At 72.0% G+C, this 57,671-nt stretch carries 42 protein-coding genes and 1 rRNA gene (1 of these 43 running past the window's edge); 35 read left to right on the top strand and 8 right to left on the bottom strand.

The genetic code is table 11. The features are described 5' to 3' along the window. From rrf to ACLJPL_RS29375, 9 genes are all read left to right on the top strand, one after another. A 5S ribosomal RNA gene (rrf, locus tag ACLJPL_RS29335) occupies window positions 1-77 on the top strand; the annotation flags it as partial. Window positions 78-148: 71 nt separating this feature from the next. Beyond that, window positions 149-793 carry an HAD family hydrolase gene (locus tag ACLJPL_RS29340; RefSeq protein ID WP_411083969.1) on the top strand — a complete coding sequence of 215 codons (645 nt, stop codon included), beginning with the start codon at window positions 149-151 and terminating at the stop codon, window positions 791-793. A 42-nt stretch (window positions 794-835) separates the two neighbouring features. Further along, window positions 836-2,044, top strand: coding sequence for an MFS transporter (locus tag ACLJPL_RS29345; RefSeq protein WP_411083970.1), 1,209 nt, complete (start codon window positions 836-838; stop codon window positions 2,042-2,044). Then, the gene (locus ACLJPL_RS29350) at window positions 2,013-3,185 is read left to right on the top strand and encodes an acetoin utilization protein AcuC (RefSeq protein WP_411083971.1); all 1,173 of its coding nucleotides are present in this window, start codon (window positions 2,013-2,015) and stop codon (window positions 3,183-3,185) included. The genes ACLJPL_RS29345 and ACLJPL_RS29350 overlap by 32 nt, the downstream gene beginning before the upstream one ends. A gap of 206 nt (window positions 3,186-3,391) precedes the next feature. Continuing rightward, window positions 3,392-4,207, top strand: coding sequence for a phosphatase (locus ACLJPL_RS29355; protein WP_411083972.1), 816 nt, complete (start codon window positions 3,392-3,394; stop codon window positions 4,205-4,207). A gap of 129 nt (window positions 4,208-4,336) precedes the next feature. After that, on the top strand, window positions 4,337-4,549 hold the full coding sequence (locus tag ACLJPL_RS29360; RefSeq protein ID WP_029182680.1) for a helix-turn-helix domain-containing protein: 213 nt from the start codon (window positions 4,337-4,339) through the stop codon (window positions 4,547-4,549). 152 nt (window positions 4,550-4,701) lie between these two features. After that, window positions 4,702-4,800 (top strand): 30S ribosomal protein bS22, encoded by a 99-nt coding sequence (locus ACLJPL_RS29365; RefSeq protein WP_003948845.1) that lies wholly within the window; start codon window positions 4,702-4,704, stop codon window positions 4,798-4,800. 172 nt (window positions 4,801-4,972) lie between these two features. Then, the gene (locus tag ACLJPL_RS29370; RefSeq protein ID WP_411083973.1) at window positions 4,973-6,061 is read left to right on the top strand and encodes an NAD-dependent epimerase/dehydratase family protein; all 1,089 of its coding nucleotides are present in this window, start codon (window positions 4,973-4,975) and stop codon (window positions 6,059-6,061) included. 15 nt (window positions 6,062-6,076) lie between these two features. Then, on the top strand, window positions 6,077-7,198 hold the full coding sequence (locus tag ACLJPL_RS29375; protein ID WP_411083974.1) for a lysophospholipid acyltransferase family protein: 1,122 nt from the start codon (window positions 6,077-6,079) through the stop codon (window positions 7,196-7,198). A gap of 66 nt (window positions 7,199-7,264) precedes the next feature. Here the strand turns inward: ACLJPL_RS29375 and ACLJPL_RS29380 are convergent, their stop codons facing one another. The 3 genes from ACLJPL_RS29380 to ACLJPL_RS29390 form a co-directional block, all read right to left on the bottom strand. Continuing rightward, window positions 7,265-8,497, bottom strand: coding sequence for a DUF5667 domain-containing protein (locus ACLJPL_RS29380; protein WP_411083975.1), 1,233 nt, complete (start codon window positions 8,495-8,497; stop codon window positions 7,265-7,267). Between the two features lie 211 nt (window positions 8,498-8,708). Next, on the bottom strand, window positions 8,709-9,485 hold the full coding sequence (locus ACLJPL_RS29385; RefSeq protein WP_326705166.1) for an ECF subfamily RNA polymerase sigma factor, BldN family: 777 nt from the start codon (window positions 9,483-9,485) through the stop codon (window positions 8,709-8,711). Window positions 9,486-9,771: 286 nt separating this feature from the next. Continuing rightward, complete coding sequence (locus ACLJPL_RS29390; protein ID WP_411083976.1) at window positions 9,772-10,716, bottom strand: HAD family hydrolase; 945 nt, start codon at window positions 10,714-10,716, stop codon at window positions 9,772-9,774. A 179-nt stretch (window positions 10,717-10,895) separates the two neighbouring features. Between ACLJPL_RS29390 and ACLJPL_RS29395 the strand changes: the two genes are divergently transcribed. The 6 genes from ACLJPL_RS29395 (at window position 10,896) to hemB (ending at window position 17,501) form a co-directional block, all read left to right on the top strand. After that, window positions 10,896-11,186, top strand: a complete 291-nt coding sequence (locus ACLJPL_RS29395; RefSeq protein ID WP_411083977.1) for a glutaredoxin family protein — start codon at window positions 10,896-10,898, stop codon at window positions 11,184-11,186. Window positions 11,187-11,443: 257 nt separating this feature from the next. Further along, window positions 11,444-12,211, top strand: coding sequence for a redox-sensing transcriptional repressor Rex (locus ACLJPL_RS29400; RefSeq protein ID WP_411083978.1), 768 nt, complete (start codon window positions 11,444-11,446; stop codon window positions 12,209-12,211). After that, entirely contained in the window at window positions 12,208-13,704 is a 1,497-nt protein-coding gene (locus ACLJPL_RS29405) for a glutamyl-tRNA reductase (protein ID WP_411083979.1), read from the top strand. Before ACLJPL_RS29400 ends, ACLJPL_RS29405 begins: the two co-directional genes overlap by 4 nt. Further along, window positions 13,701-14,687 carry a hydroxymethylbilane synthase gene (gene hemC, locus ACLJPL_RS29410; protein WP_411083980.1) on the top strand — a complete coding sequence of 329 codons (987 nt, stop codon included), beginning with the start codon at window positions 13,701-13,703 and terminating at the stop codon, window positions 14,685-14,687. The genes ACLJPL_RS29405 and hemC overlap by 4 nt, the downstream gene beginning before the upstream one ends. After that, entirely contained in the window at window positions 14,684-16,354 is a 1,671-nt protein-coding gene (locus tag ACLJPL_RS29415; RefSeq protein ID WP_411083981.1) for a uroporphyrinogen-III synthase, read from the top strand. Before hemC ends, ACLJPL_RS29415 begins: the two co-directional genes overlap by 4 nt. Before the next feature lie 139 nt (window positions 16,355-16,493). Next, window positions 16,494-17,501 (top strand): porphobilinogen synthase, encoded by a 1,008-nt coding sequence (gene hemB / locus ACLJPL_RS29420; RefSeq protein WP_411083982.1) that lies wholly within the window; start codon window positions 16,494-16,496, stop codon window positions 17,499-17,501. 25 nt (window positions 17,502-17,526) lie between these two features. On the opposite strand, the gene ACLJPL_RS29425 is transcribed toward hemB, so the two are convergent. The 3 genes from ACLJPL_RS29425 to ACLJPL_RS29435 all read right to left on the bottom strand — a co-directional run bounded on the left by ACLJPL_RS29425 (window position 17,527) and on the right by ACLJPL_RS29435 (window position 19,882). Beyond that, on the bottom strand, window positions 17,527-18,030 hold the full coding sequence (locus tag ACLJPL_RS29425) for a hypothetical protein (protein WP_411083983.1): 504 nt from the start codon (window positions 18,028-18,030) through the stop codon (window positions 17,527-17,529). 135 nt (window positions 18,031-18,165) lie between these two features. Next, window positions 18,166-19,044 (bottom strand): DUF4253 domain-containing protein, encoded by an 879-nt coding sequence (locus tag ACLJPL_RS29430; protein WP_411083984.1) that lies wholly within the window; start codon window positions 19,042-19,044, stop codon window positions 18,166-18,168. A gap of 247 nt (window positions 19,045-19,291) precedes the next feature. Continuing rightward, the gene (locus ACLJPL_RS29435) at window positions 19,292-19,882 is read right to left on the bottom strand and encodes a hypothetical protein (protein ID WP_411083985.1); all 591 of its coding nucleotides are present in this window, start codon (window positions 19,880-19,882) and stop codon (window positions 19,292-19,294) included. Between the two features lie 262 nt (window positions 19,883-20,144). Here ACLJPL_RS29435 and ACLJPL_RS29440 point away from each other — a divergent pair, with 262 nt between their 5' ends. Both ACLJPL_RS29440 and ACLJPL_RS29445 read left to right on the top strand, forming a co-directional pair. Next, a complete protein-coding gene (locus ACLJPL_RS29440; protein ID WP_411083986.1) occupies window positions 20,145-20,714 on the top strand; it encodes a dihydrofolate reductase family protein in 570 nt (189 codons plus the stop codon). 169 nt (window positions 20,715-20,883) lie between these two features. Beyond that, window positions 20,884-22,059: a penicillin-binding transpeptidase domain-containing protein gene (locus tag ACLJPL_RS29445; RefSeq protein WP_411083987.1), complete on the top strand. Its 1,176-nt coding sequence runs from the start codon at window positions 20,884-20,886 to the stop codon at window positions 22,057-22,059. On the opposite strand, the gene ACLJPL_RS29450 is transcribed toward ACLJPL_RS29445, so the two are convergent. After that, window positions 22,028-22,738 carry a 4'-phosphopantetheinyl transferase family protein gene (locus ACLJPL_RS29450; RefSeq protein WP_411084083.1) on the bottom strand — a complete coding sequence of 237 codons (711 nt, stop codon included), beginning with the start codon at window positions 22,736-22,738 and terminating at the stop codon, window positions 22,028-22,030. The genes ACLJPL_RS29445 and ACLJPL_RS29450 overlap by 32 nt on opposite strands. A gap of 254 nt (window positions 22,739-22,992) precedes the next feature. On the opposite strand from ACLJPL_RS29450, the gene fabG reads away from it, so the two are divergent. The 14 genes from fabG to ACLJPL_RS29520 all read left to right on the top strand — a co-directional run bounded on the left by fabG (window position 22,993) and on the right by ACLJPL_RS29520 (window position 42,214). Then, a complete protein-coding gene (fabG, locus tag ACLJPL_RS29455; RefSeq protein WP_411083988.1) occupies window positions 22,993-23,739 on the top strand; it encodes a 3-oxoacyl-[acyl-carrier-protein] reductase in 747 nt (248 codons plus the stop codon). After that, on the top strand, window positions 23,736-24,503 hold the full coding sequence (locus tag ACLJPL_RS29460; RefSeq protein ID WP_411083989.1) for a thioesterase II family protein: 768 nt from the start codon (window positions 23,736-23,738) through the stop codon (window positions 24,501-24,503). The genes fabG and ACLJPL_RS29460 overlap by 4 nt, the downstream gene beginning before the upstream one ends. A gap of 101 nt (window positions 24,504-24,604) precedes the next feature. After that, entirely contained in the window at window positions 24,605-25,540 is a 936-nt protein-coding gene (locus ACLJPL_RS29465; protein WP_411083990.1) for a TauD/TfdA family dioxygenase, read from the top strand. A 98-nt stretch (window positions 25,541-25,638) separates the two neighbouring features. Continuing rightward, window positions 25,639-26,553, top strand: a complete 915-nt coding sequence (locus tag ACLJPL_RS29470) for a TauD/TfdA family dioxygenase (RefSeq protein WP_411084084.1) — start codon at window positions 25,639-25,641, stop codon at window positions 26,551-26,553. Window positions 26,554-26,672: 119 nt separating this feature from the next. Continuing rightward, window positions 26,673-27,629 carry a beta-ketoacyl-ACP synthase III gene (locus ACLJPL_RS29475; protein ID WP_411083991.1) on the top strand — a complete coding sequence of 319 codons (957 nt, stop codon included), beginning with the start codon at window positions 26,673-26,675 and terminating at the stop codon, window positions 27,627-27,629. A gap of 166 nt (window positions 27,630-27,795) precedes the next feature. Next, window positions 27,796-28,059 (top strand): acyl carrier protein, encoded by a 264-nt coding sequence (locus ACLJPL_RS29480; RefSeq protein WP_411083992.1) that lies wholly within the window; start codon window positions 27,796-27,798, stop codon window positions 28,057-28,059. Window positions 28,060-28,062: 3 nt separating this feature from the next. Beyond that, the gene (locus tag ACLJPL_RS29485) at window positions 28,063-29,472 is read left to right on the top strand and encodes a condensation domain-containing protein (RefSeq protein ID WP_411083993.1); all 1,410 of its coding nucleotides are present in this window, start codon (window positions 28,063-28,065) and stop codon (window positions 29,470-29,472) included. Next, a complete protein-coding gene (sbnA, locus tag ACLJPL_RS29490; protein WP_411083994.1) occupies window positions 29,469-30,482 on the top strand; it encodes a 2,3-diaminopropionate biosynthesis protein SbnA in 1,014 nt (337 codons plus the stop codon). The genes ACLJPL_RS29485 and sbnA overlap by 4 nt, the downstream gene beginning before the upstream one ends. After that, entirely contained in the window at window positions 30,476-31,504 is a 1,029-nt protein-coding gene (gene sbnB, locus ACLJPL_RS29495; RefSeq protein WP_411083995.1) for a 2,3-diaminopropionate biosynthesis protein SbnB, read from the top strand. The genes sbnA and sbnB overlap by 7 nt, the downstream gene beginning before the upstream one ends. Window positions 31,505-31,589: 85 nt before the next feature. After that, window positions 31,590-36,614 carry an amino acid adenylation domain-containing protein gene (locus ACLJPL_RS29500; RefSeq protein WP_411083996.1) on the top strand — a complete coding sequence of 1,675 codons (5,025 nt, stop codon included), beginning with the start codon at window positions 31,590-31,592 and terminating at the stop codon, window positions 36,612-36,614. Window positions 36,615-36,644: 30 nt separating this feature from the next. Then, the gene (locus ACLJPL_RS29505; RefSeq protein WP_411083997.1) at window positions 36,645-37,562 is read left to right on the top strand and encodes an ornithine carbamoyltransferase; all 918 of its coding nucleotides are present in this window, start codon (window positions 36,645-36,647) and stop codon (window positions 37,560-37,562) included. Then, the gene (locus tag ACLJPL_RS29510) at window positions 37,559-38,923 is read left to right on the top strand and encodes an MFS transporter (protein ID WP_411083998.1); all 1,365 of its coding nucleotides are present in this window, start codon (window positions 37,559-37,561) and stop codon (window positions 38,921-38,923) included. Before ACLJPL_RS29505 ends, ACLJPL_RS29510 begins: the two co-directional genes overlap by 4 nt. Next, window positions 38,916-39,728 (top strand): ABC transporter ATP-binding protein, encoded by an 813-nt coding sequence (locus ACLJPL_RS29515; RefSeq protein ID WP_411083999.1) that lies wholly within the window; start codon window positions 38,916-38,918, stop codon window positions 39,726-39,728. Before ACLJPL_RS29510 ends, ACLJPL_RS29515 begins: the two co-directional genes overlap by 8 nt. 5 nt (window positions 39,729-39,733) lie before the next feature. Further along, window positions 39,734-42,214: an FtsX-like permease family protein gene (locus ACLJPL_RS29520; RefSeq protein WP_411084000.1), complete on the top strand. Its 2,481-nt coding sequence runs from the start codon at window positions 39,734-39,736 to the stop codon at window positions 42,212-42,214. Between the two features lie 131 nt (window positions 42,215-42,345). Here the strand turns inward: ACLJPL_RS29520 and ACLJPL_RS29525 are convergent, their stop codons facing one another. Continuing rightward, window positions 42,346-42,699, bottom strand: coding sequence for a hypothetical protein (locus tag ACLJPL_RS29525; RefSeq protein WP_411084001.1), 354 nt, complete (start codon window positions 42,697-42,699; stop codon window positions 42,346-42,348). Between the two features lie 176 nt (window positions 42,700-42,875). On the opposite strand from ACLJPL_RS29525, the gene ACLJPL_RS29530 reads away from it, so the two are divergent. From ACLJPL_RS29530 to ACLJPL_RS29545, 4 genes are all read left to right on the top strand, one after another. After that, entirely contained in the window at window positions 42,876-43,091 is a 216-nt protein-coding gene (locus tag ACLJPL_RS29530) for an MbtH family protein (protein ID WP_411084002.1), read from the top strand. An 89-nt stretch (window positions 43,092-43,180) separates the two neighbouring features. Continuing rightward, entirely contained in the window at window positions 43,181-54,136 is a 10,956-nt protein-coding gene (locus tag ACLJPL_RS29535) for an amino acid adenylation domain-containing protein (protein WP_411084003.1), read from the top strand. Next, complete coding sequence (locus tag ACLJPL_RS29540; RefSeq protein WP_411084004.1) at window positions 54,133-57,090, top strand: non-ribosomal peptide synthetase; 2,958 nt, start codon at window positions 54,133-54,135, stop codon at window positions 57,088-57,090. Before ACLJPL_RS29535 ends, ACLJPL_RS29540 begins: the two co-directional genes overlap by 4 nt. Before the next feature lie 374 nt (window positions 57,091-57,464). Further along, a protein-coding gene (locus ACLJPL_RS29545) for a BTAD domain-containing putative transcriptional regulator (protein ID WP_411084005.1) crosses the window boundary here: on the top strand, window positions 57,465-57,671 show its 5' end (the start). The gene runs 1,737 nt beyond the window's last position; 207 of the gene's 1,944 nt are visible here — the first part of the coding sequence; the start codon lies at window positions 57,465-57,467; its stop codon lies beyond the right edge, outside the window.

The raw sequence follows: 57,671 nt of genomic DNA on the forward strand, positions 1-57,671 counted from the left end.
CGAACCCGGAAGCTAAGCCTTTCAGCGCCGATGGTACTGCAGGGGGGACCCTGTGGGAGAGTAGGACGCCGCCGAACAATTTTTCCGGGAAAGCCCCGCACCGTATGGTGCGGGGCTTTTCTGCGTTCTGAGCGTCTAGGGTCGGACCATGCGCTACGAACTGGTCATCTTCGACAACGATGGTGTGCTCGTCGACAGTGAGCCGCTCGCCAACACCATCCTCGCCGGCTACCTCACCGAACTCGGCCACCCCACCTCGTACGAGGAGTCGCTGCGCGACTACATGGGGGCCGCTGTGCACCGTGTGCACGATCTCGTCGAGGAGCGGGGCGGGGAGAAGCTTCCCGCGGACTTCGAGGACATCCTCTATTCTCGTACCTTCGCTGCTTTCCAGCGTGAGCTGGTCGCGGTGGACGGGGTGGAGGAACTCCTCGGCAAGCTCGTCGCGGACGGGGTCGACTATTGCGTCGCCTCGTCCGGGAGCCACGAGAAGATCCGGGTCGGGCACCGCAAGACCGGGCTCGACCAGTGGTTCGAAGAAGAGTGGATCTTCAGCTCGGAGGACGTCGGGCGGGGCAAGCCGGCGCCGGACCTGTTCCTGCGCGCCGCCGACCGGATGGGCGTCGCGCCCGAGCGGTGCGTCGTCATCGAGGACAGTCCGCTCGGCGTCGAGGCGGCGCGGGCGGCCGGGATGGACGTGTACGGATTCACGTCGATGATGCCCGCGGACCGGCTGGCCGGGGTGACCGGACACTTCTCGGACATGTCCCAACTCCCGGAACTGCTCGCCTGATCCATCTACCCATGGGTAGCGCCCGGGTCTACGCTCGCCGCCATGACAGACGCGGGCTTGCGGCACGGCAGGGCTTCACTGGCGTTGAGCTTCTGCGCCCAGGGGGTGGCCTTCGCCCTCCTGGTGACGCGCATCCCCGCTCTTCAGGACCAGTACGGGATATCCGACGGGCTGCTGCCCGCGTTCCTCGCCGCTGTCCCGGTGCTGGCGGGGGTCGGCAGCGTACTGACCGAAGAGGCGGTCGCGCGGGTGCGGCCCGGTGTCGTCCTGCGCTGGGCCCAGCCGCTCGTCCTGCTCGCGCTGCTCGGGGTGGGCGCCGGCCGGGAGCTCTGGCACATCGCCGTGGCCCTCGGCGTCTTCGGGCTGGCGGTCGGGGCGCTGGACGCCTCGATGAACATGATGGGCGTCAGCCTCCAGCGGGCGTACGGGCGCAGCATCATGCTCGGCTTCCACGCCGCGTTCAGCCTCGGCGGGATCGCCGGGGCGTCCCTCGCGTGGGTCGGGGCGCGGTGGGACCTGTCGCTGTTCGCGTCCTACCTCCCGGTCGTGGCGGTCCTGCTGCCCGCCGTGCTGGTCGGCAGCCGCTGGTACACGGAGGGGCGGAGCCCGGACCGGGGCGGCGTCGACTCCCTGAAGGCAGGCGGTGGCGGGGGCGTCTCGTTCAAGCTGCTGCTGCCGCTCTGCCTGGTGATGTGCTTCGCGTACATCGGTGACTCGACCGTCGCCAACTGGAGCGCCAAGTACCTCCAGGACGTGCTCGGCAGCTCGGAGCAGATGTCGACCGTCCCGTACAACGTCTACATGGTGACCACGCTGCTCGGGCGGGCGGTCGGGGACCTCGGGGTGCGGCGGTTCGGGGCGGTCGCCGTGGTGCGGGGCGGGAGTGTGCTGGCCGCCGGGGGGTTCGCGGTCGTGGCCATGGCTCCGGGGGCCTGGGTGGGGATGCTCGGGTTCACGCTGCTGGGGCTCGGGCTCTGTGTGATCGTGCCGCAGACCTTCGCGGCGGCAGGGCGGATGTTCCCGGGGAACAGCGACGCGGCGGTGGCCCGGCTGAACGTCTTCAACTATGTCGGGTTCCTGGTGGGTTCGCCGCTCGTGGGCGTTGTGGGGGACGCGTGGAGCTACCGGGGGGCCATGCTCGTACCGATGGTCCTGGTGCTGGCGACGCTGGTGTACGCCCGCTCGTTCGCGCCGGAGCCCGCCCGATACGGTGGCGGGCATGAGCGGCCGCACACAGCTGATGTGGGATGACGCAGTTACGGGATACGACTTCGGGGAGAGCCACCCCATGGACCCCGTCCGGCTGGCCCTGACGATGGGGCTGGTGCGGGCGTTCGGGCTCGACGGGGCGGTGGACCTGCGGGGGGCGAAGCCCGTGGGGGACTCCACCCTGCGGCTCGTGCACCGGCAGGACTACGTGTCCGCCGTGCGGGCCGCCTCCGCCGATCCCCGGGCCGCCGACCAGGACTACGGGCTCGGGACCGTCGACGATCCGGCGTTCGCCGGGATGCACGAGGCGTCCGCGCTGATCGCCGGGCTCTCCGTGGGGGCCGCCGAGGCCGTGTGGCGGGGCCTGAGCGAGCACGCGGTGAACTTCACCGGGGGGCTGCATCACGCCATGCCGGGGGCGGCCGCCGGGTTCTGCATCTACAACGACCCGGCCCTCGCCATCGCCCGGCTGCTGGAGCTGGGCGCGGAGAGGGTCGCGTACGTCGATGTGGACGTCCACCACGGGGACGGGGTGCAGGCCGCGTTCTGGGAGGACCCGCGCGTCCTGACCATCTCCCTGCACGAGCACCCGCGCACGCTCTTCCCGCAGACCGGGTGGCCGGAGGAGACCGGGGCCGGGGCGGGCGAGGGCTCGGCGGTGAACCTGGCGCTGCCCGCCGGGACCGGGGACGCCGGGTGGCTGCGGGCCTTCCACGCGGTCGTGCCCGAGCTGCTGGCCGATTTCCGCCCCCAGGTGCTCGTCACGCAGCACGGGGCCGATACGCACTTCGAGGACCCGCTCGCCCATCTCGCGGTCTCCCTGGACGCGCAGCGGGCGGTGATGGAGTCCTGCCACGAGCTGGCCCACCAGTACGCGGACGGCGGGCGCTGGGTGGCGCTCGGCGGGGGCGGGTACGCGGTGGTCGACGTCGTACCGCGTTCGTGGACGCATCTCGTCGGGATCGCCGCGCACGCGCCCGTCGATCCGGAGTCGGTGGTGCCGGCCTCCTGGCGGGATCAGGTCTACGCGCTGACGCGGCAGTTGGGTCCTGGCCGGATGACGGACGGGCGTACGCCGTCCTGGCAGTCCTGGGAGGACGGGTACGACCCGGCGGACCGGCTGGACCAGGCGGTCATCGCGACGCGCAAGGCGGCGTTCCCGCTGCGGGGGCTGCTGGCCTGAGCGACGCAGCAGAGGTGACGTGCGCCAGAGGTGACGTGCCGGAGGTGACGTGCCGGAGGTGACGTGCCGGAGGTGACGTGCCCGTGCCGGCGTAGCGGAATCGTGCGGGAGCGTGGTGGGGGCATTGTCCCGGGCGGTTACGCCAACGGTGGGGCGTAACGGGATTCCCGCCCGCCCGGCCGGTGCGATGCGGCAGCATCCGTGAGGTGTTGAGCACCGGGGCGTTACGCGCCCATCTGCTGGCGGCCCGGCTGGCCGGGCCCGTGGCCACCCCGCGCGAGGACAGTCTGCGCAGCTACCGGCTGTTCGCCGCGCGGGATCCCCGGGTGATGCTGGGTCTCTCGCCCGAGCGGGCCTGGGAAGAGCCGGAGGTGTTGCGGCTGATGGCGGACCGGTGCGGGGTCTCGGCGGATCCCGCGCACGTCTCCGGGCCGGACGCGATCGACCCGGAGCGGACGGTGGCCGCGCTGGACGCGTTCGCGGAGCGGCTGGGGCGGGTGGCGTCGCTGCGGGCCCCGGTGCTGCTGGGGACCGGGCATCCGCACCGGCTGCTGGGGTTCTACGCCGGGCTGGCAGACGCCTTGTCGGCGGCGGGATGCCCTGTCCTCACCCCCGCGCAGGGGCGATGTATCGACATAACGACCCGGTTCGGCGTACGCACGTACCGTCTCGACTACGTACGGGGGGTCGCCCTGGTGCGCGAACCCGGGGGGCGGCCCACGGGTGGTGAAACCGGCGCGCACACCCATTCCCCGCTGCCGGTCAGGGTGGCGCTCCAGGACGCGGCGGAGCGGTACGGGGTGCTTCCGGAGCTGGTGATCGGGGACCACGGGTGGGTCTGCGGCGCAGGTCAGCTCGGCATCGAGGCCATCGGACCGGCGGACACGGACGATCCGGCGCTGTTCGTCGGGGAGGCCGAGGGGCGGGTTTCCGTCGCCGTGCCGCTCGACGACGGCGTGCGGTCGCACTACTACCGGCCGCTGACGCGCTATGTGCTCCACCGGGCACGCCTGTCCCCGTAGGCGGGCCGATCGTCCCTCCTCTTCCCCACTCGCACCACCCGCCCCTAATCTGGGGAGTGAGCGCACAACGACGAAGAGTCACCGGAGGGGAAGCCGGTGCGCGTCCGGTGCGGAAGGTACAGGTGGGTCATGGCTGCTGACAACGAGAGGCCTCTCAACGAGGTCAAGTTTCTGACCGTGGCGGAAGTCGCCTCGGTCATGCGAGTGTCGAAGATGACCGTGTACCGCTTGGTGCACAGCGGTCATCTGCCGGCGATCCGGGTGGGCAGGTCCTTCCGGGTGCCGGAGCAAGCGGTTCACGCGTATCTCCGCGAGTCCTTTGTGGGGGTGGAATCGGCCTGAGGCCGCCCGCGGACGCCGGGGGCCGCCCTGCGGAACCCCGGGGTTTGCCCTCGGATTACGTCCCTCACCCGGTGGCGGGTAGGCTAGGCCGACGTAGGTCGTGTGGGCCCAGACGCCCCGCACCAGTGAAAATGAAGTGAGCGAGGGTAGTCGTGGGCTCTGTTATCAAGAAGCGGCGCAAGCGGATGGCCAAGAAGAAGCACCGCAAGCTGCTCAAGCGCACGCGCGTTCAGCGTCGCAACAAGAAGTAAGCGAACGCAGTTCGTGAGATCCGCAGCCCTCCCGCCCATCCGGCGGGAGGGCTGCGGTGCGTTTCGGGGCACGGGGTCGTCACAGGACGGCGTCCACCCGCTACGGTGACGGCCAGGGAAGTCACCGCGGGAAGCGGGTACCCGCTTCCCGGACCGACGGAAGGCGCTGGTCTTGGGCAAGGTCGTCCTCGTCACGGGAGTGGCCCGGCAGCTGGGGGGCCGCTTCGTCCGGCGCGTCCAGCGCGATCCCGGGGTGGACCGGGTGATCGCCGTGGACGCGGTCGCGCCCGCGCACCCGTTGGGGGACGCGGAGTTCGTGCGGGCGGACATCCGGCAGTCCGCCCTGGCGCGGATCCTGGCCGAGTACGCCGTCGACACGGTCGTGCACCTGGACGTCTCCGGCAAGGCCCTCGGCACGGCCGGCCGGACGGCGATCAAGGAGACCAACGTCATCGGCACCATGCAGCTGCTCGGCGCCTGTCAGAAGTCGCCGACCGTGCAGCGGCTCGTGGTGAAGTCCAGTACGAGCGTGTACGGGTCGGCGCCCCGCGATCCGGCGGTGTTCACCGAGACCACCCCGCCCAAGTCGCTGCCGAGCGGCGGGTTCGCCAAGGACGCGGTGGAGGTCGAGGGGTACGTACGGGGCTTCGCCCGCCGCCGCCCCGACGTCGCGGTGTGCGTGCTGCGGTTCGCCAACATCCTGGGGCCGCGGCCGGACTCGCCGCTCGCGGACTATCTGTCGCTGCCGGTGCTGCCGACCGTCTTCGGGTACGACCCCCGGCTCCAGTTCGTGCACGAGGACGACGTCGTCGACGTACTGGAGATCGCCTCGCGCGAGCCCCGGCGCGGGACGCTGAACAGCGGGACCTTCAACATCGCCGGGGACGGCGTGCTGTTGCTCTCGCAGTGCTCGCGGCGGCTGGGGCGGCCGACCGTGCCGGTGCTGCTGCCCGCCGTCACATGGGTCGGCTCGGCGCTCCGTACGATCGGTATGACCGACTTCTCGCCGGAACAGATCCGGCTGCTGACCCATGGCAGGGTGGTGTCCACCGTGCAGATGCGCGAGACCCTCGGTTTCCGGCCGGAGTTCACCACGGCCGAGACCTTCGCGGAGTTCGCGCGGAGCCGGGGGCCCGGGCTGCTGCCGCCTCAGACGGTGGGCAGGGCGGTGGACCGGCTGGCGGAGCTGCCGCTGCCGGGGGGCGCCGGACCGCGGGAGCGCGGGGCCGGTGCGGTACAGACGAATCACGGCGCCAGGTAGAGGAGCGCACCGACGATGGCGGACGCCAAGGTCATTCCGTTCGACGACGACCGTTCGCGGTCCGGTGGCGCCGCGCGTCCGGCCCGGCGCCGGACCGGGGCGGGCGGCAGCGGCGCCCGGGGCGACGGCTCCACGGCCCCTGTGAGCGCCCTGCCGGGCGGCCGGCTGCCCGAGCCGCCCGAGTCCTCCCCGGAGGCCGGGGCGGCGGCGCAGGACGCGCAGGGGCCCCAGGAGGCCCCGGGGGGCGGGGTGCGGGGGACTGCCGGGGCGGGAGAGGCCGAGGCCGCCGGGGCGGGCGGCGGCTGGGACCGGCGGATCGCGGGCGGGCTCGCGTTCCTGCGGCGGCGGGTCACCGGCGACTACGAGGTCGACGAGTTCGGTTACGACAAGGAGCTCACCGACCAGGTCCTGATGTCGGCGCTGCGCCCGCTGGCGGACAAGTACTTCCGCGTCGAGGTGAAGGGCATCGAGAACATCCCCTCGGACGGCGGGGCGCTCGTCGTGGCCAACCACTCCGGGACGCTGCCGCTGGACGGGCTGATGCTCCAGGTCGCGGTGCACGACAACCACCCGGCCGAACGCCATCTGCGGCTGCTCGCCGCCGACCTGGTCTTCCACCTGCCGGTGGTCAACGAGCTGGCGCGCAAGGCCGGTCACACGCTGGCCTGTGCGGAGGACGCGCAGCGGCTGCTGGAGCTCGGCGAGATCGTCGGGGTGATGCCGGAGGGGTTCAAGGGCATCGGCAAGCCGTTCGGCGACCGCTACAAGCTCCAGCGCTTCGGGCGGGGCGGGTTCGTCTCGACGGCGCTGCGGGCGGGCGCGCCGATCGTGCCGTGCTCGATCGTCGGGGCCGAGGAGATCTACCCGATGATCGGCAACGCGAAGACGCTGGCGCGGCTGCTGGGCTTCCCGTACTTCCCGCTCACGCCGACGTTCCCGTGGCTGGGGCCGCTGGGGATGGTGCCGCTGCCGACGAAGTGGACGATCCAGTTCGGTGAGCCGATCCCCACGGACGGCTATCCGCCGGAGGCGGCGGAGGACCCGATGCTGATGTTCAACCTGACGGACCAGGTGCGCGAGCAGATCCAGCACACGCTGTACAAGCTGCTCGTACAGCGGCGGTCGGTCTTCTTCTGAGGCGGAGCGGGTTACGAAGAGGGGGCCGGTACGCGGTGTGCGTGCCGGCCCCCTCCCACGTACGCGCTACTGCTTCGGCTTGAGGTTCTCTCCGTCGATCCCCAGGCCGGGGAGGAGCCCGGGGAGCAGCGGGGGCAGGGTCACGTCCGGAGCGGGGCGGGGCGGGGTGCTGGGCCGGTCCTCCGGGGTCGGCGGGGTGAGGCCGTCCGTGGGGAGGTCGTCGAGCAGGCCGTCCGTACCGCCGCCCAGCAGACCGTCCTCGGGGGTCGCGCCGGCGGAGCCGGAGGAGCCCGACGAACCGGAGGGCTTGGGCGCGGTGCTGGAGTCGGTGCGGCCCTCGGACTGGGTCGGGGGCGCGGGGGCGGTGGGGTCGTCGGTCCGGGGGGAGCCGGTGTCCGGGGCGGTGGAGTCGGAGCGCTTGGCGTCCTCGCGGGCGTCCGGGGGGCGGGGGAGGAGCGACTGGAGCGGGGCGACGTCCTCGTCCATGGCGTCGAAGACGGAGCTGACCTCGTCGCCGACGTCGGCGAGCTGGACGGGCAGCCGGTCGCGGAGGCTGCTCCAGGTGTCGCGGTGCGAGCGGGAGAAGGTGTCCAGGGCCTGGATATGGCCGATGCCGCCGTCGCGCTTGTAGGCGGAGTGGAGCAGCCGGTGGCCCTCGGAGGCGTCGTGGGACATGCCGTTGAGCGCGCGTCTGACCGCGCCGAGGGACTCGTGGTCCAGCTCGCCGGCGCGGCCGCGCTCCATGAGTCTGCGGGCCTCGCTGAGCCGGGTCGACGCCTGGTCGAGGTATGCCTCGCCGCGGTCGGCCTCGCCCTTGGTCATGCCGAGGCTGATGTCCTCCATCCCGCGCTTCAGCCCGTACAGCGAGTCACCGGGCAGGGCGTCGGAGCTGGCAGCGGCCACTCCGCCGAACGCGCCGGCTGCCACACCCACGGTGAGCCCGCCGGCGGTGAGCCCCTTCGCCCAGCGGGAGCGGGGACGCAGTTTGCGCAGTGGCGAGGCCCGGTGGGCCCCCTTGCCCCGTTGCACGGGCACCGTAGGGCCCGTCGATGCGCCGCCCTCGGCGAACATGGCCTCCATGGCCGCGACGAGCTGGGCTCGCTGCACCACTTTGACCTCGGGGTCCAACTGCGGCTTCGGTAGTTCACCGAGGCCGTTCGCCAGGGCCAACAGCGGTCCGCGGTCGGCCTGGTCGGCCGGCTCCTCGGGCTGTCCGGCCGCCGCACCCTGGAGGGTCTGCTCCTCCAGGGCCTGGGCGAAGGCGTTCGCCCGCCGGTGTGCCGAAACGTTTGCGATCACTGGCGGCACCTCCTCTCGTCATGACGGTCGACTCCCCTGACGGTCCGGAAGGTTGCACACCTTGAGCGTTTCCACTCGATGGAGTGAGTGGCTACGGACATGCAGTGACGACAGGGGGCCTGCAACCGGCACAACGAGGGGCGCGGCACTTGGGTTACGCACGAAAGATGATCGGACCAGTGCGTGAAGGATCGGTCACTTTCGGTCTCGGTCAGCGGGCGTCGTCCGGCAGCAGGCGGGCGAGCGTGCGGACGGCGCGGTATTGCAGGGTCTTGATCGCGCCCTCGTTCTTGCCCATCACCCGGGCCGTCTCGGCGACCGAGAGGCCCTGGAGGAAGCGCAGCGTGACGCACTCCTGCTGCTGCGGATTGAGTCGGCGCACGGCCTGGAGCAGTGCGGCGTTGGAGAGGGACTCCAGGACGGAGTCCTCGGGGGAGCGTTCCACTTCGTTGGCGTCGAGCATTTCGCCGGTGGTCACTTCCAGTCGGAACCGGCTGGATTTGAAGTGGTCGGCGACCAGGTTGCGCGCGATCGTGACCAGCCAGGCCCCGAAGTCGCGGCCCTGCCAGGTGAACGTGGAGATCCGGCGCAGCGCGCGGAGGAAGGTCTCACTGGTGAGGTCCTCCGCGGTCGCCTTGCCGCCCACGCGGTAGTAGATGTACCGGTACACGGTGTCGCTGTACTGGTCGTACAGGCGGCCGAAGGCGTCCGCCTCACCGGCCTGTGCGCGCTCGACGAGATCCATCATGCGGGCGCTGTCGCTGTCGGCGGTGGGACGGCGGACGGTCGACGTGGTCGAGGCGGCGCGGGTGCTGCGTCTTCCGACCGCCGCACTGCGTTCGGCCATGGCGTAGCACGGGCCGGCAGGTGCAGGGGTGGCAAAGGCGGGGACGGCGTACGCGGTGGGGACGAAGCCGCGCAAGCGGTCAATGACCGATGCACGCAGCGTAGCCAGGCCCGAAGCGTCAACCCCGACGTGTGGGTACACGGGACTCCCAGAGGCAGAGCTTTCCATCACGAGCAGTGCGAAAAACGTCACTCGTCGTAGCGAGCGGCGGTCTCCGTGATGCGTCTGAGGAGAATAACGCTTCGTGCAGGCGGCACTACACCCAGTTGTCTAAATCACCGATTACGTCGTTTCTTGTATCGCTAAGTGACGCATCGGGCACCACATCGTGACCAGTTATTGATCGGATTGCTTCGTGATCTGTCTCTGGGTACGACGGGTTGTGTTCGGGCCATGGGCGGCCGGGCCCGGCCGGGGCCGCGGGTCGTCAGCGGCGGCGGCGGTGCAGGGCCAGGGCCGCCGCCGTTCCGCCCGCCAGTGCGCCGACTCCGGCGGCGGCCGGGATGCCGACCTTCGCCGCCTTGCGGCCGGTGCGGTAGTCGCGCAGCCGCCAGTCCAGGGCGCGGGCGTGCCTGCGGAGCTTGGTGTCCGGGTTGATCGCGTAGGGGTGGCCGACCAGCGAGAGCATCGGGATGTCGTTGTGCGAGTCGCTGTAGGCGGCGCAGCGGTCCAGGTCCAGGTCCTCGGCCGCCGCCAGGGCGCGTACCGCTTCGGCCTTGGCGGGGCCGTGCAGGGGCTCGCCCACCAGGCGGCCGGTGTAGACGCCGTCGACCGATTCGGCGACGGTGCCGAGCGCGCCGGTCAGGCCGAGGCGGCGGGCGATGATGGTGGCCGTCTCCACGGGGGCGGCGGTGACCAGCCAGACGCGCTGGCCGGCGTCCAGGTGGGCCTGGGCCAGGGCGCGGGTGCCGGGCCAGATGCGGTCGGCCATGTACTCGTCGTAGATCTCCTCGCCGATGGACATCAGCTCGGAGACCCGGTGGCCCTTGACGATGGACAGGGCGCTGTCGCGGGCGTCCTGCATGTGTTCCGGGTCCTCGACGCCGGCCAGCCGGAACCACGCCTGCTGCCAGGCGAACCGGGTGAGCTCGCGGCGCTCGAAGAACTTCCGCTTGTAGAGGCCGCGGCCGAAGTGGAAGATCGCGGCGCCCTGCATGACGGTGTTGTCGAGGTCGAAGAAGGCGGCGGCGCGGTCGTCCCCGGCGACCGGGAAGGCGGGCTCGTCGGGCGCGTGGTCGGGGACTCTGGCCAGCAGGGCGGATTCGTCCTCGACCGAGGTCTTGCGGGCGGCCTCCGCCGCGGCCTCGCCTGCCAGGACGCTCCGTGCAGTCGCGGAACGCCTACGGGGTGTGAGCCATCCAAGAGCGGCCATGCGGTGAGCATAACCAGTTCATCCGTACCTGCCCGACCTGCCGGGATGCGAGGGCGTGAACACTGCGGGGCCGAATCGTTGATCGGGCGATTCCGGGCGGTCCGTCGCCGTCGCGCGCGGGCGCGGAAAGTGAGCGTGACGGGCTCGGGGCGCAGGCGCGGGGGGCCAGAATGAGAGGCATGAGTCCTCTGCTGCGCCGTACGAAGAAGAAGCCCGCCGACCGGGTGGTCACCCTCGTGGGGAAGCCCGGCTGTCATCTGTGCGAGGACGCGCGGGCGGTGGTGAGCGCGGTCTGCGAGGAGACCGGTGCGTCGTGGACGGAGAAGGACATCACCGAGGACGAGGCGCTGTACAAGGAGTACTGGGAGCAGATTCCGGTGGTGCTGATCGACGGCGAACAGCACACGTTCTGGCGGGTGGATCCGGCGAGGCTGCGCAAGGCACTGGGTGCGGACGCGAAACCCGGTTAACATCATGGGCGTTTTGAGTGGTCTCGGGGGCGTAGACGTGAGGAGTGTGCACCGCTTTGCCCCCTTCGAGGCTGCAACGGGCTGATGCGGTCCCTGGTTCCGGGATCGCACGGGGAATGTGCGTGACCCCGGTCACTTTGACCGGACAAAACGGACACCATCTTTGTGCACGCGTTCACAAAGACATAGCCTGCAGGGGACGGGGCGGTCCTGGGACATACGGCCGCCTGCAGCCCCGCTCATCCCGCAGGAGCACCGTGGCAACTGGCCGAACTCACCGACCGGCGACCCGTAGCCGAGGAATTCCCGAGGCCACCGTCGCCCGGCTTCCGCTGTATCTGCGCGCCCTGACCGCGCTCTCCGAGCGATCGGTACCCACGGTCTCCTCCGAGGAACTGGCCGCGGCGGCCGGGGTCAACTCCGCGAAGCTGCGCAAGGACTTCAGCTACCTGGGGTCCTACGGCACCCGCGGTGTCGGGTACGACGTCGAGTATCTCGTCTACCAGATCTCCCGCGAACTCGGGCTCACCCAGGACTGGCCGGTCGCCATCGTCGGCATCGGCAACCTCGGCGCGGCCCTCGCCAACTACGGCGGCTTCGCCTCGCGCGGCTTCCGGGTCGCGGCGCTGATCGACGCCGACCCCGCCATGGCCGGTACGCCGGTGGCCGGGATCGCCGTCCAGCACACGGACGACCTGGACCGGATCATCAGCGACAACGGTGTGTCCATCGGCGTGATCACCACCCCGCCCGGCGCGGCCCAGCAGGTCTGCGACCGGCTCGTCGCCGCCGGGGTGACCTCCATCCTGAACTTCGCGCCGACCGTGCTCTCGGTGCCCGAGGGCGTCGACGTACGCAAGGTCGACCTCTCCATCGAGCTCCAGATCCTCGCGTTCCACGAGCAGCGCAAGGCCGGCGAGGACGCGTCCCAGGAGGGCGAGGACCCCGCCGCCCCGCCGATGCGCGCCACGCCCGCCAGCCGGAAAGGACCCGACGGGGACATGCCCGCCGTGATGCCGGCATGAGCCTCCTCGTCGTCGGACTGAGCCACCGCAGCGCCCCCGTCTCCGTACTGGAGCGGGCCTCCCTCGCTGCCGAGACCCAGGCCAAGCTGCTCCAGGACGCCCTCGCCGCGGAACCCGCGACCGAGGCCGCCGTGCTGGCCACCTGCAACCGCATCGAGCTGTACGCGGACGTGGACAAGTTCCACGCGGGCGTCGCCGAGCTCTCCACCCTGCTCGCCCAGCACAGCGGCGTCGGACTGGACGAGCTCACTCCGTATCTCTATGTGCACTACGAGGACCGGGCCGTCCACCACCTCTTCTCGGTGGCCTGCGGGCTGGACTCGATGGTCGTCGGCGAGGGCCAGATCCTCGGCCAGATCAAGGACGCGCTCGCGCGCGGCCAGGAGCTGCACACCGCCGGACGGCTGCTGAACGACCTGTTCCAGCAGGCCCTGCGGGTCGGCAAGCGCGCCCACAGCGAGACCGGCATCGACCGGGCCGGGCAGTCGCTCGTCTCCTTCGGGCTCCAGCAGCTCGCCGCCGGGGCCGACCCCGGGCTCTGGGCCCGGGGCAAGCGCGCCCTGGTGATCGGCGCGGGTTCGATGTCCTCGCTGGCCGCGGCCACCCTCGCCCGGACCGGGATCGCCGAGATCGCCGTCGCCAACCGGACCCGCTCGCGCGCGGACCGGCTGGTGGATATCCTCCAGCAGGGCGACGACACCACCGTGCGCGCCCGGGCGATCGAGATGTCCGCGGTCGGCGACGAACTGACACGTGCCGACGTCGTCGTCTCCTGCACCGGCGCCACCGGCCTCGTGCTCACCGCCGACGCCCTCGCGGCCGCCCTCGGCGTGAGGCTGGACGCCCCGGCCGAGACGCCGACGGTCACCGTCACCCCGGCCCCGGCCGACGTCGAACAGCACGCCGCCTGGGTGGAGAACGGCTCCGCCGCCTCCGCCCCCGTGACCCCGCCGCGCCGCGTCGTCGTGCCCGCGCAGTCCACCGGCCCGGTCCGCCTCGCCCTGCTCGACCTCGCCATGCCGCGCGACATCGACGGCGCGGCCCACCGCATCGACGGGGTGCGCCTCGTCGACATCGAGTCGCTCGCCGACGCCTCCGCCGACGCCCCGATGGCCGCCGACGTGGACCGGGTCCGCACGATCGTCGCCGACGAGGTGGCCGCCTTCGGCGCGGCCCAGCGCGCCGCCCATGTCGCCCCGACCGTGGTCGCCCTGCGCACCATGGCCGCCGGCGTGGTCGCCGGCGAGATCGCCCGGCTGGACGGCCGCCTCCCCGACCTGGACGAGAAGCAGCGCGCCGAGATCACCCAGACCGTGCGCCGCGTCGTCGACAAACTCCTGCACGCGCCCACCGTGCGGGTCAAGCAGCTCGCCAGCGAGCCCGGCGGCGCCGGGTACGCGGACGCGCTGCGCGAACTCTTCGACCTCGACCCGCAGACGGTGGCCGCCGTCTCCCGGGCAGACCTGAACGACCCGAATAGAGGGCGGTCATGACCGACAACTCAATCCCGGGCGCGCGGAGTTCCGCGCCGCTCCGGCTGGGCACCCGGCGCAGCAAGCTGGCCATGGCCCAGTCCGGCCTCGTCGCCGAGGCGGTCCGCGAGGTGACCGGGCGCGCCGTCGAGCTCGTCGAGATCACCACGTACGGGGACGTCTCCCGTGAGCACCTGGCACAGATCGGCGGCACCGGCGTGTTCGTCGCGGCCCTGCGCGAGGCGCTGCTGCGGGGCGAGGTGGACTTCGCCGTCCACTCCCTCAAGGACCTGCCGACCTCCCAGCCCGACGAGCTGGTGCTCGCGGCCGTGCCGCAGCGCGAGGACCCGCGCGACGCCCTGGTGGCGCGCGACGGGCTGACCTTCGGGCAGCTGCCGGACGGGGCGCGCGTCGGCACCGGTTCGCCGCGCCGCATGGCGCAGCTCAACGCGTACGCCCGCGCCCACGGCCTGCGGATCGAGACCGTCCCCATCCGGGGCAACGTCGACACGCGGATCGGGTTCGTGCGGGACGGGGAGCTGGACGCGGTGGTTCTCGCCGCCGCCGGGCTCAGCCGGCTCGGCCGGACCGGTGAGGTGACCGAGTTCCTGCCGGTCGACACAGTTTTGCCCGCTCCCGGCCAGGGAGCACTGGCGATCGAGTGCGCTGCGTCCAGCGCCGACCTCGCCGCCGCGCTCGCCGAGCTCGACGACCCGTACACCCGGGCCGCCGTGACCGCCGAACGCGCCCTGCTCGCCGCCCTGGAGGCCGGCTGCTCCGCACCTGTGGGTGCGCTGGCCGACCTCCTGGTCGACGGACAGGTTGTCAACGAACTGCGCCTGCGCGGAGTCGTCGGTACCACCGACGGTTCCTCGCTGGTGCAGCTGTCCACCACCGGTCCCGTCCCCACGTCGCACGACGACGCGGCGGCCCTCGGTCGCGCACTCGCGGCCGAGATGCTCGCCAAGGGTGCGGCCGGTCTTATGGGGGAGCGAGCACTTTGAGCCCCACCGGCCCCGCCGCATCCGACTTTCCTGCCCTGTCCCCACAAGGTCAGGTCACCTTCCTCGGCGCCGGTCCCGGCGACCCCGGACTGCTGACGCTGCGCGCCGTCGAGGCGCTGGCGAGCGCAGACGTCCTCGTCGCCGAACCGGACGTACTCGACGTCGTTCGCGGTCATGCGCGGGCAGGCGTAAGCACGCCTGAGCTGACGGTTGTTGACGTGGCGTCAACAGCCGCCGGAGTACCCGTTCTCAGGGACGCGGCCAATCTTGTCATGGAGGCCGCGAAGGGCGGCAGGCGGGTGGTCCGTGCTGTCGCGGGCGACCCGGGCCTGGACGGCGACGCGGGCGCGGAGATGCTCGCCTGCGCCGCCGCCGGGGTGCCCTTCGAGGTCGTCCCGGGCGTGGCGAACGCTGTGGGCGTGCCCGCGTACGCCGGGGTGCCGCTGCGGGACGCGCAGGGCGCCGACGTGCGCTTCGTCGACGCCCGTACGGCCTCCGACCGGTGCTGGAGCGAGGTCGGCGCGAGCGACGCGACCGCCGTCGTCTCCACCACCCTGGACTCGGTCGCCGCCGCCGCCGGCGAGCTGGTCTCCGCGGGCCGCAAGCCCGACACCCCGCTCACCGTGACCATCGGCGGCACCACCACCCGCCAGCGCACCTGGACGGCGACCCTCGGGACGATCGCCCAGGTCCTCAAGCAGGCCAAGGTGCTGCCGTCGCCCGAGGGGCACCGGCCGGTCATAGCCGTGGTCGGAGAGCGCAGCTCCGCCGCCCAGCGCGACCAGCTCGCGTGGTTCGAGTCCAAGCCGCTGTTCGGCTGGAGGGTGCTCGTCCCGCGCACGAAGGAGCAGGCCGCGTCGCTCTCCGACCAGCTGCGTTCCTACGGCGCGGTGCCGCACGAGGTCCCGACGATCGCCGTCGAACCGCCGCGTACGCCCCAGCAGATGGAGCGCGCAGTCAAGGGTCTGGTCACCGGGCGCTACGAGTGGATCGCCTTCACCAGCGTGAACGCCGTCAAGGCGGTCCGGGAGAAGTTCGAGGAGTACGGGCTCGACGCCCGCGCCTTCGCCGGGATCAAGGTCGCGGCGGTGGGCGAGCAGACGGCCGCAGCGCTGGTCGACTTCGGCGTGAAGCCGGACCTGGTGCCCTCCGGTGAGCAGTCCGCCGCCGGGCTGCTGGAGGACTGGCCGCCCTACGACCCGGTCTTCGACCCGATCGACCGGGTGTTCCTGCCGCGCGCCGACATCGCCACCGAGACCCTGGTGGCGGGGCTCATCGAGCTGGGCTGGGAGGTCGACGACGTCACCGCGTACCGCACGGTCCGCGCCTCGCCGCCGCCGGCCGACACCCGCGAGGCGATCAAGGGCGGCGGCTTCGACGCGGTCCTGTTCACCTCGTCCTCCACGGTGCGCAACCTGGTCGGCATCGCGGGCAAGCCGCACAACGTGACCGTCATCGCGTGCATCGGCCCGGCCACCGCGAAGACCGCCGAGGAGCACGGCCTGCGCGTGGACGTGCTGTCCCCGGAGCCGTCCGTGCACAAGCTCGCCGAGGCGCTCGCCGCCTTCGGCGCGCAGCGCCGGGACGCGGCGAAGGCGGCCGGCGACCCGGTGACCCGGCCGAGCGAGCGGCGCCCGGGCGCGCGCAGACGCCGGACGACGACGTAGCGGTACGTGAACGGGTGGGCCCGGTCGCTTCGGCGGCCGGGCCCGCTGTCGTCGCCGGGGCTCCGCCGCCCGTTTCCCGCCGCCTTTTCCGGTGCGGGTGTCGGTAAGAGGGGCCTGGGCGCGGGTCTATCGTCGAAGGATGACTGCGTACGGAAACTTCCCCGGCTCCCGCCCCCGGCGGCTGCGGACGACCCCGGCGATGCGGCGGATGGTCGCCGAGACTCGGCTCGATCCGGCGAACCTGATCCTCCCCGCGTTCGTACGGGAGGGCATCGACGCCCCGGTCGCCATCTCGGCCATGCCCGGCGTGCACCAGCACACCCTGGACACCCTGCGGAAGGCGGCCGTCGAGGCGGTCTCGGCCGGGGTCTCGGGGATCATGCTCTTCGGGGTCCCGGAGGACGCGAACAAGGACGCCCGGGGCACGGCGGGCACCGACCCGGACGGTATCCTCCAGCTCGCGCTGCGGGCGGTGCGCGAGGAGGTCGGGGACGAGCTCGTCATCATGTCGGACCTGTGCCTGGACGAGTACACCGACCACGGCCACTGCGGGGTCCTGGCGGACGACGGGCGGGTGGACAACGACGCGACCCTGGAGCGGTACGCGGAGATGGCCCAGGTCCAGGCGGACGCCGGGGCCCATGTGGTGGGCCCCAGCGGGATGATGGACGGCCAGGTCGGCGTGATCCGCGACGCCCTGGACCAGACCGGGCACGAGGACGTGTCGATCCTCGCCTACACCGCGAAGTACAGCTCGGCCTTCTACGGCCCCTTCCGCGAGGCTGTGGGCTCCTCGCTCACCGGCGACCGCAAGACCTACCAGCAGGACCCGGCCAACGCCCGGGAGTCGCTGCGGGAGCTGGCGCTCGACCTGGAGGAGGGCGCGGACATGGTCATGGTGAAGCCCGCCGGACCGTATCTGGACATCCTCGCCAAGGTCGCCGGGTCGGTGGACGTGCCGGTCGCCGCCTACCAGATCAGCGGTGAGTACGCGATGATCGAGGCCGCCGCCGAGAAGGGCTGGATCGACCGCGACAAGGCGATCCTGGAGAGCCTGACCGGCATCCGGCGGGCCGGGGCGCAGATGATCCTCACCTACTGGGCGACCGAGGTCGCCGGGTGGCTGGGGCGCGACCAGCGGCGCTGAGCCGCGCCCCGGCCGGGGCCGGTGCTCAGGGGCCGCCGGCTCCGGCCCCCTGGAGGCGGTGGGCCTCCTTGAGGGAGAAGCGGGCGCTGTCCCGTACGAGAGGGTCCGCGTCCGCCCTCGCGGTGGTGTCCAGGACCGTGGCGACGACCGGGTCGGCCGTGTAGGGGGCCAGGGACATCGCCGCGTACTGGCGGACCAGGTCCTCGTCCCGGTCCTTGAGGGCGGTGAGCAGGGCGCGGCCGGCGCGGCGGCGGAGGCCGGGGTCGGCCGGGGGCCATACGCGCAGGACGGTGGCGCTCTCGACGCGGGCGAGGTCGTACTCGTCGGCGTCGGCGACCACCGAGACGAGGAACGGCAGCGCCTGGGCGTTGTCGTCCAGCTCGGTGATGATCTCGCGCTTGCGGTCGCTGTCCGGGGGCAGCGACCGGAACTCGGCTATCAGGCGTTCGGCGGCCTCGGCGCCCTCGGCGATTGTGGCGGCTGCTGCGTCCGCCTTGTTCGTCGTGGTCGGGGGGTGCGTGTCGGTCATGGGGGTGGACACTTTCTGTCAGGGCCAGTCGACCAGTGACATGAATGCTACGAAAGCGACCACCGCGGTGGCAGGTGCGGAGCGCTTTCCTCCCCTACTCCTGCCCCCACCCGCTCTGCCTGGCGCCGAGGGCCGTCAGTCCCACCAGAACGACCAGACCTCCTGGTTCAGCACCTGCTTGTCCGCGTAGACGTCGAGGTCGTGCGGCGGGGACTGGTCGATGTTGTCCGGGCAGAACGCGTAGTGCTCGGCGGCCAGGGCGCGGGCCTCCTCCGGCGTGGTCGGCGGGCGGCCCACCGAGACGATCATCGTGTCGAAGCCGAGCACCACCACGCGGGCGTCGTAGCGGTCCTCCCAGGAGCGGAGCACCGCGCAGAGCCGGGCCACGTCGTTCTCGTGGTTCACCGGGCCCGACCAGCCGATCGCCGCCGGTATGTCCGCGCTGCGGCGGGCCGGGACGAGCGCGATCCGCATCTCGCCGAGCCAGCCGTCCGGGTCGGCGGTGAGGACCCCCGCGAGTCCGGCGGCCGCCTCGTCCGGGTCCTCACCGGCTTCCCCCGCGGGGGCCGGGGCGAGACCGGGCCAGGGGGTGCGCTTCGTCCCCTCGCGCGGGGCCTCGCCGTCGCCCGGCTCGTGGCCGGCCGGTTCACGGTAGGTCGGCTCACGGTCGGCCGGCTCACGGTCGGTCGGTTCGTCGTCCTCGTACGGAGTCCAGTAGCTCTCCAGCACCTCGTCCGCGTCGTGGTCGCCCGCATACGACGTCGCGCCCGGGCAGAGATCCCACTCCTCGGGCCACTGGTCGCGGGAGCCGCCGCTGACCAGCACCGGCAGCAGCCCCAGCCGCCGCCCGGCCGCGCGCAGGGCCGGCCAGTCACGGGGGCCGGCCTGCTCTCGCGCGTACCAGAGCAGCGGTTCGTGCCAGGGGCCGTCCAGCGTGGCGTCCACCAGGGAGCCGGGCGGGAGGTCCAGGCCCGAGGAGGCCAGGGAGGGCAGAGGGTTCGGGAGCGTCGCCATGGTGGTGACCCTAGGCGGCCCCACTGACAACGGGCCTTTCCCGGCCTACGGCGGCCGGCGGGTTCCGGGCGGTGACCGGTCACAGGTTCTGGTGGCGACCGGTCCTAGGGTTTCGGGTGGTGACCGGCCCCGGGTTCCGGTGGCGACCGGTTTCGGGCGGCCAGTGGTTTCGGGGTGGTGACCGGTCCTAGGTTCCGGTGGCGACCGGTCCCAGGGTTCCGGGTGGTCATCGGCCCCGGGCGGCCCGTCAGAAGTGCCCGTAGTACCTCCGCATGCGCGTCTCGGCTTCGTCCGCGCTACAGCCGAGCGCGACGCCCACGGCCGCCGTCGAGGGCCCGTGCCGGCGAATGGTCATGACCGCTGAGCCCGCGAACAGCTCGGAGTCGCGCCGGGCGATGTTGGCCGCACGGAGGACCGCCAGCGGCTCGTCGTCGGACAGCTCGCTCAGTCGGCGGCTCAGCCTGTCCAGAAGCTCCGCCAAGTCGTCCGGCAGCGGCACGAGTCGGGACTCGACGTCCTTCACGTGCGCCTTCCAGTCCGCCTCCGGACCCGAGGTGTCGTACTCGTACGGGTGCTGCTCGCGGACCTCCGCCCAGTCGACCGGGTACAGCTCCGTGCCGCGCCAGCCGCATGAACACGAGCCGCGCAGGTGGGTCCCGACCGGGCCGCTCATCTGCCCGTCGTACCCCCACCACTCGGTGATCCTGCCCATCGTGCCGCCGCCGGACATGGACGGAATGGAGATCGGGCCGGGCTCCTCGCCGTCCTTCGCGACCACGCCCGGCTGTCCGCCGTGCGTCGTCCCGAGCTCGTCCGTCTCCCACGGGTACATGCTCACCGTTCCGGTCCCGTACACACTGCCTCCCAGTCACTCCACGCTGTCCCGTCACTGCTGAGAGCAAGCATGTCGGCTCGGGGTCGTACGCGACCGGGAAACGGCGAAACAACCGGGTGACGTTCCCCGAACCCGGCCCTGCCGGGGGTCCGTTCCGGCCGCGCGGGCGTATCGTCGCGGGGCCTGTTCCCTCTCCCTTTTCCTCTTCCCTCCCTCTTGCCTCCCTCTTCTCTTCCCCTTCCCGGCGTCCTCGGCAGGTGGTTCCGTGAACAAGATCATTTTCTCCATCTCGGTGTCCCTCGACGGCTTCTTCGAGGGGCCGGAGCGTGAGATCGACTGGCACACCGTCGACGAGGAGGTGCACCAGCACTTCAACGACATCATCCGGCCGATGGGCGCGTTCCTCGACGGGCGCGTCACCCACGAGCTGATGGCGGGGTTCTGGCCGGACGCCGACGAGGACCCCGCCAACGCCGGGCCGATGGCCGAATTCGCCGGTATCTGGCGGGACATGCCGAAGTACGTGTTCTCCCGGACCCGGGAGAACCTGGAGTGGGCGACCGCCGTGCTGCACGAGGTGGACCCGGACCAGGTGCGCGCCCTGCGCGACGGGGCCTCGGGGGACCTGATGGCCGGCGGGGCGGACCTGCTGGAGACGTTCCGGCGGCTGGACCTCGTGGACGAGTACTGGATCCACGTCCATCCCGTCCTCCTCGGCCGGGGCCGGCCCTTCTTCCGGGACGCGGAGGGGTGGCAGGCGCTGCGGCTCCTGGAGAACCGGACATTCGGCAACGGGGTCGTGATGCTGCGGTACGGGGTGGTCCGGGCGGGGTGAGCGCGGGTGGGCGTGCAGGGCAAGTGGTGTGCGTCGTGGGGCTTTTGGCCCAGTCGTCGTCGGCGCGGGATCTCGGCCTGCTGACGCGCGCTGGGCTGTCGATCCGACGTGCGCTGGGCCGTCTATCGCTGAGACCGCGCTCGCGGTGGGGATTGTCTAGGGTGTGATCATGCCGTCGGTCATCAAACGCCTTCTTGTCGCACCCTGGATTCTCGCGCTGCTGGCCGGTTGTTCCGGTGACGCGGACCCGCCCCGTGAGAACAAGGCGCAGCCGAATTCCCGTGCATCCGTCGACGGGTACGGCGACATTCTCGTCGGCGGTAGGCCCGTTACGGGGTCGAGGCCGAGTGGAATCAGCAAGTTTCCCTATCAAAGGACCTATTCAGAGGGCAAGTTGTACGCGTCGGTGACCGGCTTTCGATCGATCGCCTTCGGCGCCTCGGGGCTGGAGTCCGTCTACGAGGGCTCCTTGACCCACCGCAAGGGCGATGACGTAGAGACCACCGTGGATCCCGGGGTGCAGAAAGCGGCCTTCGAAGCGCTCGGCGAGCGGCGTGGTGCGGCGGTCGCGCTCAACGCCGCCACGGGGGAGCTGCTGGCGGTCGTGAGCACACCTTCCTACGACCCGGCAGCGTTCAGCGGCAACTCTTACAAGGACCAGGAAGCCTGGCGGAAGGTGACCGGCGACAAGAACAAGCCCATCTTCAACCGGGCACTCAGGGAGGCGACCGCGCCCGGTGAGACCTTCGACATCGTGATCGCGGCGTCGGCCCTGCACCACGGCCTCCACGACACGGTGGACGAGCCCACGGGCGGCGACTCGGGCGAGTGCGCGAACGCCACCATACGTGAGGCGCTGGCCCGGTCCTGCGGCGAAGTCTTCGCGAAGCTGGCCGCGGACCTGGGCGAGGAGAGGCTGCGTGAGACCGCGAAGGGGCTCGGCTTCGGCGATGACGGACTGAAGGTGCCGATCGGGGTCACGGAAAGCAGGTACGAGAGTTACCGGGACGGGATCATCACCGTCACCCCGCTCCAACTGGCCAGGGTTACGGCCGCCCTTGCCAACCGGGGCGTGATGGCAGGACCTCATCTGGTTGCCGAGGGCAAGGAGCGACAGGTCGCGCAAGGCGTTCCGGCGGCCGCGGCGAGCCTGCTGCTCCCCGCGGTGCGGGAGAAGAAGGAATGGGCGCCGACCGACGCGGGCGACGGCACGCCGTCCTCCTGGTCCCTCACCTACGCCCGGACCGGCGAAGGCGACACCGTCGCACTCGTCGCCCGCGTGGTCGCCTCTGACGCAGCTGCGGCCGCCCGTGTCACCGCTGCGATGACCGAGGCGCTTGCCTGAGGGGTGCGGGCGGGACCCATACCGCCGTGATCAGGACGCCGTCGTGGAGTCTCCAGCGGCCCTCGAAGCCGGTGAGCGGCGGGTGGCCGGTCCTCGTCGTGCCCGGGACCAGCAGGGTCGCGGTGAACGTGCCGTGCGGGTGGAGGGTGATGTGGGCCTCGTGGAAGCCCAGGGGGCGGCCGGTCAGGGGTGACCAGGTCTTGTAGACCGACTCCTTGGCGCTGAACAGCAGCCTGTCCCACGGGATGTCGGGGCGGTGGGCGGCGAGTTCGCGCAGGGCGGTGCGTTCGGGGGCGAGGGTGACCATGTTCAGGACGCCCTCGTCGCGCAGGGGTTCGGCCGGTTCGGCGTCGATGCCCAGGGACGCCGCTGTGGTGGTCCTCGCCACCGCCGCCGCCCGGTAGCCGGTGCAGTGAGTCAGGCTGCCGACCATGCCCGCCGGCCAGCGGGGTGCGCCCCGGGGGCCCCGGATCAGGGGTGCGGGCGGGAAGCCGAATGCGGCCAGGGCGGTGCGGGCGCAGTGGCGGACGGTCGTGAACTCGCGCCTCCGGCCGGGGACCGCGGTGGCCACCAGGGCCTCCTCCTCCGGGAAGAGGAACGTTCCGTCGCCGTCGCTGTCCCCGAAGTCCCCGAAGGTGTCGACCACGGTGACCGGCGGGGGGAGCAGGGGGGCCAGCACGCCCGCGAGAGCCGGGCTGCCGGTGGGGAACAGGGTCATGGGCGGTCACGGTACCGGGGGTCACCCGTCCCGTGGCCGCGGGTGTGGGCGGGGAGGGCGCGGACCGGCTTGATCGGCGGGGGCGTCCCCCTCGGGTGGTGGTGGATGCCGTGCTGAGCCGCGCCGGGCGTCGTCCTTGAGCCGCGCTGGATGCCGTATAGGCCAGATATAGCCAAGGAACGCACGCTCGAATCATTCGAACGGATGGGGGCAGCATGCCGGACCAAGAGGCACAGGTGGCACTGGTCACCGGGGGATCGCGCGGTATCGGACGGGCGGTGGCGACCCGGCTCGCACGGGACGGCTTCGATGTCGCCCTCTGCTACCGCTCGGACGAGACGGCGGCCGAGCAGGTGCAGAAGGAGATCCTGGCGGAGGGCCGGCGGGCGCTCGTCCGCCGGGTCGACGTGGCCGACCGGGTCGGCGTCCGGGCGTTCGTCGCGGACGTCGAGTCGGGGCTCGGGCCGGTGTCCGCGGTGGTCACGTCGGCGGGGATCACCCGCGACCGTCCGCTGGCGCTGATGTCGGACGACGAGTGGGACTCGGTGCTGCGCACCAACCTCGACGGCACCTACAACCTGCTCCGCTCGGTGGTCCGTTCGATGATCCGCCGCCGCGCGGGGACCGTCGTCACCCTCTCGTCGGTGGCCGGCGTCGTCGGCAACGCCGGACAGACGAACTACTCCGCGTCCAAGGCCGGGATCATCGGCCTGACGCAGGCGCTGGCCAAGGAGTTCGGGCGCTACGGCGTGCGCGCCAACGCCGTCGCCCCCGGCTTCATCGACACGGAGATGGTCGCCGGCGTGCCGGAGGCCGTCGCCAAGGACGCGCTGACCCGCATCCCCATGGGCTGCTTCGGCACCCCTGAGCAGGTCGCCGCGCTGGTCTCCTTCCTGGCTTCCCCGCAGGCCGAGTACATCACCGGCCAGGTGGTCCGGATCGACGGAGGCATGGCGCTGTGAACGCCTCCTCCGAGACCTGGTTCCGCCGGTATCCGCGGGCGGGCGGGCCGCGTGTGCGGCTGGTCTGCTTCCCGCACGCCGGCGGCAACGCCCAGATGTTCCACGGCTGGTCCTCGCGGCTCCCCGCCGACGTCGAGGTCCTCGCCGTCCGGTACCCGGGCAGGCAGGAGCGGATGGGCGAGCCGTGCGTCGAGTCGATGGACGAGCTGGCCGACCGGATCTCGGAGGCGCTGACTTCCTACGGTGATCTGCCGATGGCCTTTTTCGGCCACAGCATGGGGGCCTCGGTGGCGTACGAGGTGGCCGCGCGGCAGGAGGCGGGCGCGGGGGCCGGGGGCCCGGCCGTGGTCCTGCTCTCGGCCCGCAACGCACCGCACCGGAGCTCCCGCACCTCGCTGCACCGCGCCGCCGACGACGTACTGGTCGCCGGGGTGTCGCGGCTGGGCAGCCTGGGGGGAGACCCCTACGCCGTACCGGAGTTGCGTGAACTGCTGCTGCCGGTGCTGCGTTCCGACTACAAGCTCATCGAGACCTACCGCCCGCACAGTCCCGCGGTGCTCCGCGCCCCCGTCGTCGCCTACCGGGGCGAGGCCGATCCGGGCGTGACGTATGAACGGCTGTCCGCCTGGGGTGAGTTGACGACCGGCGGGTTCGCGTTGCGGGCGTTCCCCGGCGACCACTTCTACCTCGCCCCCCGGGAGGCGGAGCTGACCGCGGACATCGCGGGGCGGCTGGCTCGTATCCCGTACGGCCTGCCGGTCTGAGGACTGAGGCCGACCACGGCCCCTGGTCCACGGCCCCCGGCCCTCGGCCCCCGGGACCGGCAGACACCGGCTTCCACCACAACAGCGAGAGGAGCGGCGCCGTGACGATCGCGACGTCCTGGGCACCACTGGAGATCGAGGCGAAGGGCGAGGGCGGCACCGACGAGCTGCTGAGCCGCCTGGACGAGCTGGAACTCGGCCTGACCGGAACCCTCGTCAAGGAGAAGGCGCTCGTCTTCCGCGGCTTCGGGATCACCCCGCAGACGCTGGACGCCGCGCTGGACCGGCTGCTGCCGAACCGGCTGGCGTACGTGCACGGCAACTCGCCGCGCACCAAGGTCGGCGGCAACGTCTACACCTCGACCGAGTACCCGCAGGAATTCACCATCTCCATGCACAACGAGATGAGTTACGCCCACGCGTGGCCCTCCCGCCTGGCGTTCTTCTGCCAGATCCAGCCGGGCACGGGCGGCGCCACCCCGGTCCTCGACGCCGAGCGCTGGCTCGCCGTCCTGGACCAGGAGGTGCGCGACGCCTTCGCCGGCGGGGTGCGCTACGTCCAGAACCTGCACGACGGCTACGGCCTCGGCAAGAGCTGGCAGGACACCTTCGAGACCGCCGAGCGCGCGGACGTGGAGGCGTTCCTGAAGACGGCCGGGGCCGAGTGGGAGTGGCGGCGCGACGGCAGCCTCCACGTCGAGTCCTACCGCCCCTCCACCACCCGGCACCCCGTCACCGGCACGGAGGTGTGGTTCAACCAGGCCGACCAGTGGCACCCGGCCGGACTCGGCGACGACACCGCCGCCGAGCTCGCGCAGATCCTGTCCGAGGAGGAGCTCCCGCAGTCGGTGCGGTTCGCGGACGGCAGCCCGATCCCCGCCGAGTACGTCACCCAGGTCCGCGACCGGGGCCTGGAGGCGGCCGTCGACGTCGACTGGCGCACGGGCGACCTGCTCCTCATCGACAACGTTCTCCTGGCGCACGGCCGCAGGCCCTTCACCGGCGACCGCCGCGTCCTCGTGGCGATGTCCGACTGACGCCACCGCACCCCTGCGTTCAACGGAGCGAGCTGACCATGACCATCACCTCCGAAGAGACACCCGCCGGCTGGGCGGGGACCGGAACCGTGCCCGGCATGCGGCGCGCGGCGGCCCCCGGCACCGGCATCCACGACTACATCACCGAGAACCGGGCCGAGCTGCGCGAGCTGCTCACGGAGCGCGGCGCGCTGCTGCTCCGCGGATTCGAGGTGGGCGGGGTCGACGGGTTCGACGGCACCGTCCGGGCGTTCTCCGGTACGCCCCCGCTGGCGTACGCCGAGCGCTCCTCGCCCCGCAGCACCATCAAGGGGCAGGTCTATACCTCGACCGACTACCCGCAGGACGAGGAGATCTTCCTCCACAACGAGAACTCCTACCAGGCGGTGTGGCCGCGCACCCTGTACTTCTTCTGCGTCGAGCCGCCCCTCACCCAGGGGGCCACCCCGCTCGCCGACATCCGCCGGGTGCTGCGGGCCGTCGACCCGCAGGTGCGGGCGGAGTTCGAGGCGCGCGGCTGGCAGGTCGTGCGGAACTTCCACGCCGGCTTCGGGGTGCCCTGGCAGGAGGCGTTCAACACCTCCGACAAGGACGCGGTGGTGGCGTACTGCAAGGAGCGCGAGATCGAGGCCCAGTGGCGGCCGGACGGCGGGCTGCGCACCACGGCCGTACGGCGGGCGGTGCACCGCCACCCGGTCACCGGCGAGGAGGTGTGGTTCAACCACGCCACGTTCTTCCACGTCCGCACCCTCGCCCCGGAGGTCGCCGCCGGGCTGCGCGCCATCTTCGCCGACGAGGACCTGCCCACGAACACGTTCTACGGGGACGGCGGGGCCATTCCCGACGACGTGACGGACCACCTGCGCGCCGCCTACCGGTCGGCCGCCGTCCGCTTCGACTGGCAACGCGACGACGTCCTGGTCGTCGACAACATGCTCGCCGCGCACGCGCGCGAGCCGTTCACCGGACCGCGGCGGATCGCCGTGGCCATGGCGGAGCCGTCCGACGCGTAGCACCTGACGCGTAGCACCTGACGCGTGGCACCTGACGCGTGGCACCTGGCATTTGGCGTCCGGCGCCTGGCGTCGGACGCCGCCCGATATCGATGCATCGATGGGGAGTTGAGGCAGACATGTTCGAGACGTACGGATCACGGATATCCGGACTGGCCGTGTACCGGCCCGCCCGGCTGGTGTCCAACGAGGAGCTGGCCCCGCTGACGACGGTCTCGCCCGAGTGGATCGTGGGCCGGACCGGCATCAAGACCCGCCACCACGCCTCCGAGGAGGAGGACCTGGTCACCATGTCGGCCGCGGCCGGCGAGAAGGCCGTCGTGTCGGCCGACATCGACCCGGGTGAGGTGGATCTGACCATCGTCGCCAGCGCCACCCGCCGACGCCGGATGCCCGGCATCGCCCCGGAGGTCGCCAGCCGTATCGGGCTGCCGAACTCCGGTGCGTACGACCTCAACGCGGTCTGTGCCGGGTTCACCTACTCGCTGGCCATGGCGTCCAACGCCGTGCGTCTCGGGGAGGCCCGCAACGTGCTGGTCGTGGGCGCCGAGCGGACCAGTGAGTGGATCGACCCGGACGACCCCGACACCTTCGTCATCTTCGGCGACGGGGCCGGAGCCGCCGTCGTCTCCCGCTCGGACCAGCCCGGCATCGGGCCGGCCGTCTGGGGCAGCGACGGAGCGCGCCACGAGGTGCTGGGGATCACCGAGAAGGCCGACGGCCGCGAGTACGTCACCATGAACGGCCCGCTCGTCTACAAGTGGTCCACCGCCACCATGCCGGACGTCGCCCACCGGGCGTGCGCGGCCGCCGGGATCACCATGGCGGACATCGACTGGTTCGTGCCCCACCAGGCCAACAACCGCATCATCAGGACGCTCGCCGCCAACCTGGACCTGCCGCCGGAGCGCGTCGTGAACGACGTCGTCGACACCGGCAACACCTCGGCCGCCTCCGTGCCGCTCGCGCTGAGCCGGCTCAAGGACAGCGGCCGCAGCACGCCCGGCGAGAACGTCCTCCTGCTGGGCTTCGGCGCGGGACTGACGTACGCCGGCCAGGTCGTCCGGATGCCGTGACGCGGCAGCCCATATCCCACAACCCCCCCAAAAAAAGCCCCAACGCCCCCACTGCCCCCAACGCCCCCAACGCCCCCAACACCCCCACAGCGTACGAAGGTTCGCCCCCCACAGCCCTGTACGCGCGCGGCCACGCGTGCGTCCTACCGATGGAGAGACGAAAGCCATGACCAGAGACGAACTGATCGTCGAGATCATCAACCTCACGCTGCGCACCGCGCCGGACCTGGAGGCCGAGGTCACCGCCGACTCCAGCTTCGACGAGCTCGGCATGGACTCCCTCACCCGTATCGACCTGCTGGCGGCGGTGGAGAAAACCTTTAACCAAACAGTTCCCGACGAGAAGGTCGGTGACCTGCTGCGCGTGTCCGACGTCGCCGACTTCCTGACGGCGGCGAAGGCCACGACGGCGGACAAGGCAGGAGTCTGACCCATGGGCCACACGGACCCCATGGGCGGGGCGAAGCCCCTGTCGGTGGGCCAGGAGGGGCTCTGGCTGCTCCACAAACTGGCCCCCGACAGTGCGACCTACAACCTCGCGGGTGGTGTCCGGATGGAGCCCGCGCCGGACCCGGAGGTCCTGGCGCGGGCGGCCCGGGCGCTCACCGAACGGCATCCCATGCTGCGTTCGGTGTACGTCGAGGGCGACGGCGGGCCGCGCCGGGTCGTGAAGGACCCGGGCGAGACCGGTGAGCTCGTCGTACGCGAGGTGCCCGACGCCGACGACGCGGAGCTGGACCGGCTCGTCGCGGCGGAGGCGGGCACGCCCTTCCGGCTGTCGGAGGAGGGGCCGTTCCGGGTGGTGCTGTGGCGTCGCCGCGCCGATGCCGTACTACTGGCGCTCACCCATCACATCGCCACGGACGCCATCTCGCAGTGGCTGCTGTGGCGCGACCTCCTGGCCGCGTACGAGGCGTTCGCGCAGGGGCGGGAGTGGGAGCTGCCGCCGACCGCCGTCACGTACGACCACTTCGTCGAGGCGGAGCGCGATCTGCTGGCGTCCTCGCGCGGCGAGCGGCAGGCGGAGTTCTGGCGCGAGCAGGTCGCGGGCTCCGCGCCCGGCGAACTGCTCACCGACAAGCCCCGGCCGGCCACGGCGTCCTTCAGCGGCGCCAGCCTCGTACGCAGGCTGCCCGACGAGCTCGCGGAGCGGCTGAAGCGGGCGGCGGCCGAGCAGGAGGTGTCGCAGTTCGCGCTGGCGCTCGGCGCGCTCCAGGCCCTGATCAACCGCTGGACCGGTCAGACGGACTTCCTCGTCGCCTGCCCCGCCTCGGTGCGGCGGTCCTCCGCCAAGGACGTCGTCGGCTACTACGTGAACCCGGTGCTCATCAGGGCCGTACTCGACCGGCAGGCGACCCTGGGCGAGGTGACGGCGGCGGCCAACGACCGCCTGCGGCAGGCCACCGCGCGGTCCACCTACCCGTATCCGCTGGTCGCGCAGGCCGCGGCCGCGAACGGAAGCGCGGACGGGCCGCTGTACCGGATCTCCATGACCATGGTCACCACCGACCGCTTCGGGTCCGACCTGGGGGCCGCCGTCGCCGGCGTACCCCTGGACGTGGCCGGGGTGAGCACCACCTATCTGGAGATCCCGCACCTGGAGGGGCAGTGCGACATCGCCCTGGAGGTCACGCGTGACGTCCAGGGGCTCACGCTGGCCCTGCGCTATGACACCGCGCTCTTCGAACGGGCCACGGTGGAGCGGCTGTTCGACCAGCTCATCCGGTTCATGACGGCCGCCGGCGACACCCCGGACCGCCGCGTCTCGCGCGTCCCGCTGACGGACGCCGCCGAGAAGCGGCTCCTGCTGGCGCTCGGCAGCAACGCGGGCGACGGCTCATGAGGCAGCCCGTGCTCCGCGGCATCCTCGACGGCGTCGGCAACACCCATCTCGTCGAACTCGGGGGCCTGTTGCCCCGTTTCGGCTCGCGGGTCTTCGCGAAACTGGAGGCGTTCAACCCGGGCGGCAGCGTCAAGGACCGGTCGGCGCTGTCGATGCTGCTCGGCCGCATCCGCAGCGGCGAGCTGGTGCCCGGCCGGTCGACGGTCGTGGAGTCCAGCTCCGGGAACCTGGCGATCGGCATCGCGCAGATCTGCCGCTACTACGGCATCGACTTCATCTGCGTGGTGGACCCCAAGACCACCCAGCAGAACCTGTCCATCCTGCGCGCCTACCAGGTCGCGGTGGAGATGGTGACCGAGGTGGACCCGGAGACCCGCGCCTATCTGCCGATGCGGCTGGCGCGGGTACGGGAACTGGTGGCGTCGACCCCGGGCGCGTACTGGCCCAACCAGTACGCCAACCCGCTCAACCCCCGCGCGCACGTGCAGACCATGCACGAGATCGCCGAGGCGCTGGACGGGCGGGTGGACTACCTGTTCTGCTCGACCGGCACCGGCGGCACGCTGACCGGCTGCGCCCAGTACATCCGGGAGCGGGGCCTGTCGACCACCCTGGTGGGGGTCGACGCCCTGGGCAGCGTGCTGTTCGGCGGCCCCTCGGGGCCGAGGCTGCTGCCGGGGCACGGCGCGGCGGTGAAGCCGGCGCTGTTCGACCCCGCGCTGGCCGACGAGGTCATGCTCGTCTCCGACCTCGAATGCGTCGTCGCCTGCCGGACCCTGACGCTCCGTGAGGCGATCCTCGCGGGCGGCTCGTCGGGGGCCGTGAGCGCGGCCCTGCGGAAGATGGCGGACCGCGTTCCGGCCGGCAGCAACTGCGTGATGATCTTCCCCGACCGGGGGGACCGCTACCTCGACACCATCTACTCCGACGACTGGGTGCGCGCCCATTTCGGAGAGGTCTCACACCTGTGGAAAGAACCCGAAAACACTTTGGCGGTGGGCGCATGCTGATTCTCAAGCACAGTGAAGTGGCGGGACTGCTGGCCGGACGCGAGAAGGAGGTCATCGACCTCGTCTCCGCGGCCTACCAGCGCCACGACGAAGGCCGTACGGCGCTTCCGCACTCGGTCTTCCTGCGGTTCCCGGACCGGCCCAGGGACCGGATCATCGGGCTTCCGGGGTATCTGGGGGACAGGGAAGGGGCGGCCGGGGGCGTCGAATCCGGTGAGGTCGCGGGGATGAAGTGGATCTCCTCGTTCCCCGGCAACGTCGCCGCCGGGCTGGAGCGCGCCAGCGCCGCCATCCTGCTGAACTCGCTGGAGACCGGCCACCCCGAGGCGCTCATCGAGGGCTCCCTCATCTCGGCCCGCCGCACAGCGGCCTCGGCCGCGCTCGGCGCACGCGTGCTGCTCGGCGACCGCAGGCCGTCCGGGGTCACGCTCATCGGCACCGGCGTCATCAACCGGGAGATCCTGCGCTTCCTCGCCGTCGAGCGGCCCGAACTCGACTCCCTCGCCGTTTACGACACCGACCCGGCGCGCGCCCGTCGCTTCACCGCCGACCACGCCCGGCTGCTGCCGGGCGCGAAGATCCGCCACTGCGACTCGCTCGACGAGGCGCTCGGCGCGCACGACCTGGTCTCCTTCGCGACGACGGCGGCCACCCCGTACACCGGGCTCGACGCCTGCCCGCCCGGCGCCGTCGTGCTCCACATCTCGCTGCGCGACCTCACCGTGCCCGCCGTGCTCGGGGCGCACAACGTGGTCGACGACCCCGACCACGTATGCCGCGAGCAGACCTCGCCGCACCTCGCGGAGCAGCACACCGGCGGGCGCGACTTCGTCGACGCCTCCATCGGGGCACTGCTGCGCGGCGCCGCCCGGCTGACGCCCGAGGACGGAAAGCCGCTGGTGTACTCCCCGTTCGGGCTGGGCGTCCTGGACCTGGCGCTGGCCGGGTTCGTCCGGGACGAGGCGCGCCGGGGCGGCATCGGGGCCCGGATTGACGGGTTCCTGCCGGCACCGGTGCTCTGAGGCGTCGGCGCTTCCAGGCCCTCCACGCGCGCAGTGCGGCCATCGCCACTGAACGCTGCCACTGATCAACACCTCTGGAGAAGAGATGTCTGTCCCGCTGCACGAACTGATCGCCCAGCAGACCGTCCGTACCCCCCACGCCATCGCGGTCGACGACGCCCAGGGTCCGATGACGTACGCGCAGCTGGACCGCCGCGCGAACGGCATAGCCCGGCTGCTGCGCGGGCGCGGCGTCGGCGCCGAGTCGAGAGTCGCTGTCTGCCTGCCGCGCGGGCGGGAGCTGGTCGCGGCGCTGCTGGGCGTCTGGAAGGCCGGCGGGGCCTATGTGCCGCTGGACGCCGGGCATCCGGCCGAGCGGATCGCCTGGATGGCGGCGGACAGCGGGGCGCGGACCGTGCTGACCGTGAACGCGGCGGCCGCGGCCCTCGCCGGGGCGGTGCCCGGGGAGGAGCTGGTGTTCCTGGACTCCGCCGCAGGGGAGGCCGACGCGGCCTGGGACCCGGTCGGGACCGGGCCGCAGAGCGCCGCGTACATCACGTACACCTCGGGTTCGACGGGCCGCCCCAAGGGCGTGCTCGTCGAGCACGGCGGGATCGCCAACCGGGTCGCCTGGACGGTGGACAGGCAGGGGCTCACCGCCGAGGACCGGGTGCTCCAGAAGACCGTGCTGACCTTCGACGCGGCCGCGCTGGAGCTCTTCGCGCCGCTGGTCGCGGGCGGCACCGTGGTGATGGCCCCCGAGGGGGCCGAGTCCGACCCCGCACTGCTGGTGCGGACGGTGGCCGACCGGAACATCACCGTCCTCCAGGGCGTGCCGTCCGTGCTGCGCCTGGTCGCGGACGAACCCGCCTGGCCCGAGTGCACGGGCCTGCGGCTGGTCTTCTCCGCCGGCGAGGCGCTGGACGCCGAACTGTGCCGCAGGCTCGGCGAGCCCACCGGGGCCAAGGTGTGGAACACCTACGGCCCCACCGAGTGCTCCATCGACGTCACCGGCCAGGAGTTCGACCCGGAGCTCCACACCGAGGCCGTCCCGATCGGCCGCCCCCTCGACAACATCCGCGTGTACGTCCTCGACGACGAGCTCGACCCGGTGCCGATCGGCGTCGTGGGCGAGCTGTACGCCGGGGGCGTCGGCGCGGCGCGCGGTTACGTCGGCAACCCGGCGCAGACCGCCGACCGTTTCGTGCCCGACCCCCACGGTCCGGCCGGCAGCCGCATGTACCGCACGGGCGACCTCGCCCGCTGGCGCACCGACGGGGCCCTCGCCTACCTCGGCCGCGTCGACCACCAGGTCAAGGTCAACGGCGTCCGGATCGAGCCGGCCGAGGTGGAGGCCGCCCTCAACGCCCACCCCGACGTCCGGGGCGCGGTGGTCGGCGCGTACGCCTTCGGCCCGGGCGCCCACGGCGCGGACGGTCTCGGCACCCACGGCGCAAGGTCTCCCGGCGCGGACGGCCTCGGGTCCGGGAAGCGGCTCGTCGCCCACCTGGTGTCCGCCCGGCGCATCCCCCGCGACGAACTCCGCAGCTTCCTGCGCAAGCGCCTCCCCGAGCCCATGATCCCCGCGCTCTTCGTGACGGTGGACGCCTTCCCGCTCACCGCCAACGGCAAGGTCGACCGCAGGGCCCTGCCCGACCCCGCGCGGGCCGAGGCGGGCACGGCGACGGAGGGCCCCGGCCACACCGCGCCCCGCACGGTCGCCGAACGCCTGGTCGCCCAGGTGTGGGAGCAGCTCCTCCAGGTGGAGCAAGTCGGGGTGCACGACGACTTCTTCGCGCTCGGCGGGTCCTCCCTCGTCCTGACCCGGCTGGCCGACGCCCTCGGCAAGGCGTCCGGCGACAGCATCCAGCTCCGGGGCCTGTTCGCCGCCTCCACGGTCGAGGCGCAGGCCCGGCTGCTGGAGGAGGCGCGCCCCGCCGTGCCCGAGGTGGTCCCCGTGGGCCGTGAGGTCCCGCTGCCCCTCTCCTTCGGGCAGCACCGGCTGTGGTTCCTGGACCGTATGCACCCCGGCAGCCCCGAGTGGGTCGCCCCGCTGTTCCTGCGGCTGCCCGCCGGCACGACCGCCGAGAGCGTGCAGGCCGCGCTGGACACCCTGGAGGCGCGGCACGAGGCGCTGAGGACCCGGTACGTCCTGGAGGGCGAGGAGCCCCGCCAGGTGGTGGCCGAGCCCCGACCGGTGGAACTGCGGGTGGAGGACGCGGGGGAGGGGGAGTTGGAGCGGCTGTTCGGCGAGCAGTTCGCCCGGGGCTTCGACCTGACGGACGGGCCCCTGTGGCGGGCGCTGCTGGTACGGGTCCCGATCGGCGGCCCCGCACTGCTGGTGACCACGCACCACATAGCCAGCGACGGCTGGTCGACGGTCCTGATCGAGCGCGAGATACGCGAACTGTGCGCGGCGGCGGCCGAGTCCCGCACACCCCAACTCCCGGTCCTGCCGGTGCAGTACGCCGACTACGCGGCCTGGCAGGCGGCCCGCTCCGACGACGCGGTCCTCGACCGCGAACTCGACTACTGGAAGAACGCCCTGCGCGGCCTGCCCGAACTCCAGCTCCACACCGACCGGTTGCGCCCGGCCCGACGCGACGGCCGGGGCTCGGGCGTGCGCTTCTCGGTGCCGGCCGGTCTGGCCGACGCCCTCAGCGGCATCGGGCGCAAGCACGGCGCGACCCAGTACGCCACGCTGCTCGCCGTCTTCGCGGCCCTGCTCTCCCGCCACAGCGGCCAGGACGACTTCGGCATCGGCAGCCCGGTCACCGGGCGGCTCCGGCCGGAGACCGAGGACACGGTCGGCTTCTTCCTCAACTCGCTCGTGATGCGCTGCGACTTGACCGGCGACCCCACCTTCGGCGAGCTGCTGGCCCGCACCAAGGACACCGCGATGGCCGGGTTCGCGCACCAGGAGCTGCCGTTCGAGCGGCTGGTGGACGAGTTGCAGCCCGTACGCGACCTGTCCCGTACGCCCCTCTACCAGGTGGCCTTCGACCTCCAGGACGAGGGCGCGACCTCGGTGGCGGCGGACGGGGTGCTGATGGACGCCTTCCAGGGAGCCTGGCGGGTGGCCAAGACGGACCTGACGATGTTCGTGTGGCGACAGGCGGACGGGTCGCTCAACGGAGCTCTGGAATACGCCACTTCGCTCTTCGACCGGGCGACGGTGGAGCGGCTGGCCGACCACTTCGTGCGGCTGGTGGAGGGCGTCGTCGCCGCACCGGACGTGTCGCTGGCCTCCATCGACATCACCTCGGTCCATGAGCACCGGCTCCTGCGGGTCTGGAACGACTCGGGGGCGGTGGTGCCGGGGGTTTCGGTGCCGGAGTTGGTGGGTCGGTGGGCTGTGGAGTCGCCGGGTGCGGTGGCGGTGGAGGGTGGTGACGGTCGGTCGTTGTCGTTCGGTGAGTTGGATGTGCGGGCGAGTCGGTTGGCGCATCGGTTGAGGGCTGCTGGTGTGGGGGTTGGGGCTGAGTCGTCGGTGGCGGTGTTGCTGGATCGGTCGGTTGATCTGGTGGTGGCGTTGTTGGCGGTGTGGCGTGCGGGTGGTGGGTTCGTTCCGATGGATCCGGTGCTGCCGGCGGGTCGGATCGCGGGGATGGTGGCGGATGCGCGGGTGGGGGTGGCGCTGACGTCGAGCGCGTACGCGGATCGGTTCGACGGGGACGTGGAGGTGGTCCGGATCGATGGGACCGACCTGTCCTCGTTCCCGGATGCGGCTCCCGAGGTCGTCGTCGACCTGGACTCGGTGGCGTACACCGTGTTCACGTCGGGGTCTACGGGGCGGCCGAAGGGTGTGCAGGTCTCGCACCGGAGCCTGGTGAACCATGTGGACTGGGCAGTAAGGGAGTTGGTGGGTAGCGGCTCGGGTGGTGCGCCGGTGTTCTCGTCGGTGGCCTTCGACCTGGTGGTGCCGAATGTGTGGGCGCCGCTGGCTGCTGGTCAGCGGACCTGGTTGTGGGACGGCGAACTGACCGAGCTGGGCGAGAGCGTGGCTGCGGCTGGCCCGTTCTCGTTCATGAAGTTGACCCCCGGGCATCTTGAGGTGTTGTCCGGTCAGCTCTCCGACTCGCAGATCGAGGCGTTGGCTTCCCGTGTCGTCGTTGCCGGTGAGGCGTTGCCCGGTGGTCTCGTGGAACGTTGGCGGGTTCTCCTGGGCGAGGGTCGGGTGCTCAACGAGTACGGCCCGACTGAGGCGACTGTGGGTACGTGTGTGTTCCCGCTGACCGAGGCGGTGGAGGGTGTTGTGCCGATCGGCCGGCCGCTGCCCAACATGCAGATGCGCGTGTTGGATGCCGGTCTGCGGCCCGTCCCGGTGGGGGCCGTGGGTGAGCTCTTCGTCGGTGGTACGGGGGTGGCGCGCGGTTACGCCTTCCGCCCGGGCGCCACAGCGGAACGCTTCGTCCCCGACCCGTACAGCTCGGTTGCTGGTGCGCGTCTCTACCGCACGGGCGACCTGGTGCGGTGGCGCAGTGACGGTGCGGTGGAGTTCCTGGGGCGGATCGACGACCAGGTCAAGGTGCGCGGCTATCGCATCGAGCTCGGGGAGATCCGCGCCGCCCTGATCGCTCACCCGCAGGTCACCGACGCCACCGTCGTCGTCTCCGAGGACCAGCGCCTCATCGCGTACGTCGTCGGCAGCACCGAAGGGCTCACCGACGCCCTCACCGCCACCCTCCCCGACTACATGGTCCCCTCCGCCCTCGTCAGCCTCGACGCCCTCCCCCTCACCCCCAACGGCAAGATCGACCGTCGCGCGCTCCCCGAGCCCGGGGCCACGGCTGCGGACGCGTTCGTCGCGCCCAGTACGCCCACCGAGGAGCGCATCTCCGCCATCTGGAGCGATCTGCTGGGCAAGGAGGCGAGCACCCAGGACAGCTTCTTCGACCTGGGCGGTCACTCGATCCTCGCCGTCCGGCTGGTCTCGCGGCTCCAGAACGAGTTCGACCTCGACCTCCCGATGCGCGTCGCGTTCGAGAGCCCGTCGATCGCTCAGCTCGCCGTCGAGATCGAGGCCCGGATCAGGGCCGAGATCGACGCCGTACTCAACGAGTCGGAGCCCGGGCCCGAGGCCGGCCCCGGCCCCGCCCCGCAGTCCCAGCCCGAGTCCGCGTCCCACTGACCCCGTCGAGACGAAAGGCGTGGTGTGCCCATGCGACACCTCATCTCCATCAGCGACCTGACCGACGAGGACCTGCGGGCCGTCGTCGCGCGAGGGGCGGAATTCGCCGCCGGGGCCCGTGCGAAGACGCTTCAGGACGCGGTCGTCGGCGTCTACTTCCGGCGGACCTCGACCCGTACGCGTACGGCGTTCACCAGCGGCGCGTTGCGGCTCGGGGCGCAGACCGTGACCTTCGGGCCCGACGACCTCCAGCTGAACACCGGCGAGACCACGGAGGACACCGGCCGGGTGCTCTCCGGGATGCTGGACCTGCTGGTGGCCCGTACGGCGGACGCCACCGAGGAGCTGCGGGGGTGGGCGGCCGGCGGGCGGATGGCGGTGATCAACGCGATGAGCGCGGAGGAGCACCCCACGCAGGGGCTCACCGACCTCACCACCCTCCAGCACCGCTTCGGCCGCATCGAGGGGCTGCGGGTGCTGTACGTGGGGGAGGGCAACAACAGCGCCGCCGCCCTCGCCCTGGCCCTGACCCGGTTCCCCGGGGCGGAGCTGGAGCTGCGCACCCCGCCCGGCTACGGCCTGGCCCCGGAGATCCTCGCCACCGCCGCCGAACAGGCGGGGCGCAGCGGGGCGAAGGTGGCCGAGCAGCACGACATGGCGGCCCTGCCGTCCGGGTTCGACGCCGTCTACACGACGCGCTGGCAGACCACCGGGACCAGTAAGCCGACCGCCGACTGGCGGGAGGTCTTCGCCCCCTTCCAGGTCACCCGGGAGCTGTGGGAGCGCAGCCCGGGCGCGGTCTTCCTGCACGACCTGCCCGCCCACCGGGGCGAGGAGGTCACCGCGGAGGTGCTGGACGGGCCGGCGAGCATCGCGTTCACCCAGGCCACGCACAAGCTGCACAGCGCGATGGCTGTCCTGGAATGGTGCTGGGTCGATCGTCCATGAGCGAGGGGGGCGAGTACGAGTACCGGCTACGGGGACGCGGCAAGCACGGGCTGCCGAAGCTGCGCAACTACCGTGACTTCCGGTTGCTGTGGACCGGCTCCGCCATGTCCGTCATGGCGGAGCGGTGCTCGGGCATGGCGTTCACGCTGCTGGTGCTCTGGCACACCGGTTCGGAGAGCGCGGCGGGGCTGGTCGGGTTCGCGGGGCTGCTGCCGGCGCTGCTCGTCCAGTTGCCGGCCGGGGTGATGGTGGACCGGCTCAACCGCCGGCGCGTGATGATGACGTGCGTCGTCGTGCGGATGGTCGCGGTCGCGACGGTGGCCGTGTCGCTCCTCGGGGACTCCGTGCGGGTCTGGCACATCGCGGCGGTGGCGTTCATCCAGAGCAGCATGACCGTCTTCTACCAGCTCTCCGAGCGGGCCATGGTCCGCGGTGTGGTGCCGCCGCAGCAGTTGGGGGCGGCGATGGCGACGAACGAGGCGCGCTCGCGCGGCGTCAACTTCATCGGCCACCCGGCGAGCGGGGCCATGTTCGGGCTGTCGGCGTGGATCCCGTTCATGTCGAGTGTCGGGCTGTATCTGCTCTCCCTGATCACGCTGATCCGGCTGCGCGGCGAGAAGCATCCGCCGGCGCGGCAGGGCGGCAAGCGCCGCAAGATGCGGGCGGACATCGCGGCGGGGCTGCGCTGGGTGTGGGATCGCGCCTATTTCCGTACGGCGTTGCTGATCATCGCGGGAAGCAACATGGTCTTCCAGGGGCTCATCCTCACCGTGGCCGTGGTGGTCAGGGAGGACGGGGGAGCCGCGGGCACGATCGGGCTGATCATGGCGTGCGGCGGCATGGGAGGGCTGCTCGGGGCGCTGATCGGCGGCTGGCTGAACAAGCGTCTGGCGATGCGTCAGATCATGATCCTGGCGCACACGTTCTGGGCGCTCGTCATGCCCGCAGCGGTATTTTTCAGACAACCCGTGGCACTTGGTGTTCTCTTCTTCATAACGTCTCATATAGGAGCCGCTGTTACTGTCTCCGGCATGTCCTACCAGGTGCGCATCACGCCCAACAACATGCAGGGGCGGGTCGGCAGTGTCGTCATGCTCCTTGTGTCGGGCGCGAGTTCGCTGGGCGCGCTCGGTACGGGCTACCTCCTGGAGGCGGTCGGCTCCCGGCAGACGCTGATGGTCGTGTCGGGGGTGATGGTCGTGCTCGCCGTGGTGGCGGCCGTCGTGTTCACCAGGAAGGGTGCGGTGCTGGAGGACCGGCAGGACAGCGAACCGCCCGTACAGCCCGAGCCGGTCGCCGTCGCGGACGGGTCGACGGCCGATCCCCTCACCACCCTGGAATTGCGGAGAATCGATGGATGACGCAGTGCGGCTGGAGTCGCTGACCAAGACCTACGGATCCGGGGACAGCGCGGTGACCGCGCTGCGCGACATCGGTCTGTCCTTCCCGCGTGGGAGCTTCACCGCCATCATGGGCCCCTCGGGCTCCGGCAAGTCGACCCTGCTCCAGTGCGCGGCCGGACTCGACCGGCCCACCTCGGGCCAGGTGTTCATCGACGGCCAGGACATCACCGGGCTCAACGAGACCCGGCTCACCGAACTCCGCCGCGACAGAACGGGGTTCATCTTCCAGGCGTTCAACCTGCTGCCCTCGCTCACCGCCGAGCAGAACGTGGCGCTGCCGATGCGACTGGCCGGGCGCAGGCCCGAACGCGGAGCCGTTCGGGAGGCGCTCGCCCAGGTGGGTCTGGAGAAGAAGGCGGGCAGCCGGCCCAGCCAGCTCTCCGGCGGGCAGCAGCAGCGCGTGGCCATCGCCCGGGCGCTGGTGGCCCGCCCGGCGGTCCTCTTCGCCGACGAACCCACGGGGGCGCTGGACCTCGCCACCGGGCGCGAACTGCTGGACACATTACGCGGATTGGCCGGCGCTCCCGTTCCGGCGCAGGGCGGCACCGGTGGCGCAGGCGGCTCCGGTAGCGCAGGCGGCGCCGCCTCCGGCGACGCGGGCCGGGTGACCACCACCATCGTGATGGTCACGCACGACCCGAACGTGGCCGCGTACGCGGACCGGGTGCTGTTCCTCGCGGACGGCCGTCTCGTCGGCGAGGAGCGCTCGCCCACCGCCGAGGCGATCGCGGCGCGGATGACGGACCTGGCGGTGGCGCGGTGATCAGGGTGGCCTTCCAGACGCTGCGGGCCCGATGGGTGTCGTTCCTCGGCACCGTCGTGGCGCTGGTGCTCGGCGTGGCGCAGGTCGCCGCCATGGGCGTACTCATCATGACCATGCTCGACCTGCCGGACCGGCCCGTCGAGCGCTTCGCCCGGGCCCCGGCGGTCGTGCAGCCCACGGACCCGACCTGGGACTCGGCCCAGCACGACCTGGGCATCCGGTCCCTGCCGGCCGCCCAGGGGGTCTCGGACGAGCTGCGCGACAAGGTCGCCGCCACCGGCGACACCGTGGTCGACCGCGCCTTCTACGCCCAGGTCGAGGGCGGTCCCGCCGACCAGGTGGGCCACCCCTGGCCGGTGGCGAGGTTCGGCGGCTACCGGCTCGTGGACGGCGACGCGCCTGCCGGGGCCAAGGAGATCGTGGTCCCGTCCGACCGGGCCCGCACCGGCGAGCGGGTGACGGTCCTGACCGCCTCCGGCGTCGCCCGCTACACGGTGAGCGGCACCGTCTCCCCGGTCGACTGGGAGGACGCGGTCTTCTTCACCGAGGAGGAGGCCGCCCGGCTCTCCCCGCGCATCGAGTCCCTGGTCGCCCTCGGCCCCCTCGCGGACGTCCGGGCCGCTGTCGGCGACGGCGCGGCCGTGCTCACCGGCCAGGACCGGCACAAGGCGGACGCCAGCGAGGCCGAGGACCGCGAGACGCTCGACAACACCATCACCCTGGTGCCGGTGATGGCCAGTGTGGCGGGCACCACCGCGATCTTCGTGGTGGCCTCCACCTTCGCCTTCGCCGTGATCCAGCGCCGCCGTGAGGTGGCCCTGCTCCGCGCCGTGGGCGCGACGCCCCGCCAGGTGCGCAAGATGGTGCGCAACGAGGCCCTGATCGTCGGCTTCTTCGCCTCGGCCATCGGCGCCGTACTCGGCCTGTTCGGGGCGCAGTTGCTCGCCGACATGCTGATCGCGATGGACATCTCGCCCGCCTGGTTCACCGTGGAGCCCTCGCTGCACTGGACCGTCCTGGCGCCGCTCGTCGCCGCGTTCCTGGTCGGTCTCGTGGTGGCGGTCGGCGGTGCTGCCGCCGCCGCGCGACGGGCCGGCGGCATCCAGCCGATCGAGGCGCTGCGCGAGGCCGCGGTCGACGACACGGGCGTGACGCGCGGCCGGGCGCTCCTGGGCGCTGCCGCGCTGATCGGCGGGGTGGGGTGGACCGCGTGGATCGCGGTGGCCTCGCCGGGGACCGTGCTCTCGCCCACGGTGTACGTGGTGTCGCTGATGGTGCCCGTCCTGGCGGCGGCCGTCCTCGCGCCGCTGGTCGTCGGGCCGCTCGTCAAGCTGCTGATGCTGCCCTTCCGGGGGGCGAAGGGGCCCACGGCGATGCTCGTCCGGGAGAGCGCGCTCACCTCACGCCGGCGCACGGCGGCCACCGCGGCCCCCGTCCTGCTCACGGTCGGCCTCGCCTTCTCGCTGCTCGCCGCCACCGACTCGCTCGGCGCGGCTCGCGACAACGGCCTCCAGAACAGGGTGGCTTCGCAGTACGCGCTGGCCCCGGACGGTACGCCGGGCATCAGCCCCGAGGTCGCCGCGAAGGTCGCGGCGATCGACGGCGTACACGTCGCGGCTCCCATCCTCACCACCGTCTACACCAAGGACGAGGACCGGTACGACGAGAATGACGGGCTCGTCGTCGACCCCGACGCCCTGAAGCGGACCATGAACCTCGACATCGTCGAGGGCTCCCTCGACGATCTCGACGAGAACAGCACGGCCGTGGCCGACCTGTGGGGCATGGACGTCGGCGAGACGCTGGCCGTGGACATGGCGGACGGGCAGAGCGTCGAGCTGCGCGTGGTGGCGACGTACAAGGCGCTGCGCGGCGAGGACGTGGCGTACCTCCCGCAGCGGTTCGCCCCGACCGCCCTCTACGCCCGGGACGGCCTGGCCCGGCGCGCCTACATCTCGCTGGACCGCGACGCCGATCACGCCGCCGTCACCGCCGAGATCCGCAAGGCGGTGGCCGGGAGCGGCGCGGTGTTCATGACCCGGGACGAACTGGTCGCCTCCGAGAGCGCGTACGCCCGCCACCTCACCGAGGTCCGGCAGCGTTCCACCGCCCTGATCATCATGGCCTTCTGCTTCATCGCGATCCTCAACACCCTCCTGATGGCCACCGCCGACCGGCGGCGGGACCTCGCGGTGCTGCGGATGGCGGGCGCGACCCCGAGGCAGGTCCTGCGGTTCTTCGTCGCGGAGTCGCTGCTCGTCTCCGCCGTGGGGGTGGCGCTGGCCCTGGCCGCCACCGCCGTCAACCTGACCGGCCTGTGGGGGGCGCTGCTCCAGCTCTTCGGCGCGACCCCGATCGTGGTGCCGTACGTCATCGTCCTCGGCGTCGCCGTGGTGTCCACGCTGCTGGCGGTGACGGGCACGGTGCTGCCGGTGGGCGCGGCGCTGCGGGCGAGGGCGGCGCAGTTCGTGGGGTCGCGCGAGTAACCGACGTACGGCCGGAAGCGTTCGCGCGGTACGGCCGCGGCACCACCCCGGACCCACGCGGCCCGGTCCCGGCACCCCCGACGGGACCGGGCCGCGTGCTGTGCCGGGGAGTCGGCACGCCGGGGCGCGCCTCAGCGGAACTCGTGGACCACCTGGATCTCGCCGATGATGTGGGCGTTGAAGTCGTCGAGCTCCTCGGCCGGGACCCAGAGTTCGAGGATCGTCCGCCCGCCGGCCTGCTGGACCGGATAGCGGCTGACGAACTCCGAGTCGACCTCGAAGCGGGTGACGAAGCCCGCGCCGTCGTGTTTCACGTTCCAGTCCCGGGCGATCCTGATCGCGTAGTCCTCATTGAGGACCGGATAGAAGATCGGCTGCTCGGGCAGCCTGGGCGGCCACGCACGCCAGTCCAGCTCACGCACCAGATCCAGCTCCTCGGGCCCGGTGGGCCGCCACAGGGTGGTCGTCGCTCGCCCGCTGGTCATGTGCGTCTCTCTCCGAACGTGGGCCGCCTGTACGGCGGGGCGGCCGGGAGACCGGACGATACCGGCACCGCGAACCCGGCGGCCACACGGATTCCCACCCCCGCCGGCTCAGTACAGGGCCGGTATAGGCGTGCGTCCGAAGCTGAGGGCGTATCCGACCACCGAAGGGATCCGACATGTCTGACGAGCAGACCGACCACCGCCTCTACCTGGTCGTCCTCAACGACGAGGAGCAGTACTCGATCTGGGAGGCGGACCGGGAGCTGCCGGCCGGCTGGCACGCCGAGGGCACCGAGGGGCCCCGGCAGCACTGCCTGGACCGGATCGAGGAGGTCTGGACGGACATGCGCCCGGCGAGCCTGCGCCGCCGCATGGAGAAGACCGGCGCCTGAGCGCCCCCGCCCCCGCCGGCGCGGCCGGCGGGCTGCACGACGCAGGACACCCAGTGAGACGTACGGAAAGGTCGGGAGGGGCGCTCAGCATGAGTACTGGCGAAGTTCGCACGGACGGACAGGCCGAGGAGAGGCGCGAGGAGATGGTGCGCGCCCGGCTCGCCGGAGGCCGTAGCGGCCGGCGGGCCGCGGTGGTTCCGGTCGACCGGGGCGGCCCGCTGGCGCTCTCCCACGGTCAGCAGCAGATGTGGTTCCTGAGCCGGCTGGACCCGGACAGCTGGGAGTACAGCGTCCCGGTCGGCCTGCGGCTGCGCGGGGCGCTCGACACCGAGGTGCTGCGGCGCGGCTTCGAGGAGCTGGTGGCCCGCCACGAGATCCTGCGTACGCGCTACCGCCTCGAAGGGGCCGAGCCCGTCCAGCTGATCGACCCTCCCGCCCCCTTCGTGCTGCCGGTCGACGACCTCACGGGCACGGCGGACGCGGCCGAGCGGGAACGGCGGGCCCTCGCGCTGGCCGAGGCCGAGCCGGGCCGCCCCTTCGACCTGGAGAACGGCTCGCCGCTGCGGGCCCGGCTCATCCGGATCGCCGACGACCACCACCTGCTGGTCGTGGTCTTCCACCACGTCGCGTGCGACGAGTGGTCCGTGGGCCTGTTCCTGTCCGAACTCTCCGCCGTGTACGAGGCGTTCGCCCAGGGCAAGCCGTCGCCGCTCGCCCCGCTGGCCGTGCAGTACGCCGACTACGCCGCCTGGCAGCACTCCCGCCTCGCCGGCGACGACCTGCGCAAGCAGCTCGACCACTGGCGCGACCGGCTGGCCGGCAGCACCCCGCTGGAAGTCCCCACCGACCGCCGCCGCCCGGCCACCCGCAGCTACGACGGCGACGCGGTGCCCGTGGTCATCCCGGCCGCGACCGCCGAGAAGCTGCGCGCCCTCGGCTCCGAGCACGGGGCCACCCCGTTCCAGACGCTGCTGGCCGGCTATCAGGCCCTCCTCACCCGCTACACGGGGCGCACCGACGTCCCGGTCGGCACCGTGGTGTCCGGCCGCAGCCGCCCCGAGCTGGAACAGCTCATCGGCTACGGCATCAACACCCTCGTCCTACGCGGGCGTTGGCAGGGCGACCCGACCTTCCGGGACCTGCTCATCGGCGCGCGGGAGACCGTGCTCGACGCCTTCGACGACCAGGAGTACCCGTTCGCGCGGCTCGCGGACGAACTCGTGCCGGTACGGGACATGTCCCGCACGCCCCTGGCCCAGGTGGCGTTCACCATGCACCGGGAACGCACCCGTGACTTCCGGCTGCCCGGCGTCGAGGCGGAGGCCCTGCGCGCCACCTCGCGGGTCTCGCGCTTCGACCTCAGCCTCCAGCTGGGCGAGGCCGAGGACGGTTCCGTGGCGGGCACGCTCGAATACAGCACCGCCCTGTACGACCGGTCCACCGCCGAGCGCCTGGCCCGGCACTTCGTGAGCCTCGTCGAGTCCGCCGTCGCCGACCCGGACCGGCGGCTCTCCCGCCTCGACCTGCTGGACGCGTCCGACCTGGCCGTCCTGCTGCCCGAACCGCACCTCTTCGACGCCCCCGAGCGCTGCGTCCACGAGCTCGTCGAGGACCGGGCCGCCGCCGCCCCCGACGCCATCGCACTCGTCCTCGGCGGCCAGCGGCTGAGCTACGGCGCGCTCAACGCCCGCGCCAACCGGCTCGCCCACCACCTCCGCGCCCTCGGGGCCGGTCCCGGGCGGCTCGTCGGCGTCAGCATGGACCGCGACCTCGACCTGGTGCCGGTCCTGCTCGCGGTGCTCAAGTCCGGTGCCGCCTATTTGCCGCTGGACCCCGAGCACCCCGTCGACCGCATCGGCTACTCCCTCAAGGACGCCGACGCCCGGATCGTGATCACCACCTCCGCCCACGCCGCCCACCTCACGGACATCGTGGACGGCGCACTCGTCGTCCTGGACGCCCCGGACGTCGTGGCGGCCCTCGACGCCGCCCCCGACGGCAACCCCGTCTCCGGCGCGGTGCCCGACGACCTCATCTACACCATCTACACCTCCGGCTCCACCGGCCGCCCCAAGGGCGTCGGCCTCACCCACGCCAACGTGCTGCGCCTGCTCACGTCGACCGAGGAGCACTTCGGCTTCGACGAGAGCGACGTCTGGACGTTCTTCCACTCCTACGCCTTCGACATGTCGGTCTGGGAGATCTGGGGCGCCCTCGCCTACGGCGGCCGGCTCGTCGTCGTCCCGCCGGACGTGGCCCGGGCCCCGGAGGAGTTCCTGCGGCTGCTCGCCGACCAGCGGGTCACCGCGCTCAACCAGACCCCGTCCGCCTTCCGCAGTCTCGTCTCCCTGGCGGCGGACGGAAACACCCTGATCGACGAACTCGCCCTGCGGGTCGTCATGTTCGGCGGCGAACGCCTGGACATACCCGGGCTCAAGCCCTGGGTCGAGCGCCGCAGCCTGGAACAGACCGAACTGGCCAACCTGTACGGGATCACGGAGACCTGCGTCCACACCACGTACCACCTGCTCACCGCCGCCGACCTGGAGGCCGACACCGGCAACGCCATCGGCGCCCCGCTCCGCGACCTCCAGGTGCACCTGCTCGGCCCGCACGGGGAGCAGGTCCCCATCGGCGTACCCGGCGAGATCCACGTCGGCGGCCCCGGCGTCGCCCTCATGTACCTCAACCGCCCGGCCCTGACCGCCGAACGCTTCGTCCCCGACCCCTACGGGGCCCCGGGCACCCGGCTGTACCGCAGCGGCGACCTCGCGAGCAGGCGCCCGGACGGCGGCCTGGACTACCTGGGCCGCATCGACCACCAGGTCAAGATCCGCGGCCACCGCATCGAACTCGGCGAGATCAAGGCCGCGTTGACCGCCCACCCCCGGGTACGGGACGCCGTCGTCGTCGCCCGCGAGGACACCCCCGGAGACCGCCGGCTGGTCGCCTACATCGTCCCCACCAGCGACGCCGTCGCCGCCCCCAGCGAACTACGCACCCTGCTGGCCCGTTCGCTCCCCGACTACATGATCCCCACGGCGTTCCTGGTCGTCGGGAAGATCCCGCTGACCGTCAACGGAAAGCTGGACCAGGCCGCCCTGCCCGCCCCCGACCGCACCGCCCTCGGCGTGGAGGCCGCCCGGGTCGCCCCGCGCACCGCGGCCGAGGAGGAGATGGTCGCCGTCTGGCGCGAGGTCCTCGGCGTCGAACAGGTCGGCGTCGAGGACAACTTCTTCGACCTGGGCGGCGACTCCCTGCGCGCGGTCGCCCTCGTCGGCGCGCTGCGCGACAGCGAGTACGACGTGACGGTCCGCGACGTCTTCGAGCACCGCACCCCCGCCGAACTGGTCGCCTTCGCCACCGGCCGCCCCGCCCCGGCCAAGGCCGAACCCCCGGCCGAACCGTTCTCCCTGCTCGCCCAGGAAGACCTGGACCGGCTGCCCGCGGGCCTGGTCGACGCCTACCCGCTGGCCCAGGTGCAGCTGGGGATGGTCGTCGAGATGCTCGCCGACGACGGCCGCAACCACTACCACAACGCGACCTGCTTCCGGATCCTCGACGACCGGCCCTTCGAGCCCGCACTGCTCCAGCAGACCGTGGACACCGTGCTGGCCCGTCACGAGATCCTGCGCTCCTCCTTCGCCATCGAGGGCTACTCCGTACCCCTCCAGCTCGTCCACGCCCCGTCCGACGTCACCTCACCGGTCGCCGCACGCGACCTGCGCGGCCTGGACGGCGCGGCGGTCGAGGCGTCGCTCCGGGCGTACATGGCGCAGGAGCGCACCCAACTCTTCGACCTGACCCGGGCCCCGCTCATCCGCTTCACCGGCCACGCCTGCGACGACGGCTCCTGGTGGCTGACCCTCACCGAGTGCCACGCCGTGCTGGAGGGATGGAGCCACCACTCGCTGCTGATGGAGCTGGCCACCGTCTACCGCGCCCTGCGCGACGGCCGCCCGGTCGAGGAGCCCGCACCCGCCGCCGTACGGTACGCGGACTTCGTCGCCGCCGAACTCGTCTCCCTGGCCGGGGACGACGACCGCGCCTACTGGCGGTCCATCCTGGAGAACAACGCCTCCTTCGAGCTGCCCGCCGGCTGGGGCGACGACCCCGCGACCACCCCGCGCGGCCTGCACCGCGCCTGGGTCCCCTACCACGACCTGGACGCCGGACTGCGCACCCTCGCCGCGAAGGCGAAGGTGCCGATCAAGAGCGTGCTGCACGCGGCGCACCTCAAGGTGATGAGCCAGCTCACGGCAGATGAGTCCTTCTTCACGGGCCTGGTCACCAACGCCCGCCCCGAGGCGGTGGGAGCCGAGCGGGTGTACGGCGTCTACCTCAACCCCCTGCCGTTCGCCTTCAGTCGGGGAGCGGCGACCTGGATCGAGCTGGTACGCCAGGTCTTCGACCAGGAGATCGACGTGTGGCCGCACCGGCGCTTCCCGCTGGGCGTCATGCAACGCGAGCTGAACGCCGGCGACCGCCTCGTCAACGTCCGCTTCAGCTACCAGAACTTCCGCCAGGTCGACCAGGACCTGGTCGACTACCCGGCCACCATCGACGACAGCCCGACCGAATTCCCGCTGGGCGTCTCGACCCGCGCCGGCTTCCTGGTGATCACCGCCAACCGCCACTTCATCGGCCGCGAGGGCACGGACCGCCTCGCGGCGATGTACCGGTCGGTCCTGGAGTCGATGGCCGGGGATGTGGAGGGTGATGCCCGGGAGGTGTTCCTGCCGGGTGGTGAGCGTGAGCGGGTGCTGACCGGGTGGAACGACTCGGGGGTGGTGGTGCCGGGGGTTTCGGTGCCGGAGTTGGTGGGTCGGTGGGCTGTGGAGTCGCCGGGTGCGGTGGCGGTGGAGGGTGGTGACGGTCGGTCGTTGTCGTTCGGTGAGTTGGATGTGCGGGCGAGTCGGTTGGCGCATCGGTTGAGGGCTGCTGGTGTGGGTGTGGGGGCTGAGTCGTCGGTGGCGGTGTTGCTGGATCGGTCGGTTGATCTGGTGGTGGCGTTGTTGGCGGTGTGGCGTGCGGGTGGTGGGTTTGTCCCGATGGATCCGGTGCTGCCGGCGGGTCGGATCGCGGGGATGGTGGCGGATGCGCGGGTGGGGGTGGCGCTGACGTCTGCTGCGTACGTGGATCGGTTCGGCGGTGGTGTGGAGACGGTGTTGGTGGACGGTGATCTGTCGTCGTTCCCGGAGTCCGCTCCTGCGGTGGCTGTTGACCTGGACTCGGTGGCGTACACGGTGTTCACGTCGGGTTCTACGGGTCGGCCGAAGGGTGTGCAGGTCTCGCACCGGAGTCTGGTCAATCATGTGGACTGGGCAGTAAGGGAGTTGGTGGGTAGCGGCTCGGGTGGTGCGCCGGTGTTCTCGTCGGTGGCCTTCGACCTGGTGGTGCCGAATGTGTGGGCGCCGCTTGCGGCCGGTCAGCGGACCTGGTTGTGGGACGGGGAGCTGACGGAGCTGGGTGCGAGTGTGGCCGCTGCCGGCCCGTTCTCGTTCATGAAGTTGACCCCCGGGCATCTTGAGGTGTTGTCCGGTCAGCTCTCCGACTCGCAGATCGAGGCGTTGGCTTCCCGTGTCGTCGTTGCCGGTGAGGCGTTGCCCGGTGGGCTGGTGGAACGTTGGCGGGTTCTCCTGGGTGAGGGGCAGGTGCTCAACGAATACGGCCCCACCGAGGCCACTGTCGGCACCTGCGTGTTCCCCCTCACCGAGGCCGTGGAAGGTGTCGTCCCGATCGGCCGGCCGCTCCCGAACATGCAGATGCGCGTGTTGGACGCGGGTCTGCGGCCTGTTCCGGTGGGGGCCGTGGGTGAGCTGTTCGTCGGTGGTACGGGGGTGGCGCGTGGTTACGCGTTCCGCCCGGGCGCCACAGCGGAGCGTTTCGTCCCCGACCCCTACAGCCAAACCCCCGGTTCTCGTCTCTACCGCACCGGCGACCTCGTCCGGTGGCGCAGTGACGGCGCGGTCGAGTTCCTGGGCCGGATCGACGACCAGGTCAAGGTGCGCGGCTATCGCATCGAGCTCGGCGAGATCCGCGCCGCGCTCATCGCTCACCCGCAGGTCACCGACGCCACCGTCGTCGTCTCCGAGGACCAGCGCCTCATCGCGTACGTCGTCGGCAGCACGGTCGACCTGACGGCCTGGGCGGCCGGCTCGTTGCCCGCGTACATGGTGCCGTCGCTGTTCATCAGCCTCGACGCCCTCCCCCTCACCCCCAACGGCAAGATCGACCGCCGCGCGCTCCCCGACCCGGAAGGTTCGTCCCAGGACACCTACGTCGCACCCCGCAACCCCACCGAGGAGCGCATCGCCGCTGTGTGGAGCGGCGTTCTCGGTGTGGAGAAGGTCGGGGTCGAGGACAACTTCTTCGACCTGGGCGGGCATTCGATCAAGGCCATCGCCCTGGTCGGGGCCCTGCGCTCGGAGGGCTTCGAGGCGGGGGTGCGGGATGTGTTCCAGCACCGTACGGTCGCCGGACTCGCCACCGCGCTCGCCGGGACGGAACCCGTCACGGAGTCCGCCGTCGTCGCACCGTTCGCACTGCTCGGGGCCGACGACCGGGCGAAGCTGCCCCAGGGCCTGGTCGACGCCTTCCCGCTGGCCCAAGTCCAACTGGGCATGCTCGTCGAGATGTTGGCGGACGAGAGCCTGAACAAGTACCACAACACCACCGCGTTCCGGATCAAGGACGGACGGCCGTTCGACGTCGAGGCACTCCGCCGGGCCGGACAGGCCGTGGTGGACCGGCACGAGATGCTCCGGGCCTCCTTCGACCTGGAGGGCTACTCCGTACCTCTTCAGCTCATCCACGCGCGGGCCGACATCCCGGTCACCGTGCACGACCTGCGGGGACGGGACGCCGAACAGCAGGCGGAGGCCCGCCGGGCGCACATCGCGGCCGAACGGGCCGAGACGTTCGACCTGTCCCGCGCCCCGCTGCTCCGCATCTCCGCACTCGTCGAGTCCGACGAGGCGTGGTGGCTGTCGGTCAGCGTCTGCCACCCCATCACGGAGGGCTGGAGCCACCGCACCCTCCTCAGCGACGTCGTGGAGGGCTACCTGCGGGTGCGCGGCGGCGGCGAGTTGCCGGCGGTGGAGGTCCCCGCCGTGCGGTACGCCGACTTCGTGGCCGCCGAACTGGCCTCGCTCGCCTCGGAGGAGGACCGTGCGTACTGGAGCTCCGTGCTGAGCACCCACGCCAGGTTCGAACTGCCCAGTGGCTGGGGGGACTCGGAGCCCGGTCGGAGCGCCAACACCGTACGCGTCCCGCTCGCCGACCTGACTCCCGCCCTGCGCGCGGCCGCCAGCAGTACGGGGACCTCGCTGAAGGCCGTACTGCACGCAGCACACCTGAAGGTGATGAGCCAGCTCACGGCCGAGGAGTCCTTCTGCACCGGGCTCGTCTCCAGCGGCCGGCCCGAGGTCGTGGGGGCCGAGCGGGTGTACGGCATGTACCTCAACACGGTCCCGTTCGCCTACGAACGCGGGGCGCGCACCTGGCGGGAACTCATCCACCAGGTCTTCGACCAGGAGGGTGCGCTCTGGCCGCACCGCCGCTTCCCGATGCCCGTCATGCAGCGGGAACTGGGCGACGGCACCCGCCTCCTTGATGTCCGCTTCAGCTACCTCGATCTCGCGGACGCCCAGGCGGAGTCCGACCTCGTGGACGCCGACTCCGGCGACGGCGAGGGCGCGACGGAGTTCGGGCTCGCGGTGGCGGCCCGGGGCAGCGGTCTGCTGCTGACCGTGAACCCGCGGATCCTCGGCGAGGCCGGGGCCCGGCGGATCGCGGCGATGTACCGGGCGGTGCTGGAGGCGGTCGCCGGGGATGTGGAGGGTGATGCCCGGGAGGTGTTCCTGCCGGGTGGTGAGCGTGAGCGGGTGCTGACCGGGTGGAACGACTCGGCTTCGGTGGTGCCTAGCGTTTCGGTGCCGGAGCTGGTGCGGAAATGGGTCACCGCGACGCCGGACGCGGTGGCGGTGGAGGCTGGTGACGGTCGGTCGTTGTCGTTCGCCGAGCTGGATGTGCGGGCGAATCGGTTGGCGCATCGGTTGCGCGCTGGGGGTGTGGGCCCTGAGTCGTCGGTGGCGGTGTTGCTGGATCGGTCCGTCGATCTGGTGGTGGCGTTGTTGGCGGTGTGGCGTGCGGGTGGTGGGTTCGTTCCGATGGATCCGGTGCTGCCGAGCGGGCGCATTGCCGGGATGGTGAAGGACGCCCGGGTGAGTGTGGCACTGACGTCGAGCGCGTACGCGGATCGGTTCGACGGGGACGTGGAGGTGGTCCGGATCGACGGGACCGACCTGACGTCGTTCCCGGATGCGGCTCCCGAGGTGGTCGTCGACCTGGACTCGGTGGCGTACACCGTCTTCACGTCCGGTTCTACGGGGCGGCCGAAGGGTGTGCAGGTCTCGCACCGGAGCCTGGTCAATCATGTGGACTGGGCAGTACGGGAGTTGGTGGGTAGCGGCTCGGGTGGTGCGCCGGTGTTCTCGTCGGTGGCCTTCGACCTGGTGGTGCCGAATGTGTGGGCGCCGCTTGCGGCCGGTCAGCGGACGTGGTTGTGGGACGGGGAGCTGACGGAGCTGGGTGCGAGTGTGGCCGCTGCCGGCCCGTTCTCGTTCATGAAGCTCACGCCTGGGCACCTTGAGGTGTTGTCCGGGCAGCTGTCGGACGCCCAGATCGGCGCGCTGGCGAACCGTGTCGTCGTTGCCGGTGAGGCTCTGCCCGGTGGTCTCGTGGAACGTTGGCGGGTTCTCCTGGGCGAGGGTCGGGTGCTCAACGAATACGGCCCGACTGAGGCCACCGTGGGTACGTGCGTGTTCCCGCTCACCGAAGCCGTGGAAGGTGTCGTCCCGATCGGCCGGCCGCTCCCGAACATGCAGATGCGCGTGTTGGACGCGGGTCTGCGCCCGGTCCCGGTGGGGGCCGTGGGTGAGCTGTTCGTCGGTGGTACGGGGGTGGCGCGCGGTTACGCGTTCCGCCCGGGCGCCACAGCGGAACGCTTCGTCCCCGACCCCTACAGCCACACCCCCGGTTCTCGTCTCTACCGCACGGGCGACCTGGTCCGCTGGCGCAGTGACGGTGCGGTCGAGTTCCTGGGCCGGATCGACGACCAGGTCAAGGTACGCGGCTACCGCATCGAACTCGGGGAGATCCGCGCCGCCCTGATCGCTCACCCGCAGGTCACCGACGCCACCGTCGTCGTCTCCGAGGACCAGCGCCTCATCGCGTACGTCGTCGGCAGCACCGAAGGGCTCACCGAAGCTCTCACCACCACCCTCCCCGACTACATGGTCCCCTCCGCCCTCGTCAGCCTCGACGCCCTCCCCCTCACCCCCAACGGCAAGATCGACCGTCGCGCGCTCCCCGACCCGGAGGCGTCGCCCGAGGACACCTACGTCGCGCCCCGCAATCCCACAGAGGAGCGCATCGCGGCCGTCTGGAGCCGGGTGTTGGGGGTCGAGAAGGTCGGGGTCGAGGACAACTTCTTCGATCTGGGCGGGCATTCGATCAAGGCCATCGCCCTGGTCGGGGCCCTGCGCTCGGAGGGCTTCGAGGCGGGGGTGCGGGATGTGTTCCAGCACCGTACGGTCGCCGGACTCGCTACCGCGCTCTCGCTCCCCGGGACGGAACCCGTGACCGAGGCCGTCGTCGCTCCCTTCGCCTTGGTGTCCCCGGAGGTCCGGGCGGCGCTGCCGGCGGGGCTGGTCGACGCGTATCCGATCTCCAAGGTGCAACTCGGCATGCTGGTCGAGATGTTGGCCGACGACGGGCTGAACAAGTACCACAACACCTCGACGTTCCGGATCAAGGACGAGCGGCCGTTCGACGCCGAGGCCCTGCGCCGGGCCGGGCAGACGGTCGTGGAGCGGCACGAGATGCTCCGTACGTCCTTCGCGCTCGAAGGTTTCGACGTACCGCTCCAGTTGGTTCACGCCGAGGCCGAGATCCCGGTGAACGTGCACGATCTGCGCGGGCTGGACGCCGAGGGGTTCGCGGAGGCGCGGCGGGAGCACATCGCCGTCGAGCGGGGCGAGTTGTTCGAGCTCACCCGGCCTCCGCTGCTCCGCATCTCCGCGCTCGTGGAGTCCGAGGAGGCGTGGCACCTGGGCTTCACGCACTGCCACGCGATCACGGAGGGCTGGAGCCAGCAGTCGCTGCTGATGGAGGTGCTCGCGGTGTACCGCGCGTACGCCTCGGGCGAGGAGCCGGAGCGGCCGGAGCCCACGGCCGTGCGGTACGCCGACTTCATCGCGGCCGAGCAGGAGTCGCTGGAGTCGGAGGAGGACCGGGAGTACTGGCGGGGCATCGTCGACCGGCACGCGCCGTGCGTGCTGCCCGAGGACTGGGGCGACGGCGGCGCGCCGCGTGAGGACTTCAAGCTGTCGGTGGAGTTCCGGGACATCGAACCCGCCCTGCGGGCGCTGGCCACGTCCAGCGGCACGTCGTTCAAGGCGGTGCTGCTGGCCACGCACCTGAAGGTGCTCGGCACGGTGACCAACGAGCCGGCCTTCCACACGGGCGTGCTGTACAGCGCCCGGCCGGAGGTTCCGGGGGCCGAGCGGGTCTACGGCATGTACCTCAACACCCTGCCGTTCGCCCACGACCGTACGGCCAGGACCTGGCGCGAGCTGGTCCGGCAGGTCTTCGACCGCGAGGCGGAGGTGTACGGCCACCGGCGGCATCCGCTTCCCGCCGTGCAGCGGCTGGCCGGCGGGCGACGGCTGTTCGACATCATGTACCGCTACCAGGACTTCCACCAGGTGGACACCGGGACGGTCGACGTGCGGGCGGGGGCGGGGGACAGCTCCAACGAGTTCACCCTCTCGATCGCCAATGTGCCGGGGCGGCTGGTCCTGCGGGCCGTCAGCACCGGACTGAACCGGGCCAACGCCGAGCGGCTGGCCGGCATGTACCGGGCGGTGCTCGAAGCCATGGCGGCCGACCCGGACGGAGACGTCGACGCGGCCCTGCTGTCCACGGCGGAGCTGACACGGGTGCTGGAGGACTGGAACGACACCGAGGTGGAGTGGGGATGAGCCGTTACGTACACGAGGTGATCGAGGCGACCGTGGCGGCCACCCCCGACGCCGTCGCCGTACAGGTGGGGGAGCTGTCCCTCACCTACCGCGAGCTCGACGCCCGCGCCAACCGCATCGCGCACCATCTGCGGGCGGCGGGCGTGGGGCCCGAGTCCGTGGTCGGGGTCCTGTTGAACCGGGGGCCGGACACCCTGCCCGGTCTGCTCGCCATCTGGAAGGCGGGCGGCTCCCACCTGCCCCTGGACGCGGGGCTGCCCGCCGAGCGGCTGACGTACATGCTCCGCTCCGCCGGGGCCGGGCTGATCCTGACGCAGGGCGGGCTGGAGGCGCGGCTCGGCGGCGGGTACGACGGCGGGTACGACGGGGCGGTCGTCGATCTCGACCGCGACCGGGCGCTGATCGAGGCGCACCCGGCCACCGCCGTCGACCCGCCCGGGGAACGTGACCCGAAGGACCCGGAGCGGCGGCATCGGCTCGCGTACACGTTGTTCACGTCCGGCTCCACAGGGCGTCCCAAGGGCGTGCAGATCGCGCACTTCTCCCTGCTGAACGTGCTGTTCTCGATGCGTGAGCGGTACGCGGCCGGCCCCGGACACGCCTGGCTCGCGCCCACGTCGCTGTCGTTCGACATCTCGACGACCGAGCTCTACCTCCCGCTGATCACCGGCGGCCGGGTGGTGCTGGCCGACGACGAGGAGGCGCACGACGCGTCGGCGCAACTGCGGCTGATCGCTACCGCGGGCATCACCCACGCCCAGGCCACTCCGGCGGGCTGGAAGCTCCTCATCGCCGCCGGCCTCGGCCGCACCCCGCTCACCGCGATCACCGGCGGCGAGGACTGCCCGCCCGCGCTGGCCCGCGACCTGGGCGGCCGGGTGGACCGGCTCGTCAACCAGTACGGCCCCACCGAGGCGACGGTCTGGTCCACCGCCTGGGAGGTGGAACCGGACGCCCGCAGCGTGCCGATCGGACGCCCCATCCACAACTACCGCACCTATGTGCTGGACGCCGCCCGGCGGCCCGTACCGGTCGGCGTGACCGGTGAGCTGTACGTCGCGGGGGCCGGGGTGGCACGCGGATATGTGGGCCGGCCGGGGCTGACGGCCGAGCGGTTCCTCCCGGAGCCGTACGGCGGGGCTCCGGGCTCGCGGATGTACCGGACGGGCGACCTGGCCCGGTTCCGGGCGGACGGGGAGCTGGAGTGCCTCGGCCGGATCGACAACCAGGTCAAGGTGCGCGGCTACCGCATCGAGCTGGGCGAGATCGAGGAGGTCCTCCTGTCGCACCCCGGGGTCCGGGACGCGACGGTCGTCGCCTGCGAGGACGGCAACGGCGAGAAGGTGCTCGTCGCCTACGCGGTCGCCGAAGAGGCGGGGGCCGGGGCGGGGTCGGTCGAGGAGGCGGAGGGAGGGGGCGCGGTCGACGCCGTGGGGCAGGCCGCCCTGCGCGCCCATCTGGCCGCCGCGCTGCCCTCGTACATGGTGCCCGCCGTGTTCGTCCTGCTCGACGCGTTGCCGCTGAGCGCGTCCGGCAAGGTCGACCGGAGGGCCCTGCCCGCGCCCGGCCGTGCGGCGCTGGTCGACGGCCGGGAGTACGTCGCGCCCCGCACCAGGACCGAACGCCTGCTGGTGGAGACCTGCGCCGAGGTGCTCGGGGTGCCCGACGTGGGCGTACGCGACCGGCTCCTGGACCTGGGGGCCGACTCGATGCGCATCGTCCATGTGATGGCCGCCGCCCGGAAATCCGGGCTCGACATCACCCTCCGGATGCTGCTGGACAGCGAGACCGTCGAGGACCTGGCGCTGACGATCGACGGCGCCGGGCCTGCGGGCGGCACCACGGACGAGGACGCCGAGACCAGCACGAGCAGTGAAACCACCCCCAGCACCGACGAGGGAGAGGGAGCGAGCAGGCCGATGACCGTTGCTGTCGCGGGAGGGCGCACCGCCGCGCCCGATGTGGCCGGGGCGATGGAGGCCCACCGGATACCGGGAGCCGCGGTCGCGCTCCTCAAGGACGGCCATGTGGTCGGCGTGCAGGCGTACGGGGTCCGGTCGGCCGACATCGGGGCTCCGGTGACGCTGCGGACGCGGTTCCAGGCCGGTTCGATCAGCAAGCACGTCACGGCCTTCGCCGCGCTGCGCCTCGTCGACCGGGGCGTACTCGCCCTGGACGCGGACGTCGACGGCTATCTGGCCGGTCGCCGCGCGCCCAGGGCGGCCGGCGGCGGCCCGCTGACGCTGCGGCACCTCCTGTCCAACACCGCCGGCCTGTCGCAGACCCCCGCCACATGGTGGCGGCCCGGCGAGGCCATGCCGAAGCTGTCCGGCATCCTGGACGACGTGTGGGCCGAGTACGAGCCCGGCGCGCTGTTCCGCAAGGCGGGCAGCCAGTGGGCCATGGTGGAGCAGGTGCTGACCGATGTGACGGGGCAGGACTTCCCGGAGCTGGCGGCGGACCTGGTGTTCCGGCCGCTGGGCATGCGGGACAGCTCCTTCCTCGCGCCCGAGGAGCCGCACGCGCCCGGCCGGGACGTCGCCACGGGCCACGACCAGCACGGCAGGGCCCTGCTGGACGGCTACCGGGTCCGGCCGGTGCTCGCGGGCAGCGGGCTGTGGGCCTCGCCCGCCGACCTCGCGCAGTTGGCCGTGGAGATCCGCCAGGCCCATCTGGGCTTCTCGGAGCTGCTGTCGGCGCGGACCGCCGCCGTCATGCTCGCCGAGGCGTTCCCCGGGAGCTTCTACGGTCTGGGGACCGTGGTCGACGGCTCGATGGCGGACCCGGAGTTCGGGCACGGCGGCCAGACCGCCGGCTTCCGTGCGCTGGTCTCGCTGCGGCTGCGCTCCGGGAACGGCTGTGTGGTGCTGACCAACTCCGACAACGGCAAGCACGCCCACAAGGCCGTGGCCGCGTTCCTCGGCCGTGACCTGGAGGTCTCCGCCGCGGACTGAGTAGCGGGGAGGGGTGAGCCGTCGCGGGCTGAGCCACCGAGGGGTGGGCCGTCGCGGGCTGAGCAGTCGAGGGGTGGGCCGTCGCGGACTGAGCCGCCGAGAGGTGAGCCGTCGTGGGGTGAGCCGTCGCCGTTACGGGATCGGCCGCGCGGCACCGGCCGGGAGGGGGGGAGAACACGGCGACGGCCGCCCCCCTCCCGGCCGGTCCGTGCCGTGACGGCGACGCGCGCCTGCCTCCCGTCGGCGCGGGGCTCCACCACCGCTCATTCCAGACCCGAGGCCCCTGCGTTAGCGAACGGATAACCCGTGAATAAGCCCCCCGCATAGCTTCCGTAGCGAGCACACGTTCGCCTTAGCCAGACGGGGGGTGCCGAATGGACTTCCGCGTCCTCGGCCCGGTTGAAGCTCGCAAGGACGGCACGCGCGTCGCGCTGTCCGGTTCAAAGATCCACACCGTGCTCGCGGCTCTGCTGCTCGCCCGGGGCCGTGTGGTGTCCGACAGCCGGCTCAACACGCTGCTGTGGGGTTGGGAGCCGCCGGCGACGTCCGGCGCGCAGATTTACACGTACATGTCGAGGCTG

It is taken from the genome of Streptomyces sp. cmx-18-6 (assembly GCF_046548915.1).
GTDB lineage: Bacteria > Actinomycetota > Actinomycetes > Streptomycetales > Streptomycetaceae > Streptomyces.

Excerpts from the sequence above, each read along its gene's own strand:
- ACLJPL_RS29445 (WP_411083987.1), top strand. The coding sequence starts at position 20,884 with ATGCCGTCGGTCATCAAACGCCTTCTTGTCGCACCCTGGATTCTCGCG.
- hemC (WP_411083980.1), top strand. The coding sequence starts at position 13,701 with ATGACCGACAACTCAATCCCGGGCGCGCGGAGTTCCGCGCCGCTCCGG.
- ACLJPL_RS29360 (WP_029182680.1), top strand. The coding sequence starts at position 4,337 with ATGGCTGCTGACAACGAGAGGCCTCTCAACGAGGTCAAGTTTCTGACC.
- ACLJPL_RS29470 (WP_411084084.1), top strand. The coding sequence starts at position 25,639 with ATGCGGCGCGCGGCGGCCCCCGGCACCGGCATCCACGACTACATCACC.
- ACLJPL_RS29525 (WP_411084001.1), bottom strand. The coding sequence starts at position 42,699 with ATGACCAGCGGGCGAGCGACGACCACCCTGTGGCGGCCCACCGGGCCC.
- ACLJPL_RS29540 (WP_411084004.1), top strand. The coding sequence starts at position 54,133 with ATGAGCCGTTACGTACACGAGGTGATCGAGGCGACCGTGGCGGCCACC.
- ACLJPL_RS29430 (WP_411083984.1), bottom strand. The coding sequence starts at position 19,044 with ATGGCGACGCTCCCGAACCCTCTGCCCTCCCTGGCCTCCTCGGGCCTG.
- ACLJPL_RS29480 (WP_411083992.1), top strand. The coding sequence starts at position 27,796 with ATGACCAGAGACGAACTGATCGTCGAGATCATCAACCTCACGCTGCGC.
- ACLJPL_RS29395 (WP_411083977.1), top strand. The coding sequence starts at position 10,896 with ATGAGTCCTCTGCTGCGCCGTACGAAGAAGAAGCCCGCCGACCGGGTG.
- sbnA (WP_411083994.1), top strand. The coding sequence starts at position 29,469 with ATGAGGCAGCCCGTGCTCCGCGGCATCCTCGACGGCGTCGGCAACACC.
- ACLJPL_RS29425 (WP_411083983.1), bottom strand. The coding sequence starts at position 18,030 with ATGACCGACACGCACCCCCCGACCACGACGAACAAGGCGGACGCAGCA.
- ACLJPL_RS29375 (WP_411083974.1), top strand. The coding sequence starts at position 6,077 with ATGGCGGACGCCAAGGTCATTCCGTTCGACGACGACCGTTCGCGGTCC.
- ACLJPL_RS29515 (WP_411083999.1), top strand. The coding sequence starts at position 38,916 with ATGGATGACGCAGTGCGGCTGGAGTCGCTGACCAAGACCTACGGATCC.
- hemB (WP_411083982.1), top strand. The coding sequence starts at position 16,494 with ATGACTGCGTACGGAAACTTCCCCGGCTCCCGCCCCCGGCGGCTGCGG.
- ACLJPL_RS29530 (WP_411084002.1), top strand. The coding sequence starts at position 42,876 with ATGTCTGACGAGCAGACCGACCACCGCCTCTACCTGGTCGTCCTCAAC.
- ACLJPL_RS29505 (WP_411083997.1), top strand. The coding sequence starts at position 36,645 with ATGCGACACCTCATCTCCATCAGCGACCTGACCGACGAGGACCTGCGG.
- sbnB (WP_411083995.1), top strand. The coding sequence starts at position 30,476 with ATGCTGATTCTCAAGCACAGTGAAGTGGCGGGACTGCTGGCCGGACGC.
- ACLJPL_RS29345 (WP_411083970.1), top strand. The coding sequence starts at position 836 with ATGACAGACGCGGGCTTGCGGCACGGCAGGGCTTCACTGGCGTTGAGC.
- ACLJPL_RS29405 (WP_411083979.1), top strand. The coding sequence starts at position 12,208 with ATGAGCCTCCTCGTCGTCGGACTGAGCCACCGCAGCGCCCCCGTCTCC.
- fabG (WP_411083988.1), top strand. The coding sequence starts at position 22,993 with ATGCCGGACCAAGAGGCACAGGTGGCACTGGTCACCGGGGGATCGCGC.
- ACLJPL_RS29500 (WP_411083996.1), top strand. The coding sequence starts at position 31,590 with ATGTCTGTCCCGCTGCACGAACTGATCGCCCAGCAGACCGTCCGTACC.
- ACLJPL_RS29475 (WP_411083991.1), top strand. The coding sequence starts at position 26,673 with ATGTTCGAGACGTACGGATCACGGATATCCGGACTGGCCGTGTACCGG.
- ACLJPL_RS29350 (WP_411083971.1), top strand. The coding sequence starts at position 2,013 with ATGAGCGGCCGCACACAGCTGATGTGGGATGACGCAGTTACGGGATAC.
- ACLJPL_RS29535 (WP_411084003.1), top strand. The coding sequence starts at position 43,181 with ATGAGTACTGGCGAAGTTCGCACGGACGGACAGGCCGAGGAGAGGCGC.
- ACLJPL_RS29390 (WP_411083976.1), bottom strand. The coding sequence starts at position 10,716 with ATGGCCGCTCTTGGATGGCTCACACCCCGTAGGCGTTCCGCGACTGCA.
- ACLJPL_RS29340 (WP_411083969.1), top strand. The coding sequence starts at position 149 with ATGCGCTACGAACTGGTCATCTTCGACAACGATGGTGTGCTCGTCGAC.
- ACLJPL_RS29510 (WP_411083998.1), top strand. The coding sequence starts at position 37,559 with ATGAGCGAGGGGGGCGAGTACGAGTACCGGCTACGGGGACGCGGCAAG.
- ACLJPL_RS29485 (WP_411083993.1), top strand. The coding sequence starts at position 28,063 with ATGGGCCACACGGACCCCATGGGCGGGGCGAAGCCCCTGTCGGTGGGC.